This is a genomic window from Blautia hominis (assembly GCA_002270465.1).
In the GTDB taxonomy this organism is placed as follows: domain Bacteria; phylum Bacillota; class Clostridia; order Lachnospirales; family Lachnospiraceae; genus Blautia; species Blautia hominis.
The window spans coordinates 115,343-173,013 of sequence record NQOF01000008.1 but is presented as its reverse complement, the minus strand read 5'-3'; the positions used below and the strand labels follow the sequence as shown (position 1 = coordinate 173,013).

49 protein-coding genes, 1 pseudogene and 2 riboswitches (2 of these 52 running past the window's edge) are annotated in these 57,671 nt (G+C 48.2%); of the genes and pseudogenes, 16 read left to right on the top strand and 34 right to left on the bottom strand.

Annotated features, from left to right (window positions below):
* The 3 genes from CI595_RS22345 to CI595_RS22335 all read right to left on the bottom strand — a co-directional run.
* Window positions 1–63, bottom strand: partial view of an aldo/keto reductase gene (locus CI595_RS22345; protein ID WP_095175827.1) — the start only. It extends 1,116 nt beyond the left edge of the window; 63 of the gene's 1,179 nt are visible here — the first part of the coding sequence; the start codon lies at window positions 61–63; its stop codon lies off the left edge, out of view.
* Window positions 64–208: 145 nt separating this feature from the next.
* A complete protein-coding gene (locus tag CI595_RS22340; RefSeq protein ID WP_095175826.1) occupies window positions 209–1,849 on the bottom strand; it encodes a Na/Pi cotransporter family protein in 1,641 nt (546 codons plus the stop codon).
* A gap of 67 nt (window positions 1,850–1,916) precedes the next feature.
* Window positions 1,917–2,333, bottom strand: a complete 417-nt coding sequence (locus CI595_RS22335) for a hypothetical protein (protein ID WP_095175825.1) — start codon at window positions 2,331–2,333, stop codon at window positions 1,917–1,919.
* Window positions 2,334–3,011: 678 nt separating this feature from the next.
* Between CI595_RS22335 and CI595_RS22330 the strand changes: the two genes are divergently transcribed.
* On the top strand, window positions 3,012–3,899 hold the full coding sequence (locus CI595_RS22330; protein WP_095175824.1) for a LysR family transcriptional regulator: 888 nt from the start codon (window positions 3,012–3,014) through the stop codon (window positions 3,897–3,899).
* Window positions 3,900–3,916: 17 nt separating this feature from the next.
* On the opposite strand, the gene CI595_RS22325 is transcribed toward CI595_RS22330, so the two are convergent.
* Window positions 3,917–5,404, bottom strand: coding sequence for an AAA family ATPase (locus tag CI595_RS22325; protein WP_095175823.1), 1,488 nt, complete (start codon window positions 5,402–5,404; stop codon window positions 3,917–3,919).
* A gap of 338 nt (window positions 5,405–5,742) precedes the next feature.
* On the opposite strand from CI595_RS22325, the gene CI595_RS22320 reads away from it, so the two are divergent.
* Window positions 5,743–5,943: a cold-shock protein gene (locus CI595_RS22320; RefSeq protein ID WP_095175822.1), complete on the top strand. Its 201-nt coding sequence runs from the start codon at window positions 5,743–5,745 to the stop codon at window positions 5,941–5,943.
* A gap of 276 nt (window positions 5,944–6,219) precedes the next feature.
* A complete protein-coding gene (locus CI595_RS22315; protein ID WP_095175821.1) occupies window positions 6,220–6,810 on the top strand; it encodes a hypothetical protein in 591 nt (196 codons plus the stop codon).
* Window positions 6,811–6,885: 75 nt separating this feature from the next.
* Here the strand turns inward: CI595_RS22315 and CI595_RS22310 are convergent, their stop codons facing one another.
* The 11 genes and pseudogenes from CI595_RS22310 to CI595_RS22265 form a co-directional block, all read right to left on the bottom strand.
* Window positions 6,886–7,782: a putative manganese transporter gene (locus tag CI595_RS22310; RefSeq protein ID WP_095175820.1), complete on the bottom strand. Its 897-nt coding sequence runs from the start codon at window positions 7,780–7,782 to the stop codon at window positions 6,886–6,888.
* 163 nt (window positions 7,783–7,945) lie between these two features.
* Entirely contained in the window at window positions 7,946–8,713 is a 768-nt protein-coding gene (pflA, locus tag CI595_RS22305) for a pyruvate formate-lyase-activating protein (RefSeq protein WP_095175819.1), read from the bottom strand.
* A complete protein-coding gene (gene pflB / locus CI595_RS22300) occupies window positions 8,700–10,952 on the bottom strand; it encodes a formate C-acetyltransferase (RefSeq protein WP_095175818.1) in 2,253 nt (750 codons plus the stop codon). The genes pflA (CI595_RS22305) and pflB (CI595_RS22300) overlap by 14 nt, the downstream gene beginning before the upstream one ends.
* 91 nt (window positions 10,953–11,043) lie before the next feature.
* A riboswitch (ZMP/ZTP riboswitch) is annotated at window positions 11,044–11,123 on the bottom strand.
* Window positions 11,124–11,213: 90 nt separating this feature from the next.
* Entirely contained in the window at window positions 11,214–12,023 is an 810-nt protein-coding gene (gene thiD / locus CI595_RS22295; RefSeq protein WP_095175924.1) for a bifunctional hydroxymethylpyrimidine kinase/phosphomethylpyrimidine kinase, read from the bottom strand.
* A complete protein-coding gene (locus CI595_RS22290; RefSeq protein ID WP_095175817.1) occupies window positions 12,020–12,670 on the bottom strand; it encodes an HAD family hydrolase in 651 nt (216 codons plus the stop codon). Before CI595_RS22290 ends, thiD begins: the two co-directional genes overlap by 4 nt.
* Window positions 12,667–13,326, bottom strand: coding sequence for a thiamine phosphate synthase (thiE, locus tag CI595_RS22285; protein ID WP_095175816.1), 660 nt, complete (start codon window positions 13,324–13,326; stop codon window positions 12,667–12,669). Before thiE ends, CI595_RS22290 begins: the two co-directional genes overlap by 4 nt.
* On the bottom strand, window positions 13,313–14,137 hold the full coding sequence (gene thiM, locus CI595_RS22280) for a hydroxyethylthiazole kinase (protein ID WP_095175923.1): 825 nt from the start codon (window positions 14,135–14,137) through the stop codon (window positions 13,313–13,315). The genes thiE and thiM overlap by 14 nt, the downstream gene beginning before the upstream one ends.
* A 52-nt stretch (window positions 14,138–14,189) precedes the next feature.
* A riboswitch (TPP riboswitch) is annotated at window positions 14,190–14,297 on the bottom strand.
* Between the two features lie 411 nt (window positions 14,298–14,708).
* Window positions 14,709–16,244, bottom strand: coding sequence for an ATP-binding cassette domain-containing protein (locus tag CI595_RS22275; RefSeq protein WP_095175922.1), 1,536 nt, complete (start codon window positions 16,242–16,244; stop codon window positions 14,709–14,711).
* A 288-nt stretch (window positions 16,245–16,532) separates the two neighbouring features.
* Window positions 16,533–17,774 carry a sensor domain-containing diguanylate cyclase gene (locus tag CI595_RS22270; protein WP_279233398.1) on the bottom strand — a complete coding sequence of 414 codons (1,242 nt, stop codon included), beginning with the start codon at window positions 17,772–17,774 and terminating at the stop codon, window positions 16,533–16,535.
* A 138-nt stretch (window positions 17,775–17,912) separates the two neighbouring features.
* Window positions 17,913–18,380 (bottom strand): annotated as a pseudogene (locus tag CI595_RS27210) (YbaK/EbsC family protein); the annotation flags it as partial.
* A gap of 15 nt (window positions 18,381–18,395) precedes the next feature.
* Window positions 18,396–18,749: an arsenate reductase family protein gene (locus CI595_RS22265; RefSeq protein ID WP_095175814.1), complete on the bottom strand. Its 354-nt coding sequence runs from the start codon at window positions 18,747–18,749 to the stop codon at window positions 18,396–18,398.
* 327 nt (window positions 18,750–19,076) lie between these two features.
* On the opposite strand from CI595_RS22265, the gene pflB (CI595_RS22260) reads away from it, so the two are divergent.
* From pflB (CI595_RS22260) to CI595_RS22240, 5 genes are all read left to right on the top strand, one after another.
* The gene (gene pflB / locus CI595_RS22260) at window positions 19,077–21,302 is read left to right on the top strand and encodes a formate C-acetyltransferase (RefSeq protein WP_095175813.1); all 2,226 of its coding nucleotides are present in this window, start codon (window positions 19,077–19,079) and stop codon (window positions 21,300–21,302) included.
* Window positions 21,303–21,320: 18 nt separating this feature from the next.
* Window positions 21,321–22,088: a pyruvate formate-lyase-activating protein gene (pflA, locus tag CI595_RS22255; protein ID WP_095175812.1), complete on the top strand. Its 768-nt coding sequence runs from the start codon at window positions 21,321–21,323 to the stop codon at window positions 22,086–22,088.
* A gap of 340 nt (window positions 22,089–22,428) precedes the next feature.
* A complete protein-coding gene (locus CI595_RS22250; RefSeq protein ID WP_162291950.1) occupies window positions 22,429–23,856 on the top strand; it encodes a PucR family transcriptional regulator in 1,428 nt (475 codons plus the stop codon).
* A gap of 335 nt (window positions 23,857–24,191) precedes the next feature.
* Entirely contained in the window at window positions 24,192–25,367 is a 1,176-nt protein-coding gene (locus tag CI595_RS22245; protein WP_095175810.1) for an MFS transporter, read from the top strand.
* A 26-nt stretch (window positions 25,368–25,393) separates the two neighbouring features.
* Window positions 25,394–26,392, top strand: coding sequence for a uroporphyrinogen decarboxylase family protein (locus tag CI595_RS22240; protein WP_095175809.1), 999 nt, complete (start codon window positions 25,394–25,396; stop codon window positions 26,390–26,392).
* A 42-nt stretch (window positions 26,393–26,434) separates the two neighbouring features.
* Here CI595_RS22240 and CI595_RS22235 read toward each other — a convergent pair whose 3' ends face one another.
* Window positions 26,435–27,535 (bottom strand): DUF362 domain-containing protein, encoded by a 1,101-nt coding sequence (locus tag CI595_RS22235; RefSeq protein ID WP_095175808.1) that lies wholly within the window; start codon window positions 27,533–27,535, stop codon window positions 26,435–26,437.
* 264 nt (window positions 27,536–27,799) lie between these two features.
* Here CI595_RS22235 and CI595_RS22230 point away from each other — a divergent pair, with 264 nt between their 5' ends.
* Window positions 27,800–28,588 carry an arylamine N-acetyltransferase family protein gene (locus CI595_RS22230; RefSeq protein ID WP_162291949.1) on the top strand — a complete coding sequence of 263 codons (789 nt, stop codon included), beginning with the start codon at window positions 27,800–27,802 and terminating at the stop codon, window positions 28,586–28,588.
* Window positions 28,589–28,655: 67 nt separating this feature from the next.
* Here CI595_RS22230 and CI595_RS22225 read toward each other — a convergent pair whose 3' ends face one another.
* The 5 genes from CI595_RS22225 to CI595_RS22205 form a co-directional block, all read right to left on the bottom strand.
* Window positions 28,656–28,991 (bottom strand): hypothetical protein, encoded by a 336-nt coding sequence (locus CI595_RS22225; protein WP_095175806.1) that lies wholly within the window; start codon window positions 28,989–28,991, stop codon window positions 28,656–28,658.
* A gap of 14 nt (window positions 28,992–29,005) precedes the next feature.
* Window positions 29,006–30,253, bottom strand: coding sequence for a DNA polymerase Y family protein (locus CI595_RS22220; RefSeq protein WP_187144054.1), 1,248 nt, complete (start codon window positions 30,251–30,253; stop codon window positions 29,006–29,008).
* Window positions 30,254–30,343: 90 nt separating this feature from the next.
* The gene (locus tag CI595_RS22215) at window positions 30,344–30,931 is read right to left on the bottom strand and encodes an SOS response-associated peptidase (RefSeq protein ID WP_095175805.1); all 588 of its coding nucleotides are present in this window, start codon (window positions 30,929–30,931) and stop codon (window positions 30,344–30,346) included.
* Window positions 30,932–31,009: 78 nt separating this feature from the next.
* Window positions 31,010–31,228: an acyl-ACP--UDP-N- acetylglucosamine O-acyltransferase gene (locus tag CI595_RS22210; protein ID WP_095175804.1), complete on the bottom strand. Its 219-nt coding sequence runs from the start codon at window positions 31,226–31,228 to the stop codon at window positions 31,010–31,012.
* A 147-nt stretch (window positions 31,229–31,375) separates the two neighbouring features.
* Window positions 31,376–32,695, bottom strand: coding sequence for a replication-associated recombination protein A (locus tag CI595_RS22205; protein WP_095175803.1), 1,320 nt, complete (start codon window positions 32,693–32,695; stop codon window positions 31,376–31,378).
* A gap of 162 nt (window positions 32,696–32,857) precedes the next feature.
* Between CI595_RS22205 and CI595_RS22200 the strand changes: the two genes are divergently transcribed.
* Genes CI595_RS22200 through CI595_RS22190 form a run of 3 tightly spaced genes read left to right on the top strand, consistent with a single transcriptional unit; the run spans window position 32,858 to window position 34,565 of the window.
* The gene (locus CI595_RS22200; RefSeq protein WP_095175802.1) at window positions 32,858–33,427 is read left to right on the top strand and encodes a TetR/AcrR family transcriptional regulator; all 570 of its coding nucleotides are present in this window, start codon (window positions 32,858–32,860) and stop codon (window positions 33,425–33,427) included.
* Window positions 33,424–33,927: a flavodoxin family protein gene (locus CI595_RS22195; RefSeq protein ID WP_095175801.1), complete on the top strand. Its 504-nt coding sequence runs from the start codon at window positions 33,424–33,426 to the stop codon at window positions 33,925–33,927. Before CI595_RS22200 ends, CI595_RS22195 begins: the two co-directional genes overlap by 4 nt.
* Window positions 33,924–34,565 (top strand): flavodoxin family protein, encoded by a 642-nt coding sequence (locus tag CI595_RS22190; RefSeq protein ID WP_095175800.1) that lies wholly within the window; start codon window positions 33,924–33,926, stop codon window positions 34,563–34,565. Before CI595_RS22195 ends, CI595_RS22190 begins: the two co-directional genes overlap by 4 nt.
* Window positions 34,566–34,579: 14 nt before the next feature.
* Here CI595_RS22190 and CI595_RS22185 read toward each other — a convergent pair whose 3' ends face one another.
* The gene (locus CI595_RS22185) at window positions 34,580–34,930 is read right to left on the bottom strand and encodes a DUF2200 domain-containing protein (RefSeq protein WP_095175799.1); all 351 of its coding nucleotides are present in this window, start codon (window positions 34,928–34,930) and stop codon (window positions 34,580–34,582) included.
* A gap of 317 nt (window positions 34,931–35,247) precedes the next feature.
* On the opposite strand from CI595_RS22185, the gene CI595_RS22180 reads away from it, so the two are divergent.
* Both CI595_RS22180 and CI595_RS22175 read left to right on the top strand, forming a co-directional pair.
* Window positions 35,248–36,240 carry an aldo/keto reductase gene (locus CI595_RS22180; RefSeq protein WP_095175798.1) on the top strand — a complete coding sequence of 331 codons (993 nt, stop codon included), beginning with the start codon at window positions 35,248–35,250 and terminating at the stop codon, window positions 36,238–36,240.
* 343 nt (window positions 36,241–36,583) lie between these two features.
* A complete protein-coding gene (locus CI595_RS22175) occupies window positions 36,584–38,641 on the top strand; it encodes a M56 family metallopeptidase (protein ID WP_095175797.1) in 2,058 nt (685 codons plus the stop codon).
* Window positions 38,642–38,787: 146 nt separating this feature from the next.
* On the opposite strand, the gene CI595_RS22170 is transcribed toward CI595_RS22175, so the two are convergent.
* The 3 genes from CI595_RS22170 to CI595_RS22160 are packed head-to-tail and all read right to left on the bottom strand — an operon-like array spanning window position 38,788 to window position 42,936.
* Entirely contained in the window at window positions 38,788–40,719 is a 1,932-nt protein-coding gene (locus CI595_RS22170; RefSeq protein WP_095175796.1) for an ABC transporter ATP-binding protein, read from the bottom strand.
* Window positions 40,719–42,482, bottom strand: coding sequence for an ABC transporter ATP-binding protein (locus CI595_RS22165; protein ID WP_095175795.1), 1,764 nt, complete (start codon window positions 42,480–42,482; stop codon window positions 40,719–40,721). Before CI595_RS22165 ends, CI595_RS22170 begins: the two co-directional genes overlap by 1 nt.
* Window positions 42,475–42,936, bottom strand: a complete 462-nt coding sequence (locus tag CI595_RS22160; RefSeq protein ID WP_095175794.1) for a MarR family winged helix-turn-helix transcriptional regulator — start codon at window positions 42,934–42,936, stop codon at window positions 42,475–42,477. The genes CI595_RS22165 and CI595_RS22160 overlap by 8 nt, the downstream gene beginning before the upstream one ends.
* Before the next feature lie 313 nt (window positions 42,937–43,249).
* Between CI595_RS22160 and CI595_RS22155 the strand changes: the two genes are divergently transcribed.
* Window positions 43,250–44,137: a LysR family transcriptional regulator gene (locus CI595_RS22155; RefSeq protein ID WP_158661665.1), complete on the top strand. Its 888-nt coding sequence runs from the start codon at window positions 43,250–43,252 to the stop codon at window positions 44,135–44,137.
* 9 nt (window positions 44,138–44,146) lie between these two features.
* On the opposite strand, the gene CI595_RS22150 is transcribed toward CI595_RS22155, so the two are convergent.
* The 4 genes from CI595_RS22150 to CI595_RS22135 all read right to left on the bottom strand — a co-directional run bounded on the left by CI595_RS22150 (window position 44,147) and on the right by CI595_RS22135 (window position 49,413).
* Window positions 44,147–45,697, bottom strand: a complete 1,551-nt coding sequence (locus CI595_RS22150) for a hydantoinase/oxoprolinase N-terminal domain-containing protein (protein WP_095175792.1) — start codon at window positions 45,695–45,697, stop codon at window positions 44,147–44,149.
* Complete coding sequence (locus CI595_RS22145) at window positions 45,690–46,790, bottom strand: S-methyl thiohydantoin desulfurase family protein (RefSeq protein ID WP_095175791.1); 1,101 nt, start codon at window positions 46,788–46,790, stop codon at window positions 45,690–45,692. Before CI595_RS22145 ends, CI595_RS22150 begins: the two co-directional genes overlap by 8 nt.
* A gap of 98 nt (window positions 46,791–46,888) precedes the next feature.
* A complete protein-coding gene (locus CI595_RS22140; RefSeq protein ID WP_095175790.1) occupies window positions 46,889–48,514 on the bottom strand; it encodes a PucR family transcriptional regulator in 1,626 nt (541 codons plus the stop codon).
* Entirely contained in the window at window positions 48,511–49,413 is a 903-nt protein-coding gene (locus tag CI595_RS22135) for an RluA family pseudouridine synthase (RefSeq protein ID WP_162291948.1), read from the bottom strand. Before CI595_RS22135 ends, CI595_RS22140 begins: the two co-directional genes overlap by 4 nt.
* 214 nt (window positions 49,414–49,627) lie before the next feature.
* On the opposite strand from CI595_RS22135, the gene CI595_RS22130 reads away from it, so the two are divergent.
* Window positions 49,628–51,478, top strand: coding sequence for an ATP-dependent nuclease (locus CI595_RS22130; protein ID WP_095175788.1), 1,851 nt, complete (start codon window positions 49,628–49,630; stop codon window positions 51,476–51,478).
* 52 nt (window positions 51,479–51,530) lie between these two features.
* Here the strand turns inward: CI595_RS22130 and CI595_RS22125 are convergent, their stop codons facing one another.
* The 5 genes from CI595_RS22125 to glgX all read right to left on the bottom strand — a co-directional run.
* The gene (locus tag CI595_RS22125; protein WP_162291947.1) at window positions 51,531–53,429 is read right to left on the bottom strand and encodes a sensor domain-containing diguanylate cyclase; all 1,899 of its coding nucleotides are present in this window, start codon (window positions 53,427–53,429) and stop codon (window positions 51,531–51,533) included.
* Between the two features lie 82 nt (window positions 53,430–53,511).
* Window positions 53,512–53,895 carry a hypothetical protein gene (locus CI595_RS26280; RefSeq protein WP_158661661.1) on the bottom strand — a complete coding sequence of 128 codons (384 nt, stop codon included), beginning with the start codon at window positions 53,893–53,895 and terminating at the stop codon, window positions 53,512–53,514.
* A 2-nt stretch (window positions 53,896–53,897) separates the two neighbouring features.
* Window positions 53,898–54,854, bottom strand: a complete 957-nt coding sequence (locus CI595_RS22120) for a tRNA dihydrouridine synthase (protein ID WP_095175786.1) — start codon at window positions 54,852–54,854, stop codon at window positions 53,898–53,900.
* A gap of 57 nt (window positions 54,855–54,911) precedes the next feature.
* A complete protein-coding gene (gene fliB / locus CI595_RS22115) occupies window positions 54,912–56,012 on the bottom strand; it encodes a flagellin lysine-N-methylase (RefSeq protein WP_095175785.1) in 1,101 nt (366 codons plus the stop codon).
* A 17-nt stretch (window positions 56,013–56,029) separates the two neighbouring features.
* Window positions 56,030–57,671: the 3' portion of a glycogen debranching protein GlgX gene (glgX, locus tag CI595_RS22110; RefSeq protein WP_095175784.1), read on the bottom strand. It continues 446 nt past the right edge of the window; 1,642 of the gene's 2,088 nt are visible here — the last part of the coding sequence; its start codon lies beyond the right edge, outside the window; its stop codon occupies window positions 56,030–56,032.

The window sequence follows — 57,671 nt, the reverse complement described above, 5'->3', positions numbered from 1 at the left end:
TCGCATACATCCAAAACCCAGGGCAGAGATTTTGTTTCCTTTTTTGTCTTCTCTATATTCCATTATTCCTCCCTCACTGCCAACCAAAAATCCATCGCCTGCATTACAAAACACACGCCACTGCTTTCTAAAGCCCACTCTTCTCTCTTATCTTTACCCTGTCATGGCCTTTCAGACATACGTTCCAAGACATGCATCTCCCAATGGATCAAACTACTCTTGTCAGCATTTCATGATATTGCTCAGCAATGTTCAATGCATGGTCACCAATGCGTTCAAAGTCTGTCAGCAATTCAGAAAAGAAAATACTGGCATCTGCCACACATTCGTTTTTTCCAATTCGCTCCATCTGCTGCCTCAGATTTTCATTTCGGATATCATCTATTTTCTGCTCGTCACGTGAAGTTTTCTCCAGCATGGTTTTTATATCTGAGATCTGATCTCCTGCAACATCTTCCAGGATCTGAAGACTCATACCTTTCATGATCACGATTTCCTGTTTTGCCTTATCTGAAAAAACAACCCCCATTTTTTTCATGCTTGTTGCATATCCCAGAATATTCATAGCATGGTCACCGATCCGTTCCAGGTTTCCCAGAATCTTATAGTATCCACTGATCTTAACAGAATCTTCCGCTGCCATCTCGTGGTGCATCACTGACACGATATAGCGGGATACTTCTGCATTCAGATAATCAATATACTCCTCTTTCTGTTCCAGCACCTCTTTACTTTGTACTGTATCGTGAAAAACCGCATCAAAACTTCCCGCAACCGTTTCACAGACAATTTTCCGCATCCGCTCTATTTCCAGATTGATCTGTGTCAGGACCACGGCTCCCTGCCCCATGGGGTAATGCCTTTCAAACGGCTGTATATATTCCAAGTGGAATACTTCTTCCTGCTCACTTTGTTTATCCGGAAGAATCTGTTCTGCAAGACGTGCCATATAGGTACCAAACGGCAGCAAAAGCAGCGTGGTGACAATATTAAATACGGTATGGACATTGGCGATCTGAGCTACCGGATTTCCCGGGGTAAGATGTTCCATGAGAACAGTAAACGGCGTTAAGAGACAGATTACCGTAAATATGATTGTACCGATTATATTGAACATCAGATGGATCACGGTTGTCCGCTTTGCATTCACTTTTGTACCAATAGACGCTAAAACAGCCGTAATACAGGTTCCGATATTTTGTCCAAACAAAATGTATACCGCACTGGAAAGAGGGATCATACCTGTGCCTGCCAGGGCCTGTAAAATGCCCACAGATGCTGATGAAGACTGTATGACAGCGGTAAAAGCAGCACCGATCAAAATACCTACCAGCGGGTTACTGAATGTAGTCATAAAGTGGATAAAAGTTTCTGAATTCTGAAGCGGCACCATGGCAGCACCCATCATATCCATACCAATAAAGAGCACACCCAGACCCGCAAAGATCTCACTGATATGCTTTACTTTTTCATTTTTGACGAATAGAATAGCCGCAACCCCCAGAAAGGCGATCAACGGAGCAATGGCACCGATATCCAGTGCGATGAGCTGCCCGGTGATCGTTGTACCGATATTGGCGCCCATGATGACCCATACCGCCTGGTTCAGGGTCATGAGGCCGGAATTTACGAAACCAACCACCATAACAGTGGTAGCGGAGGAAGATTGAATTACTGCCGTTATGGCAGCTCCGGCAAAGACTCCTTTGATCCGGTTGGAAGTCAGCTTTTCAAGAATCTGTTTCATTTTGTTTCCTGCAGCCGTCTCTAACCCATTGCTCATCATCTGCATGCCGTACAAAAACAACGCAAGACCACCAAGTAATTTTAAAATATCAGATATTTCCATTTTTATTCTCCCATTTCTGTCATTTTACTTATTCTGTAACTTGTGCGTATCGGAAAGATACGTGAGTTTACAGAGGACGTTTTTTTCCGTCCGACTTATGGGTGATATTCAGTTTGACACAAAACTGATTGGGCAGCGAAGCGTAAAACAGAAACAACAAAAAAATGCCTCCGCCGAGCACAATGGAAAAAATGTACAGAGACATATTAAGATTGGAAAGCCAATGAAAGGGCGTCTGTCTTCCCCTGAATTGTTTTAAAACCTGTTGAAAGAGCACTCTGAAAGACGGTACAAAATTATGTACTGTCTGCTCATCTATGTCAGATCCATCTGGCTGGATCATTTGTTTATCTTCATGATCAGCCACATGGGTACCATAACGGTTTCCTTCCACCCGGGTATTAGAAAAAACAGCCAGTCCTGTACCTGCCAGCATAAAAAGGGCTGCTGCTAAAATAATAACTTGATATGTAAATTTATTCATGATAATAAAATGTTTTCTCCTAGGCAAAACAAAAAACAGAAAATCTACTCTCTGCTTTTCAAAACTTGCTATTATACCAAATCTCCTTAAATAATGATAATTAGTACAGCGTTGCATAAGTTCCAGTGATATAGCACCCGCTATTTACGCCAGTGCCGGGTTGCCGAAGCTAGTCGTAGGAACCGCTACGCCGTCGCTTCGGCACCTTGCGCTGACGAAAATATCAGGCACTCTATCACCGAAACTTACGCAATGCTGTACTAGCAGACTTGTGAAACGCTCTCTGAAAGCCATTAGTTTTTTCTCAGTTGTCACGGAATATATAAAACAGCCGGTAAGATCATCTGAGAATATAATACGATATAGTGAATGCGCATGTCCCGTCTGACATACTATCCTACCAGTTTGTTAAGAAATCCTCTCATAAACCATATCCGGTTATCATCTTCTGAGATTAACCATATTATAGACGGTCAGCTTGGCAAAGTCAATTTTTACAAGTGTTTTCCCTCCAACTTTTCGACACGAGCTCCTTTATTATAAGAAAAGTACCGGTCCACTTCAAAAAAGTCAGCGGATCCACAACACCTTAGCCCTTGCTTCCCCTATCCTTGATTTTAAATCTCCAATATGTTATCCTTGTATAAACTTTAAGTTAATACCAAAAGGAGGTTCGATATGTATAACCACATGCTGGATACCTTTCTAGCGGTTGCTGACTGCGGCAGTTTTACCAAGGCGGCTGCCCACTTGTATATCTCTCCCACCGCTGTTATGAAGCAGATGAATGCCCTGGAAAATCATTTGGATGTAAAATTAGTAGAGCGCACCCCATCCGGCGTCTGTCTAACGGCTGCAGGAACTGTTATTTACCGGGACGCCAAATTCATGATCGACTATTCCCAAAAGTCCCTTGCAAACGCCAAAGCTGCCCTCCATGCAAATGATACTACTTTCTGCATCGGCACCTCTCTTTTAAACCCGGCAAAGCCATTTATGGATCTATGGTATCGGGTGAACAAGGAGTTTCCTGCGTATAAGCTGCATCTGGTTCCTTTTGAAGATGATCATGAAGGGATTTTGACTGAAATTGAACAGTTGGGAGAAAAATTCGATTTTCTGATCGGTGTGTGTGATTCCAAAGAATGGCTTTCCCGCTGCAACTTCCTCCCTCTGGGGCGATATCGAAAAATGATCGCCGTATCCAGGGAACACCCATTGGCAGGTAAAGAACAGATCCATATAGAAGATTTATATGGTGAAACATTGATGATGGTTGAGCGGGGAGATTCCGGCGTCAATGACTTTCTGCGCAGCGATTTAGAAAAACACCATCCTCAGATCAGAATAGAGGACACCCCTCCGTTTTATGATTTATCGGTGTTTAACCGCTGCGCAGAAACAGGAAACATTCTCCTCACCATTGAATGCTGGCAGGAAGTCCATCCGGGACTTGTATCTATTCCGGTAAATTGGGATTATAGTATCCCTTATGGTTTGCTGTACAGTTTTGATGCGCCTGATGATGTCTGCAGGTTTGCAGAAACGGTAAAAACTCTCATATAGAGCAAGGCTCTTCCGCTTTATTCCAGCAGACTCCGCACCATCTCCGCATCAAAAACCACTTTTGACAAATGATTCACTTCAATCTGATACAACGCATTGGCTGCCATATGCTCTGCTGCCTGCTCCAGATCACGGATACCGGTAGTGTCCGCATATTTTTCCACAACTGCGTCATAAGCCTCTTCCGTCACAACGCATTCATCTTCCTGCAGACCCATACGTCCCAGGACTTTCGGCAGGGCATACCGGGAGAAAATGATCTTCTTTTCTTCCGCCGTATAATCCGGGATATCAATGACAGCAAAACGCGACATGAGCGGTGCACTGATCTGCTCCTTATCATTGGCTGTGGCTATGGGATATACGCCAACAGTGGGAACCATACATTCAATATAATTGTCTGTAAAGCCCAGGTTATCAAGAAGGGTCAGAAGGACATCTGCCGGATTTCCATTTCCTTTTCCCGAAGAGGCCTTATCCAGTTCGTTGATTATAAAGACAAGGTTGGATTCACCTGCCATAGAAAAAGCCTCCATAATAATTCCCGGCTTTGCATTTGCATAGATACGGGAGCTTCCGGTCAGCTGTTCCGGGTCGTTGATAGAACTCATATCCAGCGTTGTCCAAGGCAGTTTTAATATACGTGCAACCGCATAAGCGATCTGGGATTTTCCCGTTCCGGCAGGTCCCACCAGTAAAATACCGTATGCCGGCAGGGTATGGGTACGGTTGATCTGTATGATCGTCTCCATGATCCGCTGTTTCACCCGCTCCATACCGTAAAGCTCTTCATCCAGAATTCTGCGTGCCTCCTGAGGATCAATAGCTTCAAAATAATTGTTCTTCCACTGGATATTCATCATGATGGAAAGTGCGCGCTGGGCATGGCGCCTCTCCTCCGGGGATACCTCATGGGAACGGGCAACAGCCAGATTTCTCCTTGCCCAAAGGCGGATATTATCCGGCATCGTCTTGCCTGCACAGGTCATGAAGTCTGTAATGCTCTGCAGACTGGTGAGTTTCATACTGTCACCGGTCTCCTCCTGGTCTTCGTCCTCATTCTCCTCCACAGGCGCACTGCCTGCCAATAGTCTTTCTATCATAAACTGCAGAAAACCATCCTCAGCGGAAAGCTTGGTCCCCCCACCGAAAGCGATCTCCCTAATCTTGTAAACCGCATAGCCGTCCTCCCTGTTCTTGCCGGACAGGCGCACATTGATGTGGTTATCACCCAGCCAGTGGATCAGGCTGACAAAGCGGGCATCTATCTGCAGAATATCTGCGCTGACCGTTTTGTCTTCCTCCTTGAATTCAAATGCCGTCTGCTGATTCTGATTGGCAAAGACACCGCAGGAATGGTGCTTCCATTTCCGCTCATGGTTGTCCAGAAGCAGGATGGGCCTGTCCGGGGAGGCTGTATTCTCATTGGAACGAAACACGGTGTATGTACATTGAAACTCACTCTTCTTTTTATTGTCCGAATTGCTGAAATCAAATACTGGCATAATTGCGTACTCCTTTTGTTATATTAGATCCTCACACATACCATGTGATAACTGCTGATACACGTGCTGCCTTACAGTATCACTTCAAACTGCAGGTTCCCTGCAAGTATGTAGTATACCTATTTTTTTATTCTTTTACAAGCTCATTTGTGCTTTGCCGGCACAAAATATTTTTATTTTTTTCTTGACATAGCGCATTTTCTATGGTAATCTTTAGAAAGTGTTTTGATAAAGCCTTGATTTCGCATATATCCGTAAGTCATTCTTTTATTAATGATTTACTGCTGTATGCGTTTTTTGTTTTGTAAAATGCATATAAAAATTAGGAGGTATCTTTCATGAATAAAGGTACAGTAAAATGGTTTAACTCAGAAAAAGGTTTCGGATTTATCACAGGGGAAGACGGATCTGATGTATTCGTACATTTCTCAGGGATCAATTGCGATGGTTACAAATCTCTTGAAGACGGCCAGGCCGTAACTTATGATTTAACTCAGGGAAACCGCGGTATGCAGGCTGTTAATGTTTGTGCCGCTTAAGCCGGAATATCATTTCACTATCGTATCAATGCCTGCACACGATCTGCAGTGACAGGCATTGATACCCTGTATGTTAACTAGTCAGAGCTATGGTTAATATTACAGCTAAGTCGGCGGGGTTTATACATTATTCCTTGCTGGCTCAACCTAAAATCTCATTCAATTTACATATATTTCTATAAAAAATCCCAACCCCATTATTTCCCAATCTCTACTGACATTTTTTCAAGACCTGCATATAATAAAAGCAACAAATAATGCTCAGGTACACATATTATGAACAATGATCCCCGAGGCACGATCATCCAGCAAGGTAATGTTATGCGCATAGATAATGCTCTTGTTGAGGATGTGTTTTGTTACGATAACAAGATAGGACATATCCTTGTATCTTACGCGGTCCCCGAAGCAAACCAGACCGTCTCGATACAAAATCTGCGTTTAAACGTGGGAAGGAACACGGTCATCCTGGATACATTCGGCAGGCGTATTGACTCATGCCAGATTCAAAAAGGCATGTGGGTAAATGTTGTGTTCTCTTCACGTATGACCAGAAGTATTCCGCCACAGGCAAATGCTTATCTGATCCTTGTCAAGAGACAGCCCCGCCCACAGACCAGTACCACAACGGGAAGGATCGCTTCTATTGATCTGAGAAACCGATTCCTCTATACAGGTAATCCAAACGATATAAACAGTCAGACCAGATTTGTCATAACTGATGACACGGTCATTTTAAATCGTTCCGGTATTCCGGTAAATCTCCGCTTTCTCCGTCCCGGACAGATGGTCAGGATCACCCACGCAAACTTCCAGACAGCCAGTATCCCACCACAGACCACTGCCTTCCGGATACAGGTAATATAAGAAAAAAAGCTGGCATCTCATACAAAAATGCCAGCTTTTTTCACCATTACATCCAGCAAAGAGAATGCTATGGTATCACAGTACAATCCCCAGCATCTCTATCAGGATTCCCCAGAACACGCCTGTTCCGTATAAGATTCCAATGAGACCCAGGTTTTCTTTCACACCCTTATTGGTCCTGCAGAGCACCAGAATACCTACGCCCGCACCTACCAGTAGTCCCGCCATCATCTGTCCGGCTCCCAGAATGCCGGTCAGGTAGAGTTGGGTGATCACCACAGAGGAGGCACAGTTAGGAATCAATCCTACCAGTGCGGCCAAAAACACACCGACAACCGGTTTTGTGCTGATAAAGTATCCGATCTTGTCACTTCCCACCAACTCCACGCAAAATCCGATCACCAGGGATATGAGAAAAATGAAGACCGTAATCTGAAGCGTGTGTAAAAAAGCCGATCTCATAATGCTGCCGTTCTCACAATGGCAGTGTTCGGATTCGCACAGATCATGGATATCTTTCTCATGATGTTCTCTGTGTATATGATTATGTTCTTCCCGCTCTCTCCTCTTCTTGCCGCCAAAACGCCATAATACATCAATGGCAAACCCGGATACAGCTCCAAGAACAATTTTCAGACCCAGGATCCGCAGGATTGTACCTGCTGCCACAGATTCGGAGATAAAGATAGGAAGCATTTCATCTGAAGTGGAAAGAAAAATAGCCAGCAGAGTTCCCGCTGATATGACGCCTCCGGAGTAAAGGCTGGCTGCGGCCGCTGAGAACCCACACTGGGGAAACGCACCTGCCACACCGCCAATGAGAGGACCAAAATGCCCTGACTTCTGCATGATCTGCTTGGACTTATTCTTTGTTTTATGTTCCAGATATTCCATGACCAGATAAGTCAGGAACAGGAAAGGAATCAGCTTGGCTGTATCCAGCAAAGCATCTAAAATCACGTCGAGTATCATATCACAGCTCCCTTCCGCAGCAGAATATTTATTCGCATTCCAGTTTCTAATAATAGCATAAATGCAGGACAAACTCAACGCCGGATTGTTATTTTTAGCAGATACTCCCAAAATGCAGAGCGGCAGCGGAAATCTATCATATCAATTTCCGCTGCCGCTCTTCCTATGCGTTCAGATAGCCTGTATATTCACTTGTATGAAGCAGCCGGTTGGCATTCTCCACCCGCTCTTTCGTGGGAGGGTCAATCCCCTGCAGGGGATAAGGGATACGCATATCCTGCCATTTAAAGACTCCCAGCGTGTGGTATGGCAGCACTTCAAAGCGCTGAACATTGCCCAGGCCTTTTACAAATGCATCCAGCCGTATCAGGTCTTCGTCATAATCGTTCCGTTCCGGCACGAGAACATGGCGAATCCATACCGGCTTGTTGATCTCGGCCAGATATCCGGCCATATCAAGAATGTTTTCGTTGCTGCATCCTGTCAGGATTTTATGCTTTGCGCTGTCAATCTGTTTGATGTCAAGGAGAAGTAAATCCGTAACTTCCATAAGGCGGCTGAATTTATGGAAAAACGGGTCGTGCCTGGAAAACGGATTTCCGGAAGTATCCAGGACCGTATGCACCCCTTCTTCCTTAGCCTTTGTAAAAAGCTCCAGCAAAAAGTCCATCTGGAGCAGCGGTTCCCCGCCGCTGACGGTTATTCCGCCTTTCTCTCCCCAGTAGGCTTTATAGCGCAGAGCCTGCCCTAGCAGCTCATCTGCTGACATCATATCCATGGAGCTGGTGCTCCAGGTATCCGGATTGTGGCAGAACTGGCAGCGCATCCTGCAGCCCTGCAGAAAAATCACAAACCGGACCCCCGGCCCGTCCACGGAACCAAAGCTTTCGATCGAATGGATGGAGCCTTTTCTCGAACTAAATGCGCTCATGTGCGGAGCGGGCGATCACATCAAGCTGCTGCTCGCGTGTCAGATCAATGAATTTAACCGCATAACCGGATACACGGATCGTAAAGTTGGCATACTCCTCTTTTTCCGGATGTTCCATGGCATCCACCAGTTTCTCGATACCAAACACATTCACATTTAAGTGATGTGCTCCCTGGTCAAAGTATCCGTCCAGAATGTGCATCAGATTGTTGATCCTCTCCTCCTCCGAATGTCCGATGGCACCCGGATTGATGGTCTGTGTGTTGGAGATTCCGTCCAGTGCCCACTCATATGGAAGCTTTGCAACAGAGTTCAGGGAAGCCAGAAGGCCGTTTTTCTCTGCACCGTAGCTTGGGTTTGCACCGGGTGAAAGCGGTTCTCCCGCTTTTCTGCCATCCGGCAGCGCGCCTGTTGCTTTTCCGTAAACCACATTGGATGTGATGGTCAGGATGGATGTGGTCGGCTCGGAATTTCGGTAGGTCGGATATTTTTTCAACTTTTCCAGGAACGTGTGCAGCAGCCATACCGCAATATCATCTGCTCTGTCATCGTCATTACCGTAGCGGGGGAAATCACCCTCTGTCTGGAAGTCCACTGCCACGCCTTCCTCATCCCGCACAACTTTTACCTTGGCGTATTTCACAGCGGACAGGGAATCCACCACATGGGAAAAACCTGCGATCCCTGTTGCAAAAGTTCTGCGCACATCTGTATCGATCAGTGCCATCTCTGCTGCTTCATAGTAATATTTGTCATGCATATACTGGATCAGGTTCAGAGTATTTACATACAGCCCTGCCAGCCAGTCCATCATAATTTCATATTTGCGGACAAGCTCATCATATTCCAGGTAATCAGAAGTGATCGGTTTGTATTCAGGTCCCACCTGAACCCTTGACTTCTCATCCATGCCGCCGTTGATGGCATATAAGAGGCATTTTGCCAGGTTTGCACGGGCACCGAAGAACTGCATTTCTTTTCCTGTCTGGGTGGCTGATACACAGCAGCAGATGGAATAGTCATCTCCCCATACCGGCCGCATCACATCGTCATTTTCGTACTGGATAGAACTGGTCTCCACAGAGATAAATGCAGCATATTTCTTAAAGTTTTCAGGCAGTCTTGATGAGTAGAGAACCGTCAGATTCGGTTCCGGTGCAGGCCCCATGTTCTCCAATGTGTGGAGGATTCTGTAATCTGTCTTTGTGACCATGGAACGGCCGTCCTGACCCATGCCTGCCACCTCCACGGTAGCCCATACCGGGTCTCCGGAGAAAAGCTGGTTGTAAGAAGGAACACGGGCAAACTTGACCATTCGCAGCTTCATGATAAAATGGTCTACCAGCTCCTGTGCTTCTTTTTCTGTCAGTGTACCGTTTTCCAGATCTCTCTGCATGTAAATATCCAGGAAAGTTCCCACACGGCCCACACTCATGGCTGCACCGTTCTGTGTCTTGATGGCAGCCAGATACCCGAAATACAGCCACTGAACTGCTTCCTTAGCGTTCTGTGCCGGTTCTGAGATGTCATATCCATAGCTCATAGCCATTTTTTTCATATCGGCAAGGGCACGGTACTGCATGGAAATCTCTTCTCTCTGACGTATGATCTCATCTGTCATGATACCGCAGCCGCAGTTATCGTAATCTTCTTTTTTCTTTTCCATCAGGAAATCAACACCGTAAAGCGCCACTCTTCTGTAGTCACCCACAATACGGCCACGGCCATACGTGTCCGGAAGTCCTGTAATGATCTTGTTATGACGGGCTTTTTTCATCTCCGGTGTGTACGCATCGAAAACACCCTGATTATGCGTTTTATGATATTCTGTAAAGATTTTATGAAGCTCCGGGGCCGGTGTATAGCCATTGGATGTACAAGAATCCTCTGCCATTTTAATACCGCCATAAGGCATAAATGCCCGTTTCAGTGGTTTGTCGGTCTGAAGCCCTACTACCTTTTCCAGGTCTTTTAATTCTTCACTGATGTAGCCCGGCCCATGGGAAGTCAGTGAGGATACGATCTCCGTATCCATATCCAGAACGCCGCCTTTTGCACGTTCCTCTTTCTGCAGTTTTGACAGTGCAGACCAGAGTTTTTCCGTTGCTTCGGTGGGGCCTTCCAGGAACTCCTGATTTCCTTCATACGGTTCGTAGTTGTGCTGGATAAAGTCACGTGTATTGACCTCTTCCTTCCAGATTCTACCTTTAAATCCATCCCATTGTTTGAAGTTATTCATCTTTGCAAGTCCTCCTTCTAAGACAATAATTGTGTAGAAGCTGCCCTTAGACCGGACCGGATATATTAAAAAAAGCCGGTCCTATCCAGACAACTTCTGCCCAGACGGTCGGCTAAATCAACGTTATACTCCCTGTGGTTCATTCCACTTCCGCCAGTTATATAACATCTGTAGTATAAAGCATTTTTTTAAGAATTGTCAATAAAAGGAACGAATCTTTTATGTTCTTTTTAGTAAACATATTATAAAAAATATTACAGATCACCGAAACGGATAGCCATTTGCAAAAGGAGGTAATCTGTACATTTGGTTCAATGGTCCGCTGCCCTTTCCCAGATCAAGCCCGTCCTCAAGCGCACCGGTTAGGTAATTCTTGGCATTCTTTACGCTTCTTTCCAGAGGATATCCTGCAGCAAGACTACAGGCAATGGCGGAAGACAAGGTGCATCCTGTTCCGTGTGTATTGGGATTTTCTATCCGCTTTGACGAAAACCAAGTACATCTGCCCTTCTCATATAAAAGATCATCCGCTCCATCTTTCAAATGGCCGCCTTTTATTAGAACCGCACCGGAGCCATACTGTGCTATTTTTTCTGCAGCCCGTTCCATATCCTTGGGGCTGCCCACAGAAAAACCACAGAGCGCTTCCGCTTCCATAAGATTTGGTGTCACCACTGCTGCCAGAGGGAAAAGTTCCTCTTTCAGCGCTTCAGAGGCATCCTTCGATATGAGTCTGCTGCCGCTTGTGGATATCATGACCGGGTCTAATACCACATCCTGTGCCCGGTATTTTTTCAGCCTTCCGGCAATTTCCCGTATGATCTTTTCGTTGGAGACCATACCGATTTTCACTGCATCCGGACGGATATCTGTGAAAATGCAGTCCATCTGTTTACCCACAAATTCCGTGTCACACTCCTGTATCCCATATACACCTGTTGTATTCTGCGCCGTGAGTGCCGTGATCACACTCATGGCGTACATCTTATGGACTGTTATGGTCTTAATATCCGCCTGGATTCCGGCTCCTCCGCTGCAGTCTGATCCGGCAATCGTCAATACTTTTTTCACATTTTCCGCCCCCAATCTTCCCATTTTTCAAGATAGATATCTGCCAGTCTAAGCAATTTTTCTCTGTCTTTTTCAGAATAAAGATCACGTATGACTGCCAGTAAAAATCCGGCTTTTTTCGCTGTTTCTGCTGCAAAATATGCATCTTCCAGCACTAATGTCTCTTCTTTTTTTGTACCGATGATCCCCATCGCCTGCTCATATATCCGTGGATTTCTTTTACCGGCTCCTGCCTCCGTACAAGTAAGAATACCGGTAAAATAAGAATCAATCCCGTTATTTTTAAGCGCAGCTTCTATAAGAGGCCTGTCTGTGGATGTGGCGATACACATTCTGATACTGCGGCTCTTTAAATCCTCCAGCACGGAAAGCAGTCCCGGTTTGATCCGAATCTCCTCTTTGTAACAGTCATATATCATAGTGTTAATCTCGTCAATAATTTGGTCGTTCCGGAGCAAGATCCCATAGCTGGTGCGGAAATATTCTGCAGACTCTCCCATTGTCATGGTCTCCAGTTTTTGGCGGATATCCTTCCGGGGCCTGATCCCCTTTCGTTTCAGATAGCGTTCTCCTGCCTGGTCCCACAGCCCCATAGAATCGAATAGCGTGCCGTCCGCGTCGAATATGGCGCCCTTTATCCCTCTCATTTTTTTATCATCTCCTTAGCCAGTGCCAGCAGTTCCTCACAGGCGGCTCTGATATCCGTCTGTCCATAAATGCCGGAAATAACGGAAATTCCTGCCACACCACTTCCGGCAAGCTGCATCACGTTATCTTTCTTAATTCCGCCGATCGCCACAACAGGGATGGATACCGCCTGACAGATCTCTTTCAGGGTATCCCATGCGATTACGTCTGCATCTTCTTTGGTGGAGGTGGAAAACACTGCCCCCACACCCAGATAATCCGCCCCTGCCTTTTCTGCCCGCAGAGCCTCTAAAACAGTCCGGGCGGAAACGCCGATGACCTTATCCCGGCCCAGTTTTTCCCTGACGCTTCCCGCCTCCATATCGCTCTGCCCCACATGTACGCCGTCCGCATCCACGGCCAGGGCAAGGTCCACATTATCGTTGATCATCAGGGGGACACGGTAACTGGCGGCAAGAGCCTTCATATCCTTTGCCTCACGCAGAAAATCCTCATACGGCATCTCTTTTTCCCTGAGCTGCAAAAGCGTAATGCCTCCATCCAGAGATGCTTTTACCTGCTCATAAAGTGTCTTTTCTCCCACCCAGGATCGGTCCGTAACGGCATACAGAAGCAGGGCACGTCTCACCATTTCTCTTTTCTCAGCGCAGTTCATATTTTGCTCCTCTCTCCAGCTCGCTGCCGGTCAAATGATACACCTCATCTATCAGATAGTTTCTGCAGGATGCGTTGCCCCTGCGCTCGCTTTCCATCTTCTCAAATGCCTTTTCCCCGCACAGGCCCATGGAGATCACAGCAGCAGCCACAGCTTCCAGCCTTCTGTCCGGATTGGCCGCCAGATAGGCTGCAGCAAGGGAGCTGAGCATACAGCCGCAGCCTGTGATCTTTGCCATGACAGGGTTCCCGTTTCTGATTATATAGGTATGGCTTTTGTCTGTCACAATATCGATTGCACCGCTGATAGCGATCACTGCCCCAGTCTTTTTTGAAAGATCCTTTGCGAATGTTATGGTCTTTTCCAGATTTTCGTCTGTAACAGCATCCGCCGCATCAGCATCCACTCCCTTGGAACTGTTTCCGCCCCCGGCAATGGTCTTAATTTCCGAAATATTTCCCCGGATGGCGGTAAAAGCAATTTCCCTGAGTAATTGTTCCGCTGTCTTCCTGCGGTATGTGGATGCCCCGGCCCCCACAGGGTCAAGTACAATGGGATGCCCGCAGCTTCCCGCACTTTTTCCTGCCAAAAGCATGGCTTTCACGGAACGGGGATGCAGGGTCCCCATATTGATGTTCAGACCGTCGCAGAGGCGTCCCATCTCCTCTGCTTCCTCCTCCCCGTCTGACATGGTTGGGGAAGCACCGCAGGCCAACGTAATATTGGCACAGTCATTTGCAGTTACATAATTGGTGATGTTCTGAATCAGAGGCGATTTACTCCTAACGTTTTCCAGTATTTCTCCCAGCATTTTTTCTCCTTTCTGCATCCTGAAACATAAAAAGGGAGACGCCAACACGTCTCCCGGAATCTTGATCTCTCCCTACGCTGGCATTACCCATATCAGGTTAAAGGGTCGAAGTTGGTGACTTCCTCTCAGCCTGCCGCTACAGGCTCCCCCGATGTAACTTATCCATATTTGTAACTGTTCAGTACCCTCACAGTTACAGGCAAAAATCCATGCAAAATCGCCTTTGGCGATGGGATTTTTGCTTGGCCGTGGTACACTTTCTTACGGTCAGCGCAGTGAATGCGCAGACCTACTGAATAGTTGCCCATGTTTTACTTTAACTGGTTATCAGGATACCACACTTACCTGTTCCTGTCAAATTCTGTCAGCTTTGTTCTATGTGGCGGCCCCTGAAAGGTTGCTGTTCACAGGCCACTGTACCGGGAGGCGTTTTCATGCCGGAAGCATGAAGATCCCGAGGCAGCCAGCGCGATATGGGGCGGAATGCTCCATATCTATGCATCGCGAAGCGTGTTACTGGACGCGAAGTGAACAGTTCCCTGAAAGATATCACGGTTCCGCAAAGTCTTATCTATCCTTTTCTCTTTTCCAGACCATTTTCCGTCAGTTCATAGATGGTATCACACACCTCATCCATATACTTTCTGTCATGGGATACACTGATGACTGCCCCTTTGAAATCTGCCAGAAGTCTTCGGATCACAGGCCCGGACAGGGGTGAAAAATTTCTGGTGGGTTCATCCAAAAGAAGCACATTGCTGCCGTCCAGGCTCATTTTCAGGAAAAACAATTTTGCTTTCTGACCGCCGGAAAGCTGGGAGATACTGTGGTCCATCTCATCTGCCGTGTATTTCATACTGCCCAGATACGTGCGGATCCTGCTGATTTCCTCTTTGTCTCCCTTTTTTTGCAGAAATTCTGCCGGAGTCTTGCTGCCATCCATTTTTTCTTCGTAATTCTGAGGCATATAAGCCACATGCAGGTCTGTTCTCTCCTGCATGGATTCCGCTATTTTCCGCAGAAGTGTAGTTTTTCCAATGCCGTTTGCTCCAGTGATACAGACTTTTTTTGGTCCCTTTACAGACAGGGCGATCTGCTGAGAGAGCACCCGTTCCCCGATACAGAGCTTATCAAGAGAATATGCAAGCACTGTCTTGCCATTTGGAATGGAAGTGTCTTTTGGAAACCGGATAAATATGGCATCCTCTGTCTCCGGTATCTCTGTCCTGTCCTCCGCTTCCCTTAAATAGCGGCGCTCCATGGCCTTTACGGCGTGCATCTTCTTTTTCAGCAACTGCCCGCCGTGGGGGTTCTGCCGGGTGATATTGTTCTGGTCACGCTCCACTTTCTGCTGGATTCTGCGGAACCGCTCTTCCTGCTTTCTGGCATCCTCCCGTTCTTTTCTCGCAATGCGCTCCTGATTGGTAAGTCCTCTTGCCCTGTTTTCCATATAGGTTCTGTAATCCATCTTCGCAACAGAGTACCTGGGTTTTGTCTTTCTGTTAATCTGCTCCAGATGGATGATGACATTGGCGGTCCGCTCAATCAGGGTCTCATCATGGGAAATGTAGAGAATGGGTATTTGGCATTGATTCATAAAATCCTCCATCCACTCCAATGTCCGGATATCAATGTCATTGGACGGTTCGTCCAACAGAAGGATATCCGGATTTTCCATTAGGATCCCGGCCATCTGCAGCTTGATCTTCTCCCCGCCGGAAAGCGCTCCCATCTTTTGCTGGGAATAATAAATATCCGCCGGTATTCCCAGTTCCCGGCTTATATTTGACAGTTCTTTTGGTGTCATATTGTAAAAACCTGTGTTTCCGGTAAAATATTCCCAGACGCTTTTCTCCCGGTTCTGTTCCTCCAGCTCCTGGGGCAGATACCCTGTCTTTTGCCGGTTTTTGATGATCTCTCCTGTGAACTCCGCATAGGATTCCACAAGGGCCGGGTCACAGATCAGCTTCAAAAGTGTGGATTTGCCGTTTCCCTCTTCCCCGATCATGACAGCTCTGTCACCGGGATTCAGCACAAAGGAAAAATTCTCCACCAGGGTCCTCATATCTTTTTTATGTGTAATCGTCAGATTTTTGATCTGCATCATAATGCATCCCTTCTTTCCTGATATAAAAAGAGCCTGTTTCTCCACCGGAAAAACAGACTCTTAAATATGCGCACCTATATCAGGACCCGCAAAGATATCATCAAAAGGATATGATACCACTCTTCAGTCAGTCTACTCTCCGGCAACGAAAACAGACCTGACGCGCAGGTTACTCTCTGTCTTCTATGCTCCGAATCATAAACTACTGAATCATCCTATCCCTCTTTTCTTTACATTCTCTTGCAGAACACTCTGCAGATATCATTCTAAACGACACAATACTTTCTGTCAAGCATCATTTTCACTATATACCCTGAAGGAACGTTTTCCCGCACGCTTTGCCTGATACAGGGCCTCATCCGCACGCCGGTACATCTCCTCATAGGAAAGCTTATTTCCTGTCTGATAAGATACCCCTGCGGAAAGTGTCACGTTATACTGTTCCACACTCTCATCCTGCAGCGTATAGGTAACAAGCTGCTGCAGCCTTTTCAGACAAACGCCTTTGTCCCTCACCCCCTCCAAAAACACCATAAATTCATCTCCGCCGATACGGGCACAGATATCGTTTTTCCGGAAGGTAGACTGGAGGGCACATGCTACTTGGAGAAGAATGTTGTCCCCAAACGGATGGCCATAGGTGTCATTGAGCATTTTAAACCCATCCACATCCAGCATGATCATCATGCAGGAGGAAATACGCTCCATATTTTTCAGACGCCGTTTGATAAGACGCTCTCCTGATCTGCGGTTGTAGATACCCGTGAGGCAGTCCTTTTCCGCTCCCTGGCGGTAATAGATTTCCCTCATGGTCTGTTCATGTGTGTCCAGCATCCTGCCTATCTTTCTGTCAAAACCGTCATCCTGCCCTTTGAAATGGGCGATCTGGCATCTGGTCCACAGATTATTGCCCTCCCCGTCCACCACGACCACATCCTGCTCTTCCTTATCAAAACGCGGTTCCTCCATGGGATGATTGTGGACCATCAACTTGAGTTCTCCCTTTTTCTCACAATTCTCACACATGAAAGGTACGAAGTCTTTCTTCCGGGGCGGTCTTCCGAACCGTTGTTCAAAACAGCCGTAGACATGAACGGTACAGTTTTTGCAGCGGATGTCAAAATCTACGTCATTCGCCAGTGTGGTGAGAATTCTCTGCAGGTGATCCCTGCGGTTCACCAGCTTTCTCAGCCTGATCTTTTCCGTGGCATCCACAAGAAAAACATAAAAATAATGTCTGCCGTTCTCATCCTCCACCAGCCGCCCGTAATCCTCAACCCACAATACAGTACCATCCTGGCAGCAGATCCTGTATTCCACGTAGTCGTATGTACCGGATGCGATCTGCCTTTTGATCTCGCTTTCCACACGCTCCAAGTCCTTGGGATGCACCATGCCTCTAAAAGAACCGTTGGTGAGCTTTACAAAAGCCTCCATATCATCGCATCGGTAAAGCTTTAATATGTTGTCATTGACATAAGTGATCTTCTCACCTTCCTCAGCCTCATAGATAAAAAAGCCGCCCGGCATACGGGCAAGATACTTTTGCGGCTGCTCCGGAACAGGCGGGAACGGGGAAACGTGCGCGGATTCCGAAACAGGCAGCGGCTCCGAAACAGACAAGGACTCCGAAACAGACGAGGGTTCCGAAACAGACGAGGGTTCCGGCTGCCATCCCCGGCATACATCTATAAATCCCTGGCTTTTTGCGTATCGCTCCATCTCCTCCAGTGACAATTCTATGGCACTGTTGGCGCTTCCGCAGGCCGGAAATACGGTCTTAAATCTTTTCATGGAGAGATCCAGGAACACCCGGACATCCTCCGGAATTCCGAATGGGCATACTCCGCCCACTGCATGTCCTGTCCTGGCTTCCACTTCATCGGGAGAAAGCATTTTAGCCTTCGTGTGAAAATACTCTTTGAATTTTTTATTGTCCACCCTGGCATCTCCTGCCATCACCACAAGCACAGTCCCGCCGTCCACCAGAAAAGACAGGGTTTTGGCAATGCGGGCCGGTTCGCATCCTGCAGCCTGGGCTGCCAGCTCTACGGTGGCTGAAGACTGAGAAAATTCCAGTATACGTCCCTCCATGCCGAAACCGCTAAAATACTCCTTTACTTTTTCAATCGCCATCTTTGCACCTCATTTTTACAGACCGAGTTTCTCCATCCACTCCTTTTCCTTAAATCCTGTGACAACAAAGGATTCTCCCACCAGTACCGGACGTTTTACCAGCATACCGTCCGTGGCAAGCAGCGCAAGCTGCTCTTCCTCACTCATGTCCGGCAGCTTCTCTTTCAGGTTCAGCTCTTTATACTTCATGCCGCTGGTGTTAAAAAAACGTTTCAGCGGCAGACCGCTTGCACGGTACCATGTCTCCAGTTCCTCCTTCGTAGGGTTTTCCTCTATCATATGGCGGTCCTCAAACTCTATTCCCTTCTCTGTAAGCCATTTCTTTGCTTTCTGGCAGGTGCTGCATTTTGGATACTCTATAAATAACATATGTGTAATGCCTCCTTTTTTGTAACCATTCACCTTGCAACTGTGAAGGCACGGAACGGTTACCCTTTTTCATGGTTCTAGTTTATCATTATACTTTGCCGCTTTCAACTACAAAAAGCCTTCTTTGCCCCCTCCTTTTGTATTTTATTCAATACTTTTTTAATCCAGATTGACAAGTGGCTTCCGACTGTGATATTTATATAGCACAGGTTACACTTTGTATACAATATACAATTTGGAAATATTTGGTAACTTGTTTTTCTTTAAGGCTGCTGCACATAATTTTGCCAGCTTTGATTCATGATTACAGCAGGAGGTAATTACTTTATGAGAACAGAATGGAGAACCTTTACAGGCGGTGCCTGGGAAAAAGAAATTAATGTACGGGATTTTATCCAGCAGAATTATACACCATACGAGGGGGACGGAACCTTTCTCAAATCAGCCACTGAGGACACAAAAGATCTGTGGCAGCAGGTTCTTGCCCTTACAAAAGAAGAACGGGAAAAGGGCGGAGTTCTGGATATGGACACTAAGATCGTATCCACGATCACATCCCACGGCCCCGGTTATCTGAATAAAGACAAGGAAAAGATCGTGGGACTGCAGACAGACAAACCGCTGAAGCGCTCCATGCAGCCATACGGCGGTATCCGAATGGCGGTCAAAGCCTGTGAGGACAACGGCTACCATGTGGATCCTGAAGTAGTGGAATATTTCACCGCACACAGAAAGACCCACAATGCCGGTGTGTTTGATGCCTACACCCCTGAAATGCGGGCCTGCCGTTCCAACCACATTATAACCGGACTTCCGGACGCCTATGGCAGAGGGCGCATCATCGGCGATTACAGAAGGGCTGCCCTCTACGGGGTAGACCGCCTGATCGAGGAGAAAGAGGAAGAAAAAGCCACCACCCGCAGTATCATGTATTCTGATGTGATCCGTGAACGGGAGGAACTTTCAGAGCAGATCCGTGCACTGAAAATGCTGAAGGAACTGGCCCGCATTTACGGCTGTGATATCTCCGGGCCTGCCGAGAACATACTTGAGGCCACACAGGCACTGTATTTTGCTTACCTGGCAGCCGTGAAGGAACAGAACGGAGCCGCCATGAGCCTTGGCCGTACTTCCACCTTCCTGGATATCTATGCAGAAAGGGATTTAAAGGAAGGAACCTATACGGAGTCCCAGATACAGGAGATCATTGACCAGTTTATTATGAAACTCCGCCTTGTCTGCTTTGCCCGCACACCTGACTACAACCAGATCTTCGCGGGAGACCCTACCTGGGTAACGGAATCCATCGGCGGCATGGGGCTGGACGGCCGTCCCCTGGTGACAAAAATGTCTTTTCGATACCTTCACACCCTGGACAATCTGGGTGCTGCTCCGGAGCCGAACCTGACTGTTTTATGGTCCTCCAGACTTCCTGAGAGCTTTAAGGAATACTGTGCCGAGATTTCCATCCGCCACTCTGCTATCCAGTATGAAAATGATGACGTGATGCGCCCGGTACACGGAGACGACTACGGTATTGCCTGCTGTGTATCCTCCATGCGCATTGGCAAAGAGATGCAGTTCTTCGGCGCTCGTGCCAACCTGGCCAAATGTCTGCTCTATGCCATCAACGGCGGCGTGGATGAGATTTCCGGCCAGCAGGTGGGACCGAAATTCCGTCCCATTACGTCCGAATATCTTAACTATGATGAAGTGATGGAAAAATACAGGGATATGATGAAATGGCTGGCAGGTGTCTATGTAAATGCCCTGAACATCATCCATTACATGCACGACAAATACAGCTATGAACGCCTGCAGATGGCCCTTCATGATAAGGAGGTCCGCCGCTGGTTCGCCACCGGGATCGCCGGATTTTCCGTTGTGGCAGACTCCCTCTCAGCCATCCGTTACGCCAAAGTAAAACCCGTGCGCAATGAACAGGGGATCGCTGTTGATTTTGAGATTGAAGGGAATTTTCCGAAATACGGAAACGACGATGACCGCGCAGACCGGATTGCCCAGGATGTGCTCCACACCTTTATGCAGTACATCAAAGGAAACCACACCTACCGGGGAGGTGTTCCCACCACATCCATCCTGACCATCACTTCCAATGTGTCCTACGGTAAGAACACAGGGTCCACCCCGGACGGAAGAAAAGCCGAAGAAGCCTTCGCACCGGGAGCCAATCCCATGCACGGGCGGGATACCAACGGTGCGGTTGCCTCCATGGCCACTGTGGCTAAGATGCCCTTTATGGATGCCCAGGACGGCATCTCCAACACCTTCTCCATCGTACCGGATGCTCTTGGCAAAAACGGAAATGCAGCAAAAAACCTGGTGGCACTGCTGGACGGCTACGCAGCAAAGGGCGGACATCACCTGAACGTAAATGTGTTTAACAGGGATACCCTTCTGAATGCACAGAAACATCCTGAAAAATATCCCCAGCTCACGATCCGCGTATCCGGTTATGCCGTAAACTTTATCAAACTGACAAAAGAACAGCAGGATGAAGTAATCTCCAGAACCTTCCACCAGAATATATAGGAAAAGGCAGGTGTCCACATGAAAGGATATATCCACTCCCTGGAGAGTTTCGGGACCGTGGACGGACCGGGTGTCCGCTATGTTGTATTTTTCCAGGGCTGTCCCATGCGCTGCCTGTACTGCCACAATCCCGATACCTGGAAGCCGGGGGAAGGCACCCTCATGGATACGGAGGAGATCATCGCATCTATGGACCGGAACCGTGCCTTTTACGCCACAGGCGGACTGACCGCCACCGGAGGGGAGCCTCTTTTACAGCTTCCCTTCCTGACTGAACTGTTTGAAAAGGCCAAAGCCCAGGGTATCCACACCTGTCTGGATACCTCCGGCGTCACATTCCGGGCAGACAGTCCGGATTATCTGAAAAAGGCAGAGCGGCTTTTAAAAGCTACCGATCTGGTGATGCTGGACCTTAAGCATATCCGGGAAGATGAGCACAAAAGCCTGACTGGACATTCCAACAAAAACATTCTGGATTTCGCCAGGTATCTGGACACCCACCAGGTTCCTCTCTGGGTCCGCCATGTAGCTGTACCGGGTATTACCTTTGACCGGGACTCTCTATTTTCCCTGGGTATTTTTCTCGGTTCCCTAAAAAATCTAAAAGCCGTGGAAGTGCTCCCCTATCATTCCATGGGAAAAGTCAAATACGATAACCTGGGACTTCAATATCCTTTGTGTGACACGAGACAGCTCACAAAAGAAGAGGCCCGGACAGCTTACGAGATCATTCTGGACGGAATAGAAAATGTAACCCATACAAGGTTCCTCTCTCATTACACCTGACACTGCGCCTGCCGGAGAAATTAAAATCCGGCAGGCCTTTTTAGTTACGGTTCACAGACCACTGTACCGGGAGGCGTTTTCATGCCGGAAGCATGAAAATCCCGAGGCAGGCAGCGCGATATGGGGCAGAATGTCCATATCTGTGCATCCCGAAGCGTGTTACCGGACACGGAGTGAACAGCAGTCTTTTTTATTCTTTTCTCTTTCGACAGCTCTCGACATTCTTTTAAGATTGTATTATACTTTGATACAAAGCTGCATTTTCACCTCATCAGGAAAACTCCCGCTTAATATAAGCGGTGAGTGTGACCGGCCTATGCAGAACAGGGGGATTTTTATTATGAAACTAAGTATGTGGATGATCGCCAACAGGCTCAAGCCGCTGAATCCGGAATCTCAGATCAGTGACAACACGCCTGCTGTTTTAAAAAGCGCCCGACGTGCCTATGCTACCAACTGTGTTTATGTGTTTCCCAGCGGAAATGATGTGATCTGCCAATGGGAAAATGACATCATCAAACTAAAAGACATACAATTTGACGAAGCATTTGAAATTATCCAGGGTATTTTTGATTTCTATGAGGATTGGGATGCTTCTATAACTGCCGCTGCCGAACAGTGTGATTATCAGAAGATCCTGGATGAGAGCTGGCACTGCTTTCACAATCCTATGGTCCTTCTTGATGCCAACTGCAATGTTCTGGCATACAGCAGACAGTATAAGGAGGTCTATGTGGATGAGGAGTGGGCGCATCTTATGGAATATGGCTGCAGTTCCATTGACAGCATCCGTTTCATGCGGCGTGACTGCACAGACCAGAATTTCTTTAACCAGGGTGCCACCAAATACCATTTTGACCGGAAGGCCCTCTCTGACTGCCTCTCCTCCTTTATCTATTATGACCATGCACAGTGCGGACGCATCACTTTGGTGGAGCGGAACCGGAGACTGAACCACGGGGACTGCCAGCTTCTGGACCGCATCACACGGCTTCTGGCTGTTTCCATGGGGAAAACGGGTCCCGCGGCCCCTCCGGACAGTGACCACTACAGTGTTTTCCGTGATTTGATCAAGGGAATACCGGTCGGTGACAGAGAACTTGACCGACAATTGGAAGTCAATGACTGGTCCACAGAGGATACCTACGGTCTCTGGGTCTTTCACGGGGAGAACGGGGTTCTGGAAGAACAGGTACTTCTTCTGGCTGCCCATATGATATCCCAACAGCTTCCCCACTGTGAGATCTTCTGTCTGGACGGCGGCGTGGTGCTTCTCTATAATGAAAAGAAAGAGACTAGCGATACCTTGAAGCACCGTCTGAGCCGGCTTGTCCGCCACAACCACATGGCCGCAGGCATCAGTCTTCCGGCCTGTTTTTTAAAAGATCTCCGGTTTCACTACAAACAGGCGCTCTTTGCCCTGGAAGAAAGGCAGCCTGACAAACATTATTATGATTTTTATCCCAGGGCCATTGATTATATTATCAAAAACAGTACCCCTGATGTTCTCCTGGCAGCCTGCCATCCGGACATCCTCCGGTTCCACCGTCTGGATCTGAAGCAGCCCACGGACCGGGTGCGCACCATGGAAGCCTACCTGAACAATGAGCGTTCTCTTCTGCACACCTCAGAGGAATTGTTTGTCCACAGGAATACACTGGTATACCGGATCAAAAAGATGACGGAGGAACTCAGCTGCAATCTGGAGGAAGGCTATACCCGGGATTATATGAAGCTCTCCATCCGTATCTTAAAACTCTTTGGGTAAATTTTCACACCGCATATCTGCCGGCATTTTTGCAGGAGTCTGTATCTTTTTCTATACAGGCTCCTGCAATTTTTTAAGTTTTTTATACATATCTGCTATTTTTCTTTTACAGTACGAATAATCTACCTCTTTTTGATAAAAATTCGTATTTCCCAACCGTAGTTTTTCTTTTCCCACTTTCTTATAATCTATGTATAGTAGTTGCACGGCAATTCTGCACAACTTTCAAACAGTAGCTGCAGAAAAACGATTTTGCTGTACTTTCCGGAAAAAAGCGAAACCAACTGTCCACAACACAAAAATAAGAGAGCGAAAAGAAAAAGGAGGATCTGCATATGAGCACTTCTAAAAACCAGGTTGGCCTCAAAGAGACCATAGCCATATTATCTCTTTATTTTATATCCATGGGATTCACTGTGGTAACGCCTGCCATGGCGAAACTGGCAGCCGCGTTTCCTGACAATAACTTCTCCCTGATCTCCACCCTGCCTACCCTCTTCGTGGTATTTGCCACCTTATGGGCAGGTACTGTGGCAGGAAAAAAGGTAAAATACCGCACCCTGGCATTGACCGGCTGTATCATCTTCACTGTTTCCGGTACACTTCCCGCCATCGTGGACGGCTCCTTTGCCTTTATCTTAGTGACACGGGCACTGGTGGGCATCGGCCTCGGCCTTATGGCTCCTCTTGGAAACGCTCTGATCATCGGCCTGTATGAGGGCCAGAAACAGGCGGCTTACCTGGGATACGGCACACTGCTCATGAACGGCGGCGGAATTGTGCTGCAGATGCTTGGCGGCGCACTGGCTGATGTGGGCTGGAAAACCACTTTTTTCGGACACCTTCTGGGAATTATCTCTATCGTATGTCTGATTTTCCTGCCTGAACCGGCAAAAGCGCCAGTTCAGCCTGAAACCAACGGAAAACCGGCGGCAAAAGACAAAATATCACCATTTGTTTATGCCATTGCCATTTTGTTCCTGCTGTTCAATGTACTGAACTATCCTGTAATGCTGAATATGTCTCTGATGTTTGAAATGAAGGGTGCCGGCGGTGCAACCATGGCTGCAACTGCCCTGTCTCTCTATACAGTTGCCGGATGTGTGGCCGGTTTCCTGTTCGGTACTATATTTAAGATGATGAAACGTTTCTGCCTTCCTATTGCCTTCTTCCTTTGGGCCATCGGCGCTTACTGTATCTACATAGGAAAAACTATGGCAGTTATGTCCGCAGGTACTATTTTGATCGGATTTGCATTTTCAGTCATTATGCCTGCTGCTTTCACACTGGTTGGCATGCGCACTCCGCCTTCCACAGTGGCTATCGGAACCTCTATTATCATGGCATTGATGAACCTGGGCGGTTTCCTGAGCAGCTTCTGGCTTTCATTGCTGAAAACCATCTGCGGTGAAAATATTTACTCTCCTCTGCTGGTGGAAACTGTGATCATTGCGGTTCTTGGCGTTGTATTCCTGATCTACAACCCCTTCCCGAAACAGACCGAACAGTAAGACACCCCTTCACAGGAGGAACTTGTATGCTGACCAAAAGAGAAAATTTCCTGGAAACCATCCACGGGGGCAGACCTGACCGTTTTGTCAACCAGTATGAAGCTTTCCGGATACTTTACAATCCTGTTATGATGCACAATCCAATGCCCAATCCCGGAGATTTGGACGTGGTAAACGACTGGGGTGTGGTAAACTCCTGGCCTGCCGGAACACCGGGGCCTTTCCCGGTCCATAAACCGGAAACGATCGTCATCAAGGATATCAAGCACTGGAGAGATGATGTACATGCTCCCAATACGAAATATTCCGATGCGGAATGGGAGCCTTTTGTCAAACAGGCCGAGGAAGTAGACCGTAAGGAATACTTTGCCACGCCCTTTGCTGCTCCCGGACTTTTTGAACAGTGCCATCATCTGGGCGAGATTCAGAATACCCTCATCAATTTTTATGAGGAACCGGAATATATGCATGAGCTGATTGATTATCTGACCGAATTTGAGCTGTCCCTAGCGGAGGAGATCTGTACGCATTTAAAACCGGATGCCCTGTTCCATCACGACGACTGGGGCAGCCAGACTTCCACTTTTCTATCACCGGAAATGTTTGAAGAGTTCTATCTTCCATCCTATAAAAAGATTTATGGGCTGTACAGATCTATGGGTGTGGATGTGATCGTGCACCATTCCGATTCCTATGCAGCCACTCTGGTGCCTTATATGATCGAGATGGGAGTTGACGTATGGCAGGGAGTCATGTGTTCCAACCATATTCCGGATCTGATCGCAGAATACGGAGGAAAAATCTCTTTTATGGGCGGCATAGACAGTGCCAAAGTGGATTATGAAGGCTGGACCAGAGAAGTGATCGCAAGAGAGGTACGCCGTGCCTGTGATGAAAACGGCAGGCTATATTTCATCCCCAACACTTCACAGGGACTCCCCATGAGCACCTTCTCGGGTGTCTATGAGACAGTAACCGAAGAGATCAATAAATACAGTAAGATAGTTTTTGATCAATACCCATAAAACGGGCGCCCTGCAGTTTTGTCTGCAAGGGCGCCCCTCCTTTTATTCCTGTTGCTCTATATACGCTTTTATAAACTCATAGATCTGGTCCTCTGTAGGCGGACATCCCTTCAGGGAGTGGCGGAAGCATCCGGTACAGCTGCCTATCCCCAATTCACCTGATTTCTTTCGGAACCCCTGCCCGATACAGATTTTTGTCTTCAGTTTTCCGAAAAGCCCTTCCTCCTTCAGTTGATCCAGCGCGGGAATCAGATAGCCATAACAGGCACTGCAGGATTCCACCTCCTCCACAGCGTCCTGAAGCTCCACGATCTTTCTCTTAGCAGGCACATGGACTAAATGCTCCTGTTCGTTGCAGGTCCTGAACACCGCCTTTCGGAAGTCCGCGCTCCCCACACCAAGTCCTTCCGCCATTTTTATATACGGAACCTCCTCCGTCTCATAATTCAGCAGATGGCATACATAAGAATCACAGAGCACCGGGTCAGCGGCTGCCAGGATCCTGTCCATCACCACCGGGTTGCCGCCGTCCTCAAAATCCAGGTCCCCGCATATGTTGTCCACCACAATAAAATCCTGGTGCAGCACGGTGTTCAGGTGGGCGATAGGCTTGTGCAGTCCCATAGCATGAAAATGCCGTTTCTCTTTATTGGGGATCAGGCCTTTCATATTCTTCAACGCACAGGTGATCTTTGTCTGACAATGGCCTTTCAGCACAGGCACATTGATAAGAAAATCAAGAGCCAGGGCACTGTCACAGATCTGCAGATCCATTCCTGCACAGTTACAGGAGGTGGTACTGTCCTTCTGGGTATCCAGAAGCTCCACGCCGTATCTCTCTGCCAGCACATCATATCCGCACACTCGGAATGCCTCAGCGGTCCGGTCCCCCACCCAGGAACCCTCCAGGATCACCAGATTTCCATATTTTCTCTCCTGCAGGTATTCCACGATCCCTGCCACCACCTCCGGATGTGTGGTAGCTCCGTAAGAAGCCTCCGTGGGAGATACCAGATTAGGCTTAATTCCAATACGGCATCTCCTGTCCGGTATCCGTGCAGCAAGCTCCGCCTCTGTAAGGAGGCGCTTTGTCATGTCTTTGTGATCTTTTCCATGTATCATCAGAATCTCATTGTCTCTCATTGCTGATCCAGCTCCTTTTTTCTCCTGTTTACAGTCATCAAAATAGTACCATATATCCTGCGTATATGCTATACTTGATTTATGGATCTTCCGCGGGAAAGTTACTATTCAGCCTTCCGGCTTCATAGCAGCAAAAGCATGCACAGTTCTGCCCTTCAGGGTACAGACTGCATAAACCGCAGTCTGACCCGGTTGTCGCCGGATGGCTCCGCAGCTTCAGGCCCGCGGTATGCAAATACAATAAGAGAAAAGGATCGTATCGCTATGTACGAAGAATTGTATGAACCTCTTCCCCAGAAAGAGCCCTATCTAAAGCGTCTGGGACTTGCCGCGTTGCCTGCGGCTGACAAAAAAAATCTGGATCTTCTCATTTATTCGCACCAGCTCCATATTCCCTTTGAGGATTTGGATGTATGTGAATTTAAAAGGACCACCTCCTTAAGCATCTCCTCCCTGTACGAAAAAGTCATACTGAGAAAAAGGGGCGGATACTGCTATGAATTGAATGCCCTGTTCGCCTCACTGCTCACTGCCTGCGGTTATGAAGTCACACCGTGTATGTCCAGGATCTTGAGAGAATGTGATGACGAGTTTGTTCCTCCCATCTCCCACCGCATCAACCTTGTCAAAATGGACGGACAGCAGTATTTCTGCGACGTGGGATACGGCGGCCCCATGCCGGCCGGCGCTCTGCCTCTCCTTGACGGCTGGGAGGAGTGTATACAGGGACAGACCTTCCGGCTTGAGCAGGTGGATGCTTTTTGGTGGAATCTTCTCTACCGCTCCAAAGATACTTTTTCCACTGTTATGCGTTTTTCCCCGGTTCCCTGTGAGCCTGTTGATTTTGTGGCTTTAAATGCCTTTGCCTCCACCCACGAACACTCCGTTTTTCCACGTCTTCGCATGGTGAATCTGCGGACACTTCAGGGAAGCGTCTCCCTGATCGGGGATACCTTCACCCTCTCGGAAAATGGGAATAAAACCGTCCGACAGATCACAGAGGAAGAATTCCTGCCTATATTGGAACAGTATTTTCATCTCTGCATCTCCTGATTTGCGTCAAAGATCCCCCGGCTGCCGGATTTTATAAGGCCGCCGGAGGATTCTCCTGTTTTGGCCGTCACCCCCCGGCCGCCCCTTTCCCTGTCTGCTTAACCATAGCCCAGCGATGCTCCTCCAAAAAAAAGAGGAGTTTTATTTCCGCCTCATATCCCCCTTCCTCTATCCTGCAGATATACTCCAGTGTGGGGATTCCATTATAATGCTTTTCTTCTCTGCTCATGACATGGATATGGCGGATGGTGTGGATCTGCCCCTCCTCATCCTGGTATTTTAAAAGCTGCAGGCTGGTATCCCCTCTGCTGGTGAACCAGCAGCCCACAGCAATATTCTCCTGTTCTCCCCGGATACTTCCCGCATCGGCTTTCTCCATATGAATGTCTGTGCCAAATGCCATAAACTCCTCTCCTTTCAGTGGTCGCAGCGGTAACGCTTCTCCCTGGATATCCCGCCGCTCATATGGTCAATAGGCGAATCAAGGAACACGGCCCGCTTTACCGCATCCATGCCATACCGCCTGCGTATGGTGTCCACAGCCCGGTCCAGCCGCTCCAGTTTTCCGTAATCCCTTGTGTCAAAAAGTTCCATCTGCCGCATGGCATCCCAGTCCCGGATCCTGCCTGTGTGTATACCCAGATGCCGGACAGGACACCCATCCCATAGTTCCAGAAAAAGCCTGCAGGCATGGCGGTGCAGTTCCTCCGTAATATTCGTGGGAGCCGGAAGCCTGCACTGATGGGAGGACGTCCTGAAAAGGTAGTCCTTGACACTCACAGAAAGCACTTCCGCCTTCTTCCCATCCTTTCTGAGCCTGGCTCCCACTGTTTCCGCCAGGGCCAGCAGCACCAGAGAGGCCTGGGAGGATGTGGTCACATCTACGGGAATGGTGGTGGAATTTCCATATCCTTTGTTCGGCGGCGGCACAGCCTCCACCAGGGAAAAATCTCTCCCATTGGCAAAATTCCAGATAAGCTCCCCTTGTTTCTTCATATGCCTTCTCAGGATCTCCACATCTGTCTGTGCCAAATCCCCGATTGTGTAAATACCCAGATTATAAAGTTTTTTCGCCGAGGCCCTCCCCACAAAAAACAGTTCCTTGACCGGAAGGGGCCACAGCTTTTGCGGAATTTCATTTACAAAGAGTGTATGGGTCCTGTCCGGCTTTTTGAAATCCGAAGCCATCTTTGCCAGCAGCTTGTTTTCTGATATGCCGATATTGACTGTAAACCCCAGTTCCTCCCCAATCCTCTGGCGGATGGTATCTGCCGCCTGTATCGGAGGGCCAAAAAGTTTCTCTGTTCCGCTCATATCCATATAAGCCTCATCAATGGAATACTGTTCCACATCCGGAGAGTATTCTCTTAAAAGCTTTAAAAGGGCCCGGGAACTTCTGTCATACAGGCTGTAGTCCGGAGGCACGATCGTGAGAGGCCCGTATTTTTGCCGAGCCTCCCAGACAGAATCCCCGGTACGGATACCATATGCCTTTGCGGGCATGGATTTTGCCAGGATAATCCCTTGTCTCTGGTTCACATCCCCTCCCACTGCGGAAGGGATATCCCGCAGATCCAGAGTCTCACCTCTGTATTTTCTCCTGTATACCGCCTCCCAGGACAGATAAGCAGAATTCACATCCACATGAAATATGATCTTCTCCATTTTTATCACCTCATTACATTCTATTCCTGTATAAATTATATCAGAACATATGTTCTTTTTTAAATAGGTGATTCATGGAAAAAGGACCTGCTACTGCAGGTCCAGTGTCTGTTGTTCATATTCTGTACTTTTATCCAGCATAACCGGCGTCTGTCCAAGGATAGCCTCTGCTTTCTGTCTGCTGAAAATCCAGTCCCGGATCTGCCGTTCCTCCAGGATCAAAGGCATTCGGTCGTGAATCCGGCTCATAGAGTCATTTGCCTCAGTGGTCAGGATCACAAACCGCTCCTCCTCCCCATACTGATCGTAAATGCCAGCCAAATATAATATTCTGCCGTCAGGTCTTGTAAAGGTATATTTTTCTTTCTTCTTATTCCACTCATAGAAGTTTTTGGCCGGGATCACACATCTGCGGAGAAGAAGACTGTCACGAAATGTTCTCTTCTCCAGTGCCGTCTCCTGCCTTGCATTAAAGATCACACGGCTCTTCTCAAACCCGGGGAATCCCCAGGCAAGTTCCTCGCCGCACAGTTCCCCGGCCCTTCCTGTAACCACCGGTGCGCTCTGGGAGGGAAATACATCCCGGCTATGATCTTCCAGCAGTTTTTTATCAATCTGGCGCACCAGTTTTTCCATTTCTCTGATCGTATCCTCATCAATATAGTATCTGCCGCACATAAGGCCCTCCTGTCCATTTCCATTCCTCTTGATCTCCCGTGCGAAAAGGAGATGCGATCACTCGCATCTCCCCCGTTCTCACACCTCTGTAAAGGTATATCTCTCCTTTACGCCGTTGGTCACAACTTCATACACAACGGAACCATCCTCACGCTCTGTCTTTTCACAGGTAGAAACTTTGCTGGTCATACCTTCCATGTAAACATCCAGGTCATCGGCATCCACTTCTTTGATCTGGGAATCCGGATGTCCGTCACACAGGTTATAGATCTCATGAATCAGTTCATAATGTTTCATACACAATACCTCCTTGTATTCACCGGTTTTTATATCTTTATTATAAACGAATTTCCTGATTTTTACAAAGCTTCTTTTTTATTTTTCAGTTTTTTTAGTTTTTCCGTTATTTTTATAAGTCTTTGTAACGGTAAAGGAGCTGAACACTCACGAATGTTCTTTCTTCCACCGGAGCACAGACTCCAAACGCTCCTTGACGTTCTTCTCCTCCCCCTGTTCTGTGGGATGATAATAACGCCTGTCCTTCAGCGAATCCGGCATACACTGCATGGTACTTAATTTTTCCTGCGTATCATGGGCATAAACATAGCCCTGCCCATAATCCAGTTCCTTCATAAGCTTTGTGGGCGCATTGCGAAGCTGTAAGGGTACCGGTTCCGCTCTCTTATTCTTCACGTCTTCCTTGCATTGCTCACAAGCTGCATATAAGGCATTGGATTTGGGCGCCATGGCAAGATATGTGACCACATGCGTCAAATGCACATCACATTCCGGCATTCCCAGAAAATGACATGCCTGATAAGCCGCCACTGCCACCTGCAGGGCATGGCTGTCCGCCATTCCGATATCTTCACTGGCAAAACGTATCAACCTTCTGGCAATGTAAAGGGGGTTTTCCCCACCCTCCAGCATCCGGCACATCCAGTAAATAGCTGCATCCGGGTCACTGTTCCGCATGGATTTGTGCAGGGCAGATATGAGGTTGTAATGCTCCTCCCCCGTTTTATCGTATAACAGGGACTTTCTGCTTATACACTGCTCCATCCCTTCCCTGGTCACTGTAATGCCCTCTGTGGTGATCTCTCCGTTCAAAACTGCCATTTCCAGGGTATTGAGAGCGGTTCTGGCATCACCGTTGGCAAAAGCTGCAATCGCTGTGAGCTGTTCCTCTGAGATATCCACGTTCTGACCGCCGAACCCTGCCGGATTCTCCAGGGCATGTTTTAAAAGCTTCACCAAATCCTTTTCCTCCAAGGCCTTCAGCACAAAAACCTTGCACCTTGACAGCAGAGCCGCATTGATCTCAAAAGAAGGGTTCTCCGTGGTAGCTCCAATGAGTGTGATACTGCCCTTTTCCACATAGGGAAGAAACGCATCCTGCTGGGCTTTGTTGAAACGGTGGATCTCGTCCACAAATAAAACCGTGCGTATCCCCATCCGCCTGCCGGTCTCCGCATGGCTCATGACGTCTTTGATCTCCTTGATCCCGCTGGTCACGGCACTGAAATTAATAAAGTCAGCTTTTGTTCTGCCTGCAATGATACTTGCCAAAGTGGTCTTTCCCACGCCCGGAGGTCCCCAGAAGATCATGGATGAGATCTGGTCCCGCTCAATAAGCTGGCGCAGCATCTTCCCCTTCCCCAGGAGATGTTCCTGCCCTGCAAAATCTTCCAGGCACTCCGGCCGCAGCCGGCTGGCAAGAGGAGCGCTCTGTCCCCTGTCATCAAACAATGTCATCTGTTCCATATCCGTACCTCCCACCTGTACACGAACCTATATGACTCTATTTATCATTTTACCAAACATCAGTTTGGTTGGCAATCTTTTTGTTTCCTAACCACTTGACAAATTTTCCATAGCACTGTATAACATAAGTTATATAACAATCGTAATATTAGAGGAAAAAAGATGCCAAAACAAAAGATCACAAAAAAAATGATCCTGGATGCTGCCTTTACCCTTCTGCGCACACAGGGACATGAAGCTGTGAATGCCAGGAGCATTGCCACCCAGGCCGGCTGTTCCGTACAGCCTATCTATAGCTGCTATGCCAATATGTCGGAGCTTATGCAGGATTTATTTCTGTATACACAGCAATATTTGACTGCATATATAGAAAAAAATGCGGACAAAAGCTATTATTTTGCGTCTATCGGACGATGCCATATTAGATTGGCCAGAGATGAAAAACATCTGTTCTGCTTCCTGTTTTTATCGAAATATATGTATGTCAGCAGCGTGGAAGGTATTTACAGGCAATGTGCAAGGCAGGATGTCACCAAGGATATCATGAAAACCTTATCGGTCAGTGAAGCGGCCGCCAAGCGGCTTTATCTGCATATGATGCTGTACACACACGGCATCGCTTCCATGATAGCTACCGGGGCTGCGGATATTCCGGATGAGGAAATCCATGAACTGGTCAACTCCGCATTCTATGCATTTCTTGATCAGATAAAGGAGGAAAAACTGAAATGAAATTGATCATCCATGATTTGGCCGAAGATACCCTTAGGAGGGTCCTTCCGCAAATTACTGCTGAGGATATGGTGATAACGGATAACGAAAGCATACACCCCTGTATCGGATGTTTCGGATGCTGGCTGAAGACACCCGGCGTCTGTATCATCAAGGACACCTATGGGCAGATGGGAAAAAACATTGCAATGTGCAGTGAGATGCTGATCATCAGCCAATGCGTTTACGGCAGTTACAGCCCCTTTGTCAAAAATGTTCTGGACAGGAGTATCCCCTATATCCATCCATATTTTACTGTCAAAAACGGAGAAATGCATCACCGGCAGCGGTATAAAAGAGACTTTGACTTGAAGGTCATTTTCTACGGAAATGATATCACGCCCAAAGAAAAAGAAACCGCGGAAAAATTAGTGAAAGCAAATACAGTCAACTTTTACTCTACGGTGGAGTCCGTCACGTTTCTGGATTCCATTCAAGAAATGGAGGCATTAAAACTATGAAAATATCCCTGATCAACGGAAGTCCCAAGGTGAAGGACAGCGCATCCGGCCTGATATTAAAAGAGCTGCAGACCCTGCTTTCCCCTGAACATGAAATAGTAAATCTGCATTTCACAAAGAAACAGCCATGCAAAAATGATTTGGAACTTCTGCAGGACTGCGATGTGATGGTCTTTGCATTTCCTCTCTATGTAGATTCTCTTCCTTCACACCTGTTATCATGCCTGATTTCGTTGGAGGAATATCTGAAAAATGCCGCCTTTTCTCAAACCTGTACGGTCTATGCCATGGCAAACTGTGGATTTTACGAAGGACATCAAAATACACTTGCCCTGGATATCGTGAAAGCCTGGTGTGCCAGAGCCGGTGTTATCTGGGGCGGCGGCCTTGGGATCGGTGCAGGAGGAATGCTTCCCATGATAAGCGGTATAACTGCCGGACAGGGACCTAAAAAGAACCTTTCCAGTGCACTGTATACACTGTCGGATTGGATTTCCCATAAGGAAACCGGAGAAAATATATGCTTTTCCCCTAATTTCCCCAGGATTTTATATAAGCTGGCAGGCGAGATGGGCTGGCGGCAGGCAGTGAAAAATAATGGACTGTCCCGCCGGGACTTATGGAATAAACAAGTCTGATTCCGTAAGGTTCCTCAGCTCCTCAGTATTTTATCCATTGCCTTTCCTTTGGCAAGCTCGTCTATCAGTTTATCCAGATATCTGATATCCTGCATCAGCGGTTCTTCGATGTCCTCCACTCTGACACCGCATATTGTGCCTTTGATCAGCTTTCTCTTTGGATTCATTTGAGGTGCGTTTTCAAAAAAACCGGCGTAGGTTACAGTCTTTTCAGCCATGGTCTCAATCTCGCTTTGACTGTAACCTGTAAGCCAGCGGATGATTTCATCCACTTCGGCTTTTTCTCTTCCTTTTTTTAATGCTTTGTTCACAAGAAGCTGGTAAATCTTTGGAAAGCTCATCTGATATACCTTATCATTATTCATACACACCGTCTCCTTTTTACTCACATAACGCGGTCTCCTCTGGCATTTCAGCCATATTAGTTACTGTACACTCCGTGTCCAGTAACACGCTTCGCGATGCACAGATATGGAGCATTCTGCCCCATATCGCGCTGGCTGCCTCGGGATTTTCATGCTTTCAGCATGAAAACGCCTCCCGGTACAGTGGCCTGTGTACAATAACCCATATTATACTATCCATTCACAAGAAATACCATACCCATTGACAGGCCCTCCGCAAATTTTTATAATACTTGTAATGACAAAGCGCTGCACAACGCGGCGGGAAAGAAGGAAAAATGAAGACACTCTCCATAGGTAAATCCGATTTGCGTTCTCCGTATATTGCCATGGGAACCTGGGCCATCGGCGGCGGTACCTGGTGGGGCGAGAACGATGACGCCCTCTCTGTCCGTACGATCGAGGAGGCCATGGACCATGGCATTTGCTGGTTCGATACAGCTCCTGTCTACGGCATAGGCCACAGCGAAGAGATTGTGGGCAAGGCCCTGAAAGGAAAGCGGAGTAAAGTTCTGCTCTCCACCAAATGCGGTCTGGAATGGGATTACGAAACGCCCTGCTTCCACAAAGTCATGGAAGGCCGCAATGTGTACCGGGATTTATCCCCCAAAGGCATCCGTAAGAATCTGGAGGACAGCCTGCGCCGTCTGCAGACAGATTATATTGATATCTACTACACACATTGGCAGTCACCTGATTTTTCCCTCTACCCTCTGGAAGAGACCGTGGGGGTGCTGATGGATCTGAAAAAAGAAGGCAAGATCCGTGCGGTGGGAGCCTCCAATGTAAATGCGGACATCATCCGCCAATACTGCCGCCTGGGACAGCTTGATGTCATCCAGGAAAAGTACAGCATTGCGGACACCCGGATTGCTCAGGAGCTGGTTCCCGTATGCAAAGAATACCAGGTATCCATTCAGGCCTATTCTCCGCTGGAGCAGGGACTGCTGACCGGAAAAGTAACCATGGAGACTGTGCTCTCCCCTACGGATGTGCGGAACAAAAACCGATTCTGGAAAACGGAAAACCGCAGACAGCTTGTGGATATGCTGAGAGAATGGACACCTCTCACGGAAAAATACCACTGCTCCCTTGCCAGTCTGGTCATCTGTTATACTGCCTCCACCATCAGCGATCTGAACATCCTGTGCGGCGCCAGGAAGCCGGAACAGATTCTGGATAATGCCAGAGCGCTGGAACTTCATCTGCAGGATGAGGATATCAGCCGCATGACAGTCCAGCTTGAAAAGGTGCGCAGTCATCTCCTTTAACGAGAAGGATACAGACAATCATCTCCCCTGATGGTTGTCTGTTTTTTATTCAAGACAGCCAAACGTTCGGGAAGTGTATTCTCTGTTGTTACCGAAAACAAGTCTTGGAAACCACTCTGAAAATATCGGTAAAATATCTCAGAATCCTCTTGACATTCATCTACTATAATTGTAGAATATAGTCAACAACTACATTTGTAGAATTTTAGATATCTACCCATACACATCCGCCTGTTTCTGGGCGTGTTTGCCACTCGAATTCGGCAGTCTGTACCGATTGCCGGAAAGAATTTATACTACAGAGAACTATGGTCCTGTCTGCTTTTTTAAGGGGGTTTTGTATATGCAGAATTTTATCATCAATATACTTAGAATTAATATTTTTGCAGCGGTATGTATTTTTATCACTGTGGTCATCGCCAGATTTTTAGGGCGAAGATATTCCGCCCGGTGGAAATGCGCCATATGGCTCCTGCTGTCTGTTGTCCTCCTCTTTCCTGTAAATCTGACAGGGAGGACTGCACTTGTGCAGATGGAAGTTCCCCTTCCCAAGCCACAAAACACAGGTCTTTTTGATTGGGGGAACAAGACCTCCGCAGCAGACAATGCGGCTGTCCAATCTTCAGACCAGCCGTCCTTGTACCCTCCTGCAGATTCCCAGCAGCTGGGAGCAGCCGCAAATTCGCAGCAGCTGGCGTCATCGGAAGATTCGGGGCAATTGACGTCATCGGAAGGTTCACAGCAATTGACATCATCGGAGGGTTCGCAGCAATTAACCCCATCGGAAGGTTCGCAGCAATTGACGTCACCGGTTTCCGGCAGAGCATGGACTCCTGATGTTTTTCAGATCATCACTGTTATATGGCTGTCCACAGCACTGCTTCTCTTTCTCTTCCGCATGTTCACTTATTTTGCAGCTCTCAAAAAGCTGAAACGCTGGAGTTCACCTATGCGGGATGAGATCACACTGGACCTTTACCGTTCCAGGTGCAGACTGCTGGATATCAGCAAAAAGCCGCGCCTATTAGAAAACAGCAGCTTGTCCACACCTTTGCTGGCAGGTTTTACGGACACTTGTCTGTACCTGCCCAAAGAGGATTATTCTCCGCAGGAACTCGACTTTATCTTCCGCCATGAACTGTGCCATTACCGGCGCAGAGACCTGTGGTTTAAAGGCCTGCTGTTTCTGGTGCGCAGTCTGTACTGGTTCAATCCCGCCCTCTCTTTTATGCAGAGAGAGGCAGAGAAAGATTTGGAATTCACCTGTGATGAGCATGTGATCCGGGAATTCCCCCAGACCTCCCGCCTTCGGTACAATGAACTTCTTCTGAGGACCGCTGCTCATTCTGACAAAAACCTTTCCCGTCTGACGGCCGGGCTCAATGACAGTGTTTCCGGTTTCAAAGAAAGGGTACATAATGTAATGGAAGCCGGCAGACGAAAAAAAGGCCGTATTCCCGCTCTGTTTCTTATTCTGGTTTTTTTATGCTCCGTGCTTTTTATTGGCTGTTCCCTGAAACCCGATGATACGTCTTCCCAAACCTCATCTGCCACAGAGCAGACCCGGCAGGAGGATGCTTTTGATCCTTCCTACGGCAGCACAAAAAAAGACAACACGGAATCCCGGGACGAACCCGCAGAAAAAAAAGAAAACCTTTCCGAAACAAAAAATGAGCCGGTGAAGATACCATTAAAGACAGAAGTCCCTCAAGATCAGGAACCTAAAAACACAGAACCCGAAAATGCAGAGATGAAAACAGAACCAACCCCCGAAGAATTCGTGATATTTGACAGCAACACCAAAGTGCTTACCCAGCAGGACACAGCAAACCTGTCCGAGGAAGAACTGATGTATGCCAGAAATGAAATCTATGCCCGCCACGGATATATTTTTACTGACCCTGCTATCAAAGGCTATTTTGAAAGCAAATCCTGGTATAAACCACAGTACACCCAAGACCAGTTTTCTGATTCACTTTTTAATACCACAGAAGTACAAAACATACAATTTCTGCTGTCACAAGAAAATGCCCAAGATGGTCCGGCCGTTTATCAGGGGGACGGATACTCGTTCCAATATCCGGCAGAATGGCAGGATAAACTTGTCTTTGAACCCACCGAGGTTGGAGTCGCAGGTGTTTTAAAAGAACAATATGAACTGCGTCAGAGCGGACAGTCTGAAAGATTTGGTAATATATTTACAATCTTTAAACGCGAACAGCCTGATGATAATCCTGATTTTCAATATCTGGGGCAGGGTCCTGACGGAATGTATTACTACTTTTATATCGCACAGGGTGTTACGCATGAAGAAACACAGGAGATGAACGATGCATACAGCAGACTTGATTTTTCCTGGGAAAGAGCACAGATCATTCCGAATACCTTTACCTTCAATTAACCTATCATCCCCGTCTGATCCGCAAACTAAGTAACGCACATCTGCCAACAAGCAATTACGCCCCGCCTGATGGTATCCGGCAATGAGAATGCACACGGTGCTCTCTCACTGCGGATATCAACAGACAGGGCGTTTCTGTCCATAAGCTATGCCGTTTCCTCGGCAAAGTTTCCTGTATACAACTGGTAATACTTGCCTTTCTCCTCCATGAGCTGGTCATGGGTTCCTCTCTCAATGATCCTTCCCTGCTCCAGAACCATAATGCAGTCAGAATTCCGCACCGTTGAAAGCCGGTGGGCAATGACAAAAGTGGTCCTTCCCTTCATCAGTCTGTCCATGCCCTGCTGCACCAGAGTCTCTGTCCTGGTATCAATGGAGGATGTCGCCTCATCCAGGATCAGCACCGGCGGATCAGCCACCGCGGCTCTTGCAATAGCCAGAAGCTGCCTCTGTCCCTGGCTTAAATTGGAACCATCCCCGGTAAGCATGGTGTCATATCCGTCCGGGAGACGGCGGATGAATCCGTCTGCATTTGCCAGCTTTGCGGCTGCCCTGCACTCTTCATCGTCAGCGTTCAGCCGGCCGTAACGGATATTTTCCATAACGGTTCCGGTGAACAGATGCGTATCCTGGAGCACCATGCCCAGAGAACGGCGCAGGTCTGATTTTCTGATCTTGTTGATATTGATATTGTCATATCTGATCTTTCCGTCCTGAATATCATAGAAACGGTTGATCAGGTTTGTGATCGTTGTCTTGCCCGCACCGGTACTTCCCACAAACGCTATTTTCTGTCCGGGTGTGGCAAACAGTTTTATATTATGGAGCACGATCTTGTCGTCATTATATCCAAAGTCCACATCATGGAAGGTAACATCCCCCTCCAGTCTCTGGTACGTGACGGTTCCATCCGCTTTATGGGGATGTCTCCAAGCCCACATTCCTGTCCTAGCTTCACTTTCCCCAAGGCTTCCGTCCGGCTGTTCTTTTGCATTGACCAGCTCTACATAGCCATTGTCCACTTCAGGCTCCGCGTCCAGAAGCTTGAAGACACGGTCCGCACCTGCCATAGCCATGACAATGCTGTTCATCTGCTGGCTGATCTGGGTAACAGGCTGGGTAAAGTTCTTATTCAGTGTCAGGAAAGACACCAGGGTCCCGAGCGTCAGACCTCCCAATCCCTTCAAAGCCAGAACCGCTCCCAGCACAGCACAGAGCACGTAGCTGATATTGCCCAGATTGCTGTTCACAGGCATCATGATATTGGCAAAGGTGTTGGCCTTATCGGCACTGTCGCGAAGCTTCTCATTCAGTTTCCTGAAGTCCTCCACACTCTTCTCTTCATGACAGAACACTTTTACTACCTTCTGTCCTTCCATCATCTCCTCTATATAACCGTTTACCTGGCCCAGGTTTTTCTGCTGTTCTCCAAAATATCTGCCGGACTTAGCACTTAATTTCTTAGTGACCACCATCATGATACCTATCATCACCAGTGTCATAAGTGTCAGCGGAACATCCAGGACGATCATGCTGACAAATGTGATCACAATGGTCACTGCCGAATTTACCACCTGCGGAATACTCTGGCTGATCAGCTGGCGGAGTGTATCCACGTCATTGGTGTAAACAGACATAATATCCCCGTGTGCGTGTGTATCAAAAAACTTGATCGGCAGGGATTCCATATGTGTAAACAGATCCACGCGCAGGTACCTGAGAGTCCCCTGGCTGATGTATACCATGATCCGATTGTAGGCAAACGCGCACAATACACCTACTGCATAAATCCCAACAAGTGTAAGCAGTGCATTTTTAAGAGGCCCGAAATCAGGATCCGACATTTTCGTCATAGGAATAATATAATCGTCGATCAATTTCTGCATGAACAGGGTTCCGCACAAGGTAGCCAGCGCTGTAGCCACAATACAGACCACTACCACAGCGAAAAGCCCTTTGTAATTTTTCATCATGTATCCCAGCGTCCGTTTCAGGACCTTTCCCGCATTGTCTACTTTGGGTCTGGGGCCATGGGCATTCATGCCCGGGCCTTTTACTGCTTTTACATTTTCTGCCATTATGCTGCACCTCCTGTCTTATTTCCGGTCTGGTCAAAATCACCGCCGCCCTTAATCTGGGTGTCATAAATTTCTTTGTAGATCTTATTGGTGGCAAGCAGGTTTTCGTGCGTGTCAAAACCGTTCACCCTGCCCTCATCCAGGACCAGGATCCTGTCTGTATCCTGCACACTGGAAATCCTCTGCGCAATGATAAGCTTGGTGGTTCCCGGGATGGCCTTTGTGAAGGCGCTTCTGATCTTCGCGTCCGTTGCAGTATCCACGGCACTGGTGGAATCATCCAGGATAAGCACCTTAGGTTTCTTCAGCAGCGCCCTTGCAATACACAGCCTCTGCTTCTGCCCTCCGGACACATTGGTTCCTCCCTGTTCAATATAGGTCTCATATTTGTCAGGGAACTGTTCGATAAATTCATCTGCGCAGGCCTGGCGGCATGCCTCCACACACTCCTCTTTTCCAGCCTGCTCATTTCCCCATCTCAGGTTCTCCAGTATAGTTCCTGAAAAGAGGACATTTTTCTGCAGCACCACAGCAACCTGATTTCTCAGTTCCTCCATATCATAACTTCTCACATCTTTGCCGCCTACGGCCACAGAACCTTCCGTCACATCATACAGACGGCTTATGAGACTCACAAGACTTGACTTTCCGCACCCGGTCCCCCCAATGATCCCTATTGTCTCTCCTGCCCTGATATGCAGGTCAATATCTGTCAGGGTCGCTTTTCCGCTGCCGTGTTTGTAAGAAAAATCCACATGGTTAAAATCAATCCGGCCATCCGGTATGATCTTATCCGGATTCTTGGGATTGACCAGATCAGCCTCTTCATTCAGAACCTCGGCTATACGTCTTCCGCTTGCCGCGCTCATGGTAACCATGACAAATATCATGGAGAGCATCATCAGAGACATGAGGATTCCCATAATATAGCTGAACATGGAAGTCAGCTCACCTGTTGTCAAATCCCCCACAACAATAAACTTTGCTCCGAACCAGGAAAGTGCAATGACACAGAAATAGATAACAAACATCATCACAGGACCATTCAGGGAGAGCAGCTTCTCCGCTTTTACAAAGAGGCGGTACAGATTTCCTGCCGCTTTTGTAAATTTCTCATTCTCGTAATCTTCCCGCACATAGGCTTTGACTACCCGGATGGCTGATACATTTTCCTGGACACTGGCATTCAGCTCATCATATTTTTTGAACACAACATCAAAGATCTTCGTAGTCCTGCTCATGACAAAGATCAAAACTACGGCCAGGACCACAATGGCAGCCACAAAGATCAGGCTCAGCCTGGCGTTAATGAAAAAGCACATGAACATACTGCAGATCAAGGTAAACGGTGCGCGGACCGCAATCCTTAAAATCATCTGATACGCATTCTGTACATTGGTAACATCTGTTGTCATACGGGTTACCAGACCTGCGGTACTGTATTTGTCAATATTAGAAAAAGAAAATGTCTGTATATTGTCGTACATAGCTTCCCTCAGATTACAGGCCAGACCTGAGGATGCGCTTGCCGCATAACGGCCTGCCAGAACTCCGAAAAGCAGACTGAGCATGGCAAATACCAGCATAACGGTACCGTACTGATACACCTTTCCTATATTGCCAGCCTCAATCCCCTCATCAATAATGGCCGCTGTGATAAATGGGATCAAAACCTCCATCACCACCTCCAGGGCGGCATAAAGCGGTGTCAGCAGGGAAGCCTTCTTATATTGCTTCACCTGCGAGAGTAATGTCTTAATCATGTTGTAAGCCTCCTGTTCCTTGTTGCTTTAAATTTTTTAACATCCTTCCCAGCAATTCTGTGAGAAGAAGCTTTTCCCCCTCGGTAAATCCCTGATACATACAGCCTTCCAGGTCTCTGAATCCCTGTTCTATCTCACCCTTTAACTCATCCGCCTTCTCTGTCAGATGGATATGCTTCAGCCTCTCATCCAATGAATCAGAGGCAAAGCTTATGTATCCTCCGTTCTTCAGTTTTTTCAGGAGAGATGACACGTTTGCCTTTGACAAGCCCAGGGATATATGAAGGTCTCTGGCACAGATATCCTGTTCCTCATGGTCTGTCAGATATCCCAGAACATTACACTGGGAAGCAGACATCCCGTGCTTTACCATCATGGCATTGCCGATGGACTCCATAGCCAGATTCAGCTTTTTCAGCAGACGCATCACATTTTCATCCTTTTCCTTCTGCATATTTTTTCTCCTTATCTGAAACAAGTTTGTAACTATTCAGCAGGTCTGCACATCCGCCGGGCTTACCATGGAAAGTATTCCAAAGCCGGGCAGAAATCCCATCGCCCAGGGCGATCCGCATGGTTTCTGCCTGTAACTGAGGGTACTGAACCGTTACACAAGTTCGATTACAGACTGTTTCCTTACAAACTAGTTTTACACCCATTTTCCTTGAATGTGAATTAGAAAAATGTTATCATTAATAAAGAATATTAATCAATATCCTTATTCTATTTTTATTATATATAGAAAATGTGTGTGGAAAGGAGTATTTATGAATACCGTTCAATTGGAATGTTATATGGCGGTGGCCGAGAATTTGAATTTTGCCAGAGCTGCCGAACAGCTTCACATTACACAGCCTGCCGTTACCCATCAAATCAATTCCCTGGAAGCAGAGCTGGATGTAAAACTGTTCAGACGGACCACCCGAACAGTGGAACTGACCGCCCCAGGCTGGGTCTTTTGGGGATATGCCAAGGACATCCTGGCAAAGACAGCCCAGGCAAAAAACAGACTTGCCGGGCACTTTGAAGATCAGATACAGCCTTTTGTCATCGGATGCCACAGCCCCTTTGAGCTGACCCTGCTCCCGGAGGTACTGCGGCAGCTTGCAAAAGACTATCCTCAGGTGCACCCTGAGATCAAGATGGTCCCCTTCCAGGCCCTGAGAAACCTTCTGCAGGAGGAAACCCTGGATGTGATGCTGGGATTCGGTGAGGAAAAAGAAAAGAAAAAAACAGGTACTTATGTGGAGCTGGCCAGGGCACCGGTTGTCTGCGTGGCTGCCCGCGGCCATGCTCTGGCAGAAAAAAGTGCTGTCACTTTGGAGGAACTGCACCAGGGCCGCCTGATTCTGTGCGATCCCCACAAATCCTCCCCCGTGATCACAGAAATGCAGGGAAGGCTCATCAGCACGCGCCCTCCCTCCCGGATGTTCTTCAGTGAGAATATAGAATGCGCACTGACCTTTGTAAAGGCCGGCCTTGGCTTTACTATTTTACCGGATATGCCCCTTATGCGCAGTGATGAGCTGTGTTATATTCCCGTAAAAAACACAGCACCGGCCTCCTTTGGGCTTTATTACAAAACCCTCCAGAACAATCCGGTGCTACGCAGCTTTATACGAATCATAAAAGATTATTCACAACAACTGAAATGACAGAACGATTCAGCCCAGATCACCTGCTGCCTTTATTTTTACCCGGTTGGTGTTTCCCGGATAGTAGGCAAGAGGGACATCCTCCATATCAATGATCTCCACCGTCTCCTCTATGGCGCCAGCCTCCACTGCCATAGCTATGGCCTCTTTTCTGGCCCCGGCCAGAGCCTCCTCCCTTGGAACCACATCAAAATCCATGAGTTTTTCATAAGTTCCGCTTACTTTGGAGATCGCGGAGCCAATGGCATTGGCTGTCCGGGCATGTTCCGGGTTCACACTGCGGCTGGTACCCTCCAGCTCTTTTGGAAGAATGATGGAACCGCCGCCCACCATGATAACTTCCACATCCTGGCTGGAAACCTTCATGGCGTCAATCCCTTCCTCCACCATTGCTTTTATTACGCCCATGGCTTTTTCTGCAAAATCCAGGTCTATATGGGACACCTTCTCCCTGTCTCCGATCTGCACCATTCCCAGGCGGACAGCAATGTCCGTGGCAGTCACCACATCGCCGCCGAACACAAGGGCTTTCTCCGTAATGCGGTATCCCACACTGTCAGGCCCCACCGTCACTGTACCGTCCTCTCTCTCATGTACCACAGAACCGCCTCCAAGTCCGATGGAAAACACATCCGGCATACGGAAATTGGTGCGCACACCGCCAATGGTCACAGCAACGCTGGATTCCCGCGGGAATCCGTTCTGGATGACACCCAGGTCTGTGGTGGTGCCGCCCACATCGATCACCACTGCATTCTGGATCTTGCTCAGATAGCTGGCACCCCGGATAGAGTTGGTTGGCCCGCAGGCCACTGTGAGGATCGGATACTTTTTCGCATATTCCATTGTCATCAGCGTACCGTCGTTCTGGGACAGATAAAGCGCCGCATTGGTCACGCCCTCCTCTTTCAGGCTTCTGGAAAACCCATCTGTAAACCGCTCCGCAACCCGGCAGAGTGCCGCGTTTAAAATAGTGGCATTTTCCCTCTCAATAAGCCCCATAGAACCAATCTCACTAGATATGGAAATACGGACATCCGGCCCCATAATCTCCCTGCAGATCTCTGCGGCGCGCAGTTCATGATCACCTCGCACCGTGGAGAACACACAGGAAATGGCTACAGACTCCACCTTTCCTTTTATTTCCCGGAAAAATCCTGCTGCAGCCTCCTCATCAAGAGGAGCCAGTTCTTTTCCGTCATATTCAAATCCGCCGCCGATGACAGCCACCGCCTTTGCAATGCACCGGATATCCTCCGCCCAGTCCACCATGGGCGGAATTCCCAGCGTGGCCGGAGCGCCGATACGCAGAACGCCGATGTCAGCCAGTTGTCTGCGCTCCACAATCGCATTGGTACACTGGGTAGTCCCCAGCATAGCCATGGAAATCTCCTCCTTATTCACACCCGAAGCTTGTAACACCTCACGCACCGCACATACGATGCCGTCATAAATATCCTCTGAGGTGGGGTGTTTTATCTCTGCTTTTATCTGTAAATGCTCATCCATCAGAACCGCATCCGTATTGGTCCCGCCTACGTCAATTCCCAGCTTATACATCTGTGCGTCCTCCTTTGCAGCGTTCTTCCAGTGGTATGTAATCCGTATCGCAGCCAAAGTACCGCGGTCCCACCAGCTCCAGTCCGGCCTGGCTTCTCCACATCTCAAAACATTTGAGGCCAACCAGCATAACTCTCTTGCCGTATTTAAGGGCATCCGTAGTGACTGGGACAAATGTTTCCGTATCTACAAGGCAGATAAGGTCCGGCACAGTAGCCAGGATCTCTCCGCCCACCACGGCCGTCAGGTTCTCATTCTGGAATTCCACATAGGCCTGTTTCCCCCTGTATTCCCCAATACCTTCCAGACATACTTTTCCAAAATTGAACGCCCCTCTTGTCTCCCGGAGCACATCCCCGATCTTCCCTTTAAAAAGCCTGTATCCCTCTGAACAGTTCAGAAAATTTTCTTCCGGTGTTCCCTGCTCCATATCTTTTACGCCGCGGATCGCCTCCCCCAGTTTCTGGCTTCTGGTGACTATATTTTTCACAGCATATTTTTTCATCTCTGCACCGCTCATGCAGTACAGCGCAACGGAAACCGAACCGCCGCAGCTCATGGTCACTGACCGGGCCAGTTCCTCTGTCCATTTGTTGGTTATTGTGTTGAAAATAGCAGAATTTCCTTTTTCATCCGTGAGGGCCATAGGGCTGGCACTCATACCGCCCATGGTAAAGGTCACCATCTGCAGTTCGGGAAATGCCCGCCCCATGCCATCCGCGTCCACCATGGGAAGCCCCATTCTCGCGGAAGCGGCAATAGGGAGCATACTGTTCACACCGCCTGCCTCAATGGGCATAAAAGCATAGACTTCTCTTCCAAAAAACTTGGAGACCATATCATAGAGCACCTGATACTCTTTTCCGCCGATTCCCTTTTCCCCCAGAATCGTGGGGGCCCCCATCATGGCGATGGGCACTATCAGCGCATCATCCGGCACTTCCCCGGGGTCTAAAAGTGTGACCGGGCCACATTCCCTGATAGCCCCCATAGCCACCAGCTTGCCTATATAGGGGTCTCCGCCGCCGCCTGCACCAAGAAGGGCTGCTCCCAGAGCAATATCCTCGATTTCTTTTGATCCTATTTTTCTCAAAATTCCATCTCCAATCCGGCAGCACAAAAAATTCCGGGCTGCACTATTCGTTTTTTATATTATAAACGCATTTTGTGCCGCTGTAATTATGGAATGGGTTAAACTTTCCCACCCTCCTTTGTCCTTTTGGACAAAGCCGAATCTCTTAGCAGGCGCAGAACAGCAGCCGCTTCATAGAGACGCCCGGCTTCCGGCATTTTCTGGATCCTGCAGCAAAAAAACGCATGGAGTTTTCCCACCCGGTATTTGACCGTATTTTTATGCAGGTATAAAAGCTCTGCCGTGCGTGCAATATTGCTGTCAGCATCCAGAAGAAAGGTTTCCAGTGTTCTGTAAAGCTCTGCATCCTGTTCCTCCAGCCCTTTGAGACAGGCTGTCTTCTCTAGGATCGCCTTCTCCCCCTGATCCAGAGTCTGCCTGCAGGCACCTGCAAACTCCAGCTCACTTCCTGTCAGGATATGGCGGCAGGGATATATGCATCCGGCATCCTCCGCATATTCTGTACACAGGAGATAGGCGCTGCGCACCTGCGCTGTATCCTGAAGGCCGGGACAGCTCACAAGACGTATCTCTTTGTCTGCCTCCTCATAAAAAGTTTCCAGGATCTGTTCCGGTTCTGTTGTGGTGCACTCCTGTCCGGTAAAAACAACGCCTATTCCCTGATGGGTACCGGATATACAGATTTCAAAATACTGCCCCAGAAATGTGCTGGCATCCCTAACCTCTCTTTCCAGATCTCTGTCCTTTTTCCCGCTCCCTTTCTCCGGCATGAGAAGAAACATATGGTGAATGGATTTCACATCAACGCGGAAAATCTCCGCAAGCCTGCGCATTTTCACAGGTTCATCATTTAAGATGGCTTTTAGCAGCTCCTCAATCCCCACATTGCCATACCCTCTGCTCCAAACTCCGATGAACAGTCTCACCGCCTCGGCAGCCTGCAGACAGAGCTGGGCATGTAGTTTTTGGTCCTCACGGACAAGAAACAGAGACAGTCCGGCATTGTCGGCATCCCTCACCGGAGCGCAGAACACCCAGCGCCCGGAAGGAAGCCTCTCCATCTCCTTTGACAGCCCCGGCGCCTCCCCATGATAAAACTGCTCCAGTTCCGCCAGAGAGGAAACACCTGCCTGGGGCCATACCGCCACATTCACAGGGCGGAATCGCCCGTCAACCAGGAAGAGGGAACAGCGCAGCCGGTCGCGCAGCATCCTGACCACGGATTCCACGGTCCTCTGGCTTTCAGGTAGATAACCAAACCGTTCCAGCATCTCTCCCACCAGGTAGGTATCGCGCTTCTGCTCGCTGATAATGGCATGCATAACCTCTGTGATCACTTCACTGTAGCGCAGGTCCATGCGGTTTTTCGGCATACAGATAAGGACAAACCCCAGCTCGTCTGCAAGCGCTGTGACCTCAGGGGCAATTTCCTTCAAAAAGATTCCCACATAATATAGAATCAACCCCACTTCCCCGCCTTCGTAAAGTCTCCGTATCGTGGCAAGCTGCAATGGTACATCCTCCCTCGCATTGATAAATCCTGTAATAGCAATCTCTCCGCCATAAAAATCACCGGGGAACAACGCATCATTCATCATCTCGGGATTGGCGTATTCCAGGACCGATATGGAGGTGACCACTTTTTTCAGCCCCGATCTTCCCGCCGCCACACCGGCGCCCAAAAGAGAAGGCAGCTTCAGCAGATCCTCGACCGTAACACTCATCTTGTCTCCCTCCTCCCTGCTCCAAGGCACTTCTGCATATCCTCCGGAAGTTCTGCCCGCACCTGTATCTCTTTTCCTGTAAACGGCTGGATAAGAGATACGCAGGAAGCGTGCAGGGCAGCCCTCTCTATGTGTTCTGAATGGCCTCCGTACAGACTGTCACCCAAAAGGGGATGGCCCATCCATGCCATGTGCACCCGGATCTGATGTGTCCGCCCTGTGGCAAGTGAGAGGCTGACCAGGGCATAGTCCTGCATTTTCTCCCGGACCTGATATTGGGTAAAAGCCGCCTTTCCATGGGAGGTCACACACATCCGCATGAGTTCCCCCTCCCTTTTACCTATCTTTTCTGTGATGATCCCCTCCTCTTTTTCAGGAATGCCCTCCACAAGGGCCAGATATTCTTTTTTAAACTTTCCCTCTTGTTTCTGCCTGGCCAGCCTTCCCGCTGCTGTCCCGTTCTTCGCAAATACCACAATGCCTGAGGTGTCCTTGTCCAGCCGCCCCACGCTTCTGATCTTCACATGGACTCCTGCCTCCTGAAAGTAAAAAGCCAGCATATTGGACAGGGAATCCGTGTAATGCCCGTGGGAAGGATGCACTACAAGACCTGCCGGTTTATTCACCAAAAGCAGGTCCTCATCCTCATACAAAATATCCAGTTCGCCCTTCCTCGGTACAAGATGCAGGGAGGCTGTCCGTTCCTCCTCCAGTTTTACCTCCACCCTGTCTCCGGCGCCCAGCCTGTGGGTGACCCTGACCCTGGCACCGTTCACGCAGATTCCGCCGTCTCTGAATTTAGCCTGCTTTACCTGCCGCCTGGTAAGTCCCATATCATGAAGCAGAAAGTCCGATAGTATCCCATCCCTTTCCGCTCTTTTTTTCCATATCTTTTCCATATTTTTCATCCCTGTATCATTTTTACCGCCTATTACGGCTGTCTTCTTTTCATTCTAGCAGAGTGCCCGGACCGCGTAAAGACAAATACCCGCAGTTTTCCCCCCAATTCTGAAGTAACTGTTCAAAACCACTTTCAGAACGTTCCTTACCGTGATAGAATGAAAATATATCAATACAGGACCTGAAAGCCGTCCTGACAAAAGGGGATTTTTTATGCACATTAACAGCCTTCATATCAAAAATTTCAAATACATACGGGATATGGAAATCCGGGACATTGAAAATGCCCTGATCCTGGTGGGGAAAAACAATACTGGAAAAACCTCTGTTCTGGACGCCATACGGGCAGTGAACGGTTCTTACCAAGTCCGGGAAAGGGATTTCAACGAGAAAAAACAAAGAGTGGAGATCTCCATGTCTCTGTCCATCTCCAGGGAAGACCTGCAGATGCTCCACCATCATGGGCGTGTGAGTATTTACCGCAGGTATACTGCCTGGTACGAGGATTTCTGCAGAAAGCTCCCCTCCTACCAGAACGGAAATCTGACTTTCACTTACACCACCAATGTACTTGGGCAGGAGCGTTTGAGTGACGGTCATGAAAAGCATAACAAATATATCCGGCAGGTACTTCCCCAGATTTATTACATCGGAACTGACAGGCGCCTGGAAGCGCTCCAAAAGGATTTACTGGCCTTTGAGGAGGATGAGCAGTTAAAAAGGATGCGTCTGGATGTGTGTCTGTTCGAGAGCGGCAAACACTGCAGCCGTTGTTTCCAGTGCATCGGCCTGATCAACCAGAAACGCCCGGAGGATCTGACTGCCTTTGAGACCGCAAAGCTTTTGGAATATAAGCTCTGCCAGATGAACCTGACGGATTTTGCCAGGCGGGTGAACACCTGCTTTCACCGGAACGGGGGCTTCGACGAGATCCGCTATACCATGCGCTGCAACATTGACGAAATGTGTTCCGTCACGGCTGAGGCCTACAACACGAAACGCAGCACTGCCACTTTGGTGGAGCATATGGGGGAAGGTATGCGCAGCATTTACATGCTCTCCCTGCTGGAAGCCTACACCCAGGACAGCAACCGGATCCCCAGTGTGATCCTGGTCAAAGACCCTGAGACCTTCCTCCATCCCGAGCTGCAGAAAAAGGCCGGGGAAATCCTGTACCGCCTGTCCAAAAAGAATCAGATCCTGTTCTCCACCCATTCTCCGGATATGATCTTTAACTTCAGCAGCCACCAGATACGGCAGGTGGTTCTGGATGAACAATACTACACCATACTGCGGGAACGGACAGATATGAACCGGATCTTAGATGATCTGGGCTTCAACGCCAGTGATCTTATGAACGTGAGCTTTGTCTTCATTGTGGAAGGCAAGCAGGATAAGAGCCGTCTTCCCCTGCTTCTTCGGAAATACTATTCAGAGATCACTGCTTCGGACGGCAGCCTTTCCAGAATTGCCATCATCACCACCAACAGCTGCACCAATATCAAGACCTATGCCAATCTGAAATATATGAACCAAATTTACCTCCGCGACCAGTTTTTGATGATCCGGGACGGGGACGGTAAAGACAGGGCCGAATTGGCCTCCCAGCTCTGCCGTTATTATGAGGCCAGAAGTTCAGAGGACGTGGACCGTCTTCCCAGAGTCATGCCGAAAAATGTGCTGATCCTAAAATACTATTCTTTTGAAAACTATTTTCTCAATCCCGTCGTCATGGTTCAGATTGGGGTCCTTAAAAAAGAAGAGGATTTTTACAGGATCCTTTTGGAAAAGTGGAAAGCCTATCTCTATAAGATCAAGAGCGGGCGTCACCTCACGGAGATACTTGGATTTGAAATTCAGACAGAGGAAGATCTTAAAAACCACATGGAAGAATTTAAAATACACATGCGGGGCCACAATCTGTTCGACATTTTCTATGGACCTTATAAAGCGGAGGAACAGGAATTGCTGAAACGCTATATTGATCTGGCTCCCAGGGAGGATTTCCGGGATATCCTGGATGCTGTGGACCATTTTATTTACTTTGACAGCAGAAAAAAATAGCCCCCGGCAAACACACAGGCGCCACGGATGCATATATCCGCGGCGCCTGTATTCATTCCTCTTCCATTTGGGGAGAATAGACGGCATACCCGCCCTTTCCTCCCCGCTTTGCCTTATAAAGGGCCATATCCGCCTTGCGGTACAGCTCCTGGAAATTCTCACTGCTGTTGGTCAGGGCAGCACCTATGCTGCCGTGTACCGGGTAGTCATCTTTCTCCCCGGTGTAAAGGAGATCCCATTTCTTTACAATGGCATCTAAAATAAGCGTAAGCTGCTGACTGCTCTGCACATTGATAAGAAACACCATAAATTCATCCCCGCCAATCCTGCCCACAATGTCGGAAGACCGGAAGGTCCGGTGCAGGGCCTCCGCAAATCCCACGATTGCCCTGTCCCCCTGGGTATGTCCCAGTGTGTCATTGATCCGTTTTAAGTTATCCATATCCACAATGAGAAGTGCGCAGACACTGTCCTTATATTTTCTGAGCGCATGGGTGACAAGTTCCTCAGTGGCCATTTTATTATAGAGCCCTGTCATGGAATCTGTCTGGGCACGCAGCCTGAGCGCCTCTTTTTCCCTCATACTCTCGTCAATATCCATCATTTTTCCCAGAATGCGGACAACTCTTCCCCTGTCATCCGCAAAGATACTGGTGAGAACGGAAAACCAGATATAAACACCGTCCCGGTTGCAGAAACGGATATTCCGGGTCATGACCCCTTTCCTGCTGCTGGACTGGGGCAGTATCCTGGAAAATGCACTGACATCCTCAGGATACACCCATTTTCCGTCTAAAAAGGACCGGAAGTCCGGTTTTATCCCCAGTATCTTTTCAAAGTTTTCATTGAATTCCAATGTATGTTCCATGTAATTAAGCTCAAATACCAGCACATCCGAGTCCCTTGCCAAAAGCCGGAATCTCTCCTCCGAAACCTCCAGCTTCTCCTTTTCTTCCACAAGCTTTTGGGTCTGCGCCCTCAAAGAACTTCTCTCTGACCGGAAAAGATAAAACATCAGAAGAAAGCAAAACAGAAAATATACGGCAAAAGCAATATTAAGCTTTACGGCATAGCTTCTGACAAAAGCATAGGCGGAATCCACCTCGCTCCGCCTTATGGCGGATAAAAGTGTCCATCCATTATACCCAAACGGTGTCTGCGTCACATAATATTCCTGTGATTCATCCTGTATGAGGGATACCAGTTTCTCGCCATTTTGAATCGCCTGCTGCATATCCTCCACAGAGTGGCCGTCCAGAAAGGATTCTCCCTGTGTTTTCTCAAATATGTTCTCCAGGTTCTTATCCCCTACTACGATCCGTTCCTCCTGTGACGCCACTATGACATCGCCCTGGCCATTGATAAGCACACAGGCATCATTCCGTTTAAAATTATCATGCAGAAACAAGGTTCCGAACTGTTCTGCTGTGTAAGACCCGCAGAGTACACCTATGATCTCTCCCTGGGGATCGTTTATGGGAACCGCCAGAAGGACACAGAGATACCCGTCCTCCACGCTGGAGAGAAATGGCTCTGAGATCGTCTGCTCTCCTTTTACAGCCTCCTGAAACTCTGTCAGGTCTTGAATATTTCTTTGTATCCCATCATTTGTCATCCCATTTCCATTCACATCAGCCATTGTGATGCGGTCAAATTCCTGGGTCCTCCTGATGGCATTGGCTGCGCTCAGAAAAGTTTCCGTATTCTCCATTCCCGCCTGTCCCAGATAGCTTGCAAAGGCATTCAGGGAATTGAACTGGCCGGCAAGCACGGTTCCCACATGCTCTGCCTGCTGCTGTGCATAACTTTCCAGCGTCCCGTGAATCTCTTCACTGATCCGGCGGTTTGTCTTTTGATTATAATTAATGACTGCCGCTGCAAGAAAAACTGTCAATACCACAAACACCCACAGCGTCGACTCTGCCCGTGTATGTTTTCTTTTCTTCGTCATACATGTACCATACTCTTTCCTCCGCTCATATTTCCTTGTATAACTATGCGTATTCCATATTTTTCTTTTGTCTTTTCCTCTGTCAGATGCGGTTCTGCTCCATGTTTTCCATTTTTTCCTTTGTAAGCAGGAATATCTTGACCTCTGCCTCATGATCAGCCAGGTTTTCTTCTGCCATTTTGCTGACAGCAGCCACCCGGCTTTTTCCATCCCTGATCTCCCAACGGGTATCATTAAAGACCAGGTCTTCTCCCTCTGCCGTCCAGCCGGTATCCGGCATAGCCCGGAGTGTCACGGAAAACGGGGTTACGCCCCGCTCCATACTGCGCCTGTGTATGGCTGCCTTTTCCAATGTATCCTCCTCAAAAGGATACTCCGCAAACAGCACCGCCAAATCCGCCATGCTGACAAACCCTCTGAAATAATACTCGTTTTCCTGTACCGCTTCCTGCAATCTCAGTTTCATGGTCATCCCTCACTTCCGCCGGGCATCTGCATGGTTCTGTCACGAAGCAGGGCATCAACCGCTGCTCTGTATTCCCTCAAATGCTGGGCTTTTTTTATTTTCTTTGCGTATTTTTCACTGTCCGGAAACAAATGTATCATGTAAAACCAGAGTTCTTTCATTTTGAACAGTACATTTCTGTCCCCTGACATGACTTTCTCATACTCTGAACAGAGTAAATCATGAAATCCTTTAAACCGCTCTTGATCCGGCAGTGTCCCCCCGGTAATATGTCCCACAAGATCCGGGTCTGTCAGGACCCCTCTGCCCAGCATCACAGCCTCCACCTGGGGAAACCCGGCAGTAAAAGCCTCATAGTCCTTCCGGGTAAAAAGGTCTCCGTTGTAACAGATCTTATTCCTGCTCAGGGACAAGGCATCTGCAAAAACATCCAGATTCGGTTTGTTTTTATAATAATCCGTCTGCAGTCTCGGATGGATGATCAGTTCTTCCATAGGATATTTGTTGTAAATCTCTATCAGTTCGTAAAACTCCTCCGCATCCTCCATACCGATCCTGGTCTTTACGGAAATTTTCATATCCAGCCTGTCAAAAATCTCATCGAGAAATTTTTTAAGGAGCTGCTGTTCCGCCAAAAATCCCGCGCCCCTCATTTTCGTCACAACCGTCCGGGACGGGCATCCCAGATTCAGGTTGACCTCTTTATACCCCATTTTCTGAAGTTCAAGCGCTGTTTTCACAAAATCTTCCGCATTATTGGTGAGGATCTGGGGTATCGTATCCATTCCCCGGTTATGGGCGGGAAGCACATCATTTAACTCCCTGGAATTAAAACAGCGGTTCTGATTTGGCATGATAAACGGTGTAAAATATCTGTCTATATTATCATAACAGGCATACAGGGCATTTCGGTAAATGTACCCTGTGATCCCCTCCATTGGTGCAAGGTAAAATTTCATAATTTGTTTTGTCTCCCTCTTGGTCTTACTTCATCATAAAGTAAACCCAGGGGAGATTCAAGTTTTATTTTTCTCCAGCCATCTCTCCAGCACTTCCAGATTCAAATCCGAATGCTCCACTTCCCTGGCATAACGATAAGCAATCTCCGTCACATCCTGAAATTCCAGCTTTTTCCCCTTTTTCAGCCATCTCAGCATGACAAACTCCTGTATCCATTCCGTGGAAAATACAGCCAGCGCCATTTTGGAATAGACCGCATCATCATATACGGCTCCGCAGAAATAAGTGTATACAAAGAAGACCATCAACTGTTCTCCCATGCGCTCCCACTCCCCGCGTCTGCTGCTCTCATATCCATAGGCACAGTCAAATTCCCTGCACAGCTCCAAATACTTATCCTCGTCTGTTCCGTAGAAGCTTTCCCAGGCGTCCGCCAGCAGTTCCCCCCACTCTGCCCTGAGCTGTTCCAGTTTTCCAAACACGGAAAATCCTTGTTTTCTTCGGGTATACCTGCCCGTCTGATCTGTTTTTGTACCGGGAAAATGACGGTACTTCTCAATCACCGCATCCATCTCAAAAAACTCTTCCCGGTCAATACAAGCCTGAAGTTCCTCCGCAAGAAAAAGTACGGTCCTCATCCTGACCCGCAAATCTTTTTCCCTGTCTGTAAGAATCCCAAACGCCACATCTCTGGCATCTTCCAGTTTAGTAAAAAGAAGGAAATCAAAGTCTTCAAAGTCATCCTCCTCCTCTGTCTCCCAGGAGATGAACTCCACCTTCTCCCTGCACCCCAGAATGATCCCGGCTGCCTCCGGGCAGGATAATGTCAGAGAAAGCTCTCTCAAATCCTCAAACTCCTCCACATGCCTGGGGTACATCCGGCAGGTGCTGCACAGCCTCTCCGGCCCAAGTTCTGTGTACAGGTCACAGAGGTCCTCCTCATTTAAAAAGGCACATCTTCCGTCATACTGGCAGAAAGTACCCTCCATCCAGTCAATGGAGTTTCGCAGCCTGCTGCCAAAATCCCCCTTTACATTCCCATATCTGTCTAAGGACTCCTCATCAATGACGATCTGCCATCCCGCGCAGCAGGTAGCCGGACAACTGCCTGCCAAACAGACAAACGCATCATAGTAGTGGGGTTTTATATATTTCATCTTGTGTCTCCTTCTCTTTACAAGGTACAAAACTCACATCCGGTCAGCACCAGTACACTCCTGGAGCCTGCAAGCACACTGCCGCCATCCACACGGACCGGCTGTTTTTTCCATTCTGCGCCTGCCTCCCCTGTATTCACGGATACATGCCAGAACAGTGGCTTTGGAAGCTCAGGCAGACTGACTGAAACCGGCTCCCAATAAGCATTGATCAGGAGATAGACAATATCATCCTTCCCCTTTTTCTCATCATAACCTGCGAACATAACAGCCGTAACCCTGGATTCCTTTCCAAAGCCCTCCACCCACGGATGTTCCCCGTGGAAACTGATCTCCGGAAGGCCGAACCGGTTACTGCCCAAATTACCGCTGATGCTCTTATGCTCTTTTCTAAAACGGATCATAAACCGGAAAAATTCATATACATCCCTGTGTGTTTCCAGCCTGCTCCAGTCTATCCAGGATATCTCATTGTCCTGGCAGTAGGCATTATTGTTTCCATACTGGGTATTACAGAATTCATCCCCTGCATAAAACATGGGGGTACCCCTGCTGCACATGAGTACCGCGCAGGCATTTTTTATCAAGCGCATTCTCAGAGCAATGACCTGTGGGTCCTCCGTCTCCCCCTCTGCGCCGCAGTTCCAGCTTCTGTTGTCATCTGAACCGTCCCGGTTCTCCCATCCGTTTGCCTCATTGTGCTTCCAGTTATAGGCGTACAGGTCATAAAGGGTAAAACCGTCATGACAGGTCAGAAAGTTGACGGAGGCATTTTTGCCGCGTATCTGAGGCTTATAAATATCCGTGGAGCCTGCTATACGCATGGCTGCCGCCTGGGCTGCCCACAGACCTCCCTTTAGATACTCCCTCAGGTCATCCCTGTACTTTCCGTTCCACTCTGACCAGCGGCAGAAGGCAGGGAACTGTCCCACCTGATACAATCCTCCGGCATCCCACGCCTCCGCAATAAGCCTTGTGCTGCTCAAAAGGGAATCATAAGCCAGCGCCTCCACAAGAGGCGGTTTTTCCATGGGAGAACCATCCTCATTCCTGCCCAGAATAGATGCCAGATCAAACCGGAAACCATCAATATGGTATTCCGCCACCCAGTACCTGAGACATTCCTGGATCATTCTTCTCACAACAGGATGGTTGCAGTTCAGGGTGTTGCCACATCCGCTGAAATTGTAATAGTGGCCGTCCGGGGTCAGAAGATAGTAAATGTTATTGTCAAACCCTTTAAATGAAATAAATGGACCGTTCTCATTTCCCTCTGCGGTATGGTTAAACACCACATCTAAAATGACTTCTATTCCGTTTTCATGCAACGCATGCACCAGCTCCTTCAGCTCCAGCCCTTCCCTGTTATATTCTTTCGTGGCTGCGTAACTGGTATTCGGCGCAAAGAATGCCACTGTATTATACCCCCAGTAATTGATAACCTGCTTGTCATCCACCATTCTCCGCTCCCGCAGTTCGTCGAACTCAAAAATGGGCATAAGCTCCACCGCATTGACGCCCAGATCTTTCAGATAGGGGATTTTCTCTTTGATCCCTGCAAAAGTTCCGGGATGTTCCACATCTTCTGCCATTTTTGTAAAACCCCGGACATGCATTTCATAGATGATCAGTTCATCCATAGGCACATGGGGACGTCTT

Bases quoted from the DNA above. Each gene is read 5' to 3' on its own strand.
- pflB (WP_095175818.1), bottom strand. From the start codon at position 10,952: ATGAATAACTTCAAACAATGGGATGGATTTAAAGGTAGAATCTGGAAG.
- CI595_RS22250 (WP_162291950.1), top strand. From the start codon at position 22,429: ATGAAACTAAGTATGTGGATGATCGCCAACAGGCTCAAGCCGCTGAAT.
- CI595_RS22200 (WP_095175802.1), top strand. From the start codon at position 32,858: ATGCCAAAACAAAAGATCACAAAAAAAATGATCCTGGATGCTGCCTTT.
- CI595_RS22245 (WP_095175810.1), top strand. From the start codon at position 24,192: ATGAGCACTTCTAAAAACCAGGTTGGCCTCAAAGAGACCATAGCCATA.
- CI595_RS22240 (WP_095175809.1), top strand. From the start codon at position 25,394: ATGCTGACCAAAAGAGAAAATTTCCTGGAAACCATCCACGGGGGCAGA.
- CI595_RS22270 (WP_279233398.1), bottom strand. From the start codon at position 17,774: ATGCCGGGCGGCTTTTTTATCTATGAGGCTGAGGAAGGTGAGAAGATC.
- CI595_RS22165 (WP_095175795.1), bottom strand. From the start codon at position 42,482: ATGATTAAGACATTACTCTCGCAGGTGAAGCAATATAAGAAGGCTTCC.
- CI595_RS26280 (WP_158661661.1), bottom strand. From the start codon at position 53,895: ATGAAACTGAGATTGCAGGAAGCGGTACAGGAAAACGAGTATTATTTC.
- CI595_RS22310 (WP_095175820.1), bottom strand. From the start codon at position 7,782: ATGATACTCGACGTGATTTTAGATGCTTTGCTGGATACAGCCAAGCTG.
- CI595_RS22180 (WP_095175798.1), top strand. From the start codon at position 35,248: ATGAAGACACTCTCCATAGGTAAATCCGATTTGCGTTCTCCGTATATT.
- pflA (WP_095175819.1), bottom strand. From the start codon at position 8,713: ATGAGCGCATTTAGTTCGAGAAAAGGCTCCATCCATTCGATCGAAAGC.
- pflB (WP_095175813.1), top strand. From the start codon at position 19,077: ATGAGAACAGAATGGAGAACCTTTACAGGCGGTGCCTGGGAAAAAGAA.
- CI595_RS22175 (WP_095175797.1), top strand. From the start codon at position 36,584: ATGCAGAATTTTATCATCAATATACTTAGAATTAATATTTTTGCAGCG.
- CI595_RS22120 (WP_095175786.1), bottom strand. From the start codon at position 54,854: ATGAAATTTTACCTTGCACCAATGGAGGGGATCACAGGGTACATTTAC.
- CI595_RS22215 (WP_095175805.1), bottom strand. From the start codon at position 30,931: ATGTGCGGCAGATACTATATTGATGAGGATACGATCAGAGAAATGGAA.
- CI595_RS22275 (WP_095175922.1), bottom strand. From the start codon at position 16,244: ATGATGCAGATCAAAAATCTGACGATTACACATAAAAAAGATATGAGG.
- pflA (WP_095175812.1), top strand. From the start codon at position 21,321: ATGAAAGGATATATCCACTCCCTGGAGAGTTTCGGGACCGTGGACGGA.
- thiE (WP_095175816.1), bottom strand. From the start codon at position 13,326: ATGAACTGCGCTGAGAAAAGAGAAATGGTGAGACGTGCCCTGCTTCTG.
- CI595_RS22210 (WP_095175804.1), bottom strand. From the start codon at position 31,228: ATGAAACATTATGAACTGATTCATGAGATCTATAACCTGTGTGACGGA.
- CI595_RS22315 (WP_095175821.1), top strand. From the start codon at position 6,220: ATGAACAATGATCCCCGAGGCACGATCATCCAGCAAGGTAATGTTATG.
- fliB (WP_095175785.1), bottom strand. From the start codon at position 56,012: ATGAAATATATAAAACCCCACTACTATGATGCGTTTGTCTGTTTGGCA.
- CI595_RS22320 (WP_095175822.1), top strand. From the start codon at position 5,743: ATGAATAAAGGTACAGTAAAATGGTTTAACTCAGAAAAAGGTTTCGGA.
- CI595_RS22130 (WP_095175788.1), top strand. From the start codon at position 49,628: ATGCACATTAACAGCCTTCATATCAAAAATTTCAAATACATACGGGAT.
- CI595_RS22265 (WP_095175814.1), bottom strand. From the start codon at position 18,749: ATGTTATTTATAGAGTATCCAAAATGCAGCACCTGCCAGAAAGCAAAG.
- CI595_RS22330 (WP_095175824.1), top strand. From the start codon at position 3,012: ATGTATAACCACATGCTGGATACCTTTCTAGCGGTTGCTGACTGCGGC.
- CI595_RS22195 (WP_095175801.1), top strand. From the start codon at position 33,424: ATGAAATTGATCATCCATGATTTGGCCGAAGATACCCTTAGGAGGGTC.
- CI595_RS22185 (WP_095175799.1), bottom strand. From the start codon at position 34,930: ATGAATAATGATAAGGTATATCAGATGAGCTTTCCAAAGATTTACCAG.
- thiM (WP_095175923.1), bottom strand. From the start codon at position 14,137: ATGCTGGGAGAAATACTGGAAAACGTTAGGAGTAAATCGCCTCTGATT.
- CI595_RS22235 (WP_095175808.1), bottom strand. From the start codon at position 27,535: ATGAGAGACAATGAGATTCTGATGATACATGGAAAAGATCACAAAGAC.
- CI595_RS22340 (WP_095175826.1), bottom strand. From the start codon at position 1,849: ATGGAAATATCTGATATTTTAAAATTACTTGGTGGTCTTGCGTTGTTT.
- CI595_RS22325 (WP_095175823.1), bottom strand. From the start codon at position 5,404: ATGCCAGTATTTGATTTCAGCAATTCGGACAATAAAAAGAAGAGTGAG.
- CI595_RS22205 (WP_095175803.1), bottom strand. From the start codon at position 32,695: ATGGAACAGATGACATTGTTTGATGACAGGGGACAGAGCGCTCCTCTT.
- CI595_RS22160 (WP_095175794.1), bottom strand. From the start codon at position 42,936: ATGCAGAAGGAAAAGGATGAAAATGTGATGCGTCTGCTGAAAAAGCTG.
- CI595_RS22225 (WP_095175806.1), bottom strand. From the start codon at position 28,991: ATGGCATTTGGCACAGACATTCATATGGAGAAAGCCGATGCGGGAAGT.
- CI595_RS22335 (WP_095175825.1), bottom strand. From the start codon at position 2,333: ATGAATAAATTTACATATCAAGTTATTATTTTAGCAGCAGCCCTTTTT.
- CI595_RS22220 (WP_187144054.1), bottom strand. From the start codon at position 30,253: ATGGAGAAGATCATATTTCATGTGGATGTGAATTCTGCTTATCTGTCC.
- CI595_RS22190 (WP_095175800.1), top strand. From the start codon at position 33,924: ATGAAAATATCCCTGATCAACGGAAGTCCCAAGGTGAAGGACAGCGCA.
- CI595_RS22125 (WP_162291947.1), bottom strand. From the start codon at position 53,429: ATGACGAAGAAAAGAAAACATACACGGGCAGAGTCGACGCTGTGGGTG.
- CI595_RS22150 (WP_095175792.1), bottom strand. From the start codon at position 45,697: ATGTATAAGCTGGGAATTGACGTAGGCGGGACCAATACGGATGCGGTT.
- CI595_RS22135 (WP_162291948.1), bottom strand. From the start codon at position 49,413: ATGGAAAAGATATGGAAAAAAAGAGCGGAAAGGGATGGGATACTATCG.
- CI595_RS22140 (WP_095175790.1), bottom strand. From the start codon at position 48,514: ATGAGTGTTACGGTCGAGGATCTGCTGAAGCTGCCTTCTCTTTTGGGC.
- CI595_RS22155 (WP_158661665.1), top strand. From the start codon at position 43,250: ATGAATACCGTTCAATTGGAATGTTATATGGCGGTGGCCGAGAATTTG.
- CI595_RS22290 (WP_095175817.1), bottom strand. From the start codon at position 12,670: ATGAGAGGGATAAAGGGCGCCATATTCGACGCGGACGGCACGCTATTC.
- CI595_RS22230 (WP_162291949.1), top strand. From the start codon at position 27,800: ATGTACGAAGAATTGTATGAACCTCTTCCCCAGAAAGAGCCCTATCTA.
- CI595_RS22170 (WP_095175796.1), bottom strand. From the start codon at position 40,719: ATGGCAGAAAATGTAAAAGCAGTAAAAGGCCCGGGCATGAATGCCCAT.